The sequence below is a fragment of the Succiniclasticum sp. genome (assembly GCF_056977735.1).
The window spans coordinates 57,672-107,782 of sequence record NZ_DBMCWA010000008.1; the positions used below are offsets into that span (position 1 = coordinate 57,672).

Sequence of the window (50,111 nt, forward strand, 5' to 3'; positions counted from 1 at the left end):
TTTCCATTCCCGGGACAAACCCCAAAATGCACTAAGCGGTACCCTGCAGTACTACTTTGGACGGAGCGCGGCAGGGCAGACCGTGAACGAACGCACGGCCCTGCAGGTCACGGCGGTGTATGCCTGTGTCCGTATACTGGCGGAATCCATCGCGGGACTGCCACTGCATGTGTATCGCTACAAGGATAAAGGAAAAGAGATGGTCGTTGACCATCCGTTATACCCGCTGCTCCATGACGAGCCGAACCCGGAGATGACCAGCTTCGTCTTCCGGGAGACCCTCATGGGGCATTTGCTTTTATACGGCAATGCTTACGCCCAGATTATCCGGGACGGGTACGGCAGGGTGAAATGGCTGTACCCGCTTCTACCGGATAAGATGGATGTACGAAGGGATGATGCCGGACAGCTTGTCTACACCTACATCCGATACCTGGACGAGTTCGGCGGGAGACAGCGGTTTGAGGAAGTGAAGCTCCGGCCCGACCAGGTGTTGCATATTCCCGGCCTGGGATATGACGGACTCATCGGCTATTCCCCGATTGCCATGGCGAAGAACGCCATCGGCATGTCCATGGCGGCGGAGGAATACGGTTCCACATTCTTCGCCAATGGTGCTACGCCCAGCGGGCTGTTGGAACATCCCGGCGTGGTGAAAGACCCGGAAAAGCTGCGGCAGAGCTGGCACGCACAGTTCAGTGGGAAGAACAGCCACAACGTGGCGGTACTGGAAGAGGGTATGACATACAAACCCATGTCTATCTCGCCCAACGAGGCGCAGTTCCTGGAGACGCGGAAATTCCAGATCGATGAGATTGCCCGTATCTTCCGGGTGCCTCCACACATGGTGGGCGACCTGGACAAATCCAGCTTCTCCAACATTGAGCAGCAGGCCCTGGAATTTGTGAAGTACACGCTGAACCCCTGGGTCATCCGATGGGAACAGTCGATGCAAAAAGCGCTTTTGTTGCCTGGCGAGAAAGGACATTACTTTATCAAGTTTAATGTGGACGGCCTCTTGCGTGGTGATTACCAGAGCCGGATGAACGGTTATGCGATAGGCCGGCAGAACGGCTGGCTTTCCGCCAACGACATCCGAGAGATGGAAAACCTGAACCCGATATCGGAAGAAGAGGGTGGAAACCTGTATCTTATCAATGGGAACATGACCAAGCTGAAAGACGCGGGGCTGTTTGCCAATAAACAACAGGCGATACAGAACGGAGGGAACAACAATTGAAAAAGAAATTCTGGAACTGGGTACGGAACGAGGATACCGGCAACCGCACCCTTGTACTGAACGGGCAGATTTCCGATGAGACCTGGTTTGGCGATGAAGTCACACCGGGTCTTTTTCGTGAAGAGCTGCAAAGCTGCGAAGGGGACATCACGGTATGGATCAATTCGCCTGGTGGGGATGTGTTCGCCGCAGCGCAAATCTATAACATGCTGATGGAATATCCCGGCAACGTGGATGTCCGTATCGACGGCATGGCGGCTTCTGCCGCATCGGTCATCGCTATGGCAGGGAACAAGGTGTCTATGTCCCCGGTAGCCATGATGATGATCCACAACCCTATGACCGTTGCCATGGGCGACAAGAAGGTCATGCAGCAGGCCATCGATATGCTGGACGAGATCAAGGAAAGCATCATCAATGCCTACGAGCTGAAGACGGGCCAGCCCCGGGCGAAGATTGCCCACATGATGGATACAGAGACCTGGTTCAATGCCAAAAAGGCGGTGGAACTGGGATTTGCGGACGACATCCTGTACTCCGGCGATTCCGATAAAAAGGATATCGCGGAGGCTGTACTGTTCGGCAGATTGACGGTCATCGATTCATTCCTGGGCAAGTTCAACATTATTGACAAAAAAACGGAACCGGATGACCGGGTAGATGTGAAGCCGTTTAAGGAACGGCTGGAAAAGATAAGTCATTAAGGAGGAAAAAACAATGGCTATGAACGTTACTGAACTGATGGAAAAACGTGCGAAACTGTGGGAAGCCACGAAGAAGTTTTTGGAAGACCACACCGACAAGGACGGCAAGATGACTGCCGCTGACGCGGAGACCTATGAAAAGATGGAGGCCGACATCGCCGAGATGGGCAAGACCATCGACCGTCTGGAAAAGCAGGGCGAGATGGAAAAGAAGCTGGCCATGCCTTCCGGCAAACCCCTGGTAGGTAATCCGGGACAGCCTGCAAAGACCGGCACGGCTTCCGATGAATATCGCAAGGCGATGTTTACGGCGATCCGTACCAAGTTCCGCGAAGTATCCAATGTCCTTCAGGAAGGCATTGATGAAGCGGGCGGCTACCTGGTGCCTGACGAATATGACAAGCGCCTGGTGGATGTGCTGGATGAGGAAAATGTCCTGCGCGGACTGGCGACGATCATCCGTACCAGCGGGGAACGCAAGATCAACATCGCGGCAACCAAGCCGGCAGCATTATGGGTCGAAGAGGGTGGCGCGCTGACCTTCGGCGATGCGACCTTCGACCAGAAACTGCTTGACGCCCACAAGCTGCATGTGGCCATCAAGATTACAGAGGAACTTCTGGCGGACAATGCGTTCCAGCTGGAAGATTATATCATCACGCAATTCGGCAAGGCGATTGCCAACGCGGAGGAAGATGCCTTCCTGAACGGGGATGGCGACGGGAAACCGACCGGCCTCTTTGCGGATGCGCAGGTCGGCGTGACCATCGACACGGTGGAAATCGAAGCCGACGATGTCATCGACCTGGTGTACAAGCTGAAACGCCCGTACCGTAAAAAAGCATCCTTCATCGCCAACGACAGCACCCTGGCAGTGCTTCGCAAACTGAAGGACGAGAATGGGAACTACCTGTGGCAGCCTTCCCTCCAGGGCGGGGAACCGGACCGTATTCTTGGTTATGCCGTCCGTACCTCCCAGTACGCACCGAAGCTGGCGGCGGGTAAGGTGGCGCTGGCCTTCGGTGATTTCAGCTACTACAACATCGGTGACCGTGGCCAGCGCAGCCTGCAGGTATTGAAGGAACTGTTCGCTGGTAACGGTATGGTCGGCTATGTGATGAAGGAACGTGTGGACGGGCTTTTGATCCTGCCCGAAGCAGTACAGGTATTGAAGGTCCAGGCCTGATGGAAAGGGTGATGGCCATGCTTCTGGAACTGGAGGAAGTAAAGAACTACCTGCGTGTGGACACCAACGAGGAGGATGGGCTCATTACGGGCCTGTCCCAATCGGCGGAAAAGCTCTGCATGGATGTGGCCCGCATCGATGACCCGGACGATTTCGCATCGCTTGGGGAAACGGCAAAAACAGCGGCGATGTATGCCGTGGCCTACCTGTACGAACACCGGGAGGAAGCAGACCATCACGCCCTGACATTGACCCTGCGTTCCCTGTTGTTCGGGGTTCGGAAGGAGGGCTTTTGAGACATGAAGATCGGAAATCTGGACCACCGGGTCACGGTGCTGAAGAAAGTCCGGGGCGTGGATATAGGGCTGGGCGCTCCGGTGATGTTTGAAGAAGACGGGAAAGCCTGGGCGGAGTTTTTAAAACAGCGGGTGTCTACCGGCGCTGTTGCGGATGATGGGGCGGCGGTGGTCGTCACCCAGGGTATACGCATCCGGCCCCGGATCATCGAAAAAGGCTGGCGCATCCGGGAAAAGGAACACACCTATGAAATCATCGATGTGGACCGTTCTGACCCGGCGGTGTATGTATTAACGACACAGGAGATACAGCCATGACAGCCTTTACCATAAAAGTAAATATGGGGTCGGTCATCTCACAGGCGATCCGGGATATTGATCGGTTTGATGCGGAAAAACAGAAACGAATCCGCAAGGTCATCGCTGACGGCACAAAGGATGTAAGGGACAAGGCGGTGGAAAGGGCACCCAGGGGGCCGTCCGGGAGACTGAAAAAGGGGATCCGGGATTCCATTATCCATGACGGCAGGGAAGGACTTGTCACTTCTACCGCACCCCATTCCGCATTGGTGGAATACGGATCTAACCTGCGGGTTACGCTTCCCCGACGAAGGAAGGCGCTGAAGTTCACCTGGAAAGGTAAGGTCGTCTGGGTAGGGGGTGCCATAGGTACTGGGCGGATGCCGAAGAGGTCGTTTTTGAAACCGGCAGCGGACAGGGTGTGGCCGAAGATTGTGAGATCCATGGAGGACGCATTGCAATGATGATGGTGAAAGATATCCCGCAGGTCGCCCTGCGGATGGCAATCTATGATTTATTAAAACACGGGCAGGAGCATAACGTGTACGGGGATGTGTCGGAAGACGGCGCGTTCCCGTATATTACTATCGGGGCGATGAATTTTCGTCCTATCGGTAATAAAACTTCCGTCATCTGGCAAGCGACCGCCGCCATCGAGGTATGGGCGGACGGGAACCAGAAACGGGAGATGAACGATATCCTGAACGACATCTGTGTCCTGCTTTCCTACTATGGCAGAAGCCTGGAGATCGGGGGATATTGCGTGATCGATACAGAACTGGAACTGGTGGAAACTTATCCGGAAACAACCACCGGGTACCACGGGACAGTGACAGTACAATTTAAGTTGCAGAAAGGAAAGGTACAGCAATGAGCAGGTTAACGGCATCAGAATTACAAGACCTGCCGGAGAATCCGGATACTAATATCGCGGAAGCCGGCAAGGATGTGTTGTTGTATATCGGAAAGAGCAGTTCAGGGGCCTCAGAGGTGTTCGCCCTGGTGGGCGGGCAGCGGAACTCCACTATAGAGATGAGCGCCAACTCGCTGGATGCCTCGCACAAAGGCTCCGGCGGATGGAGCGCCAACAAGCCGGGGCTCAAGAGCTGGAAATCCAGCTTTGACGGGCTGCAGATCATGAGCGATGAGGGGGCGCAAATTATGGAACATTGTTTTCGGAACGGGAAACAGGCCCATGCCAAATTCGTGTATCCCGACCACTCTTACCAGATCGGCTGGGCATATATCACGGAGTTCACCCGGGACAACCCCCATGACGGGATCGCCACCATCAAGGCGACCATGGAAGGTGTCGGGGAAATCTCCGAGATTACGGCGGCTTCCTGATTGTGACATCAAGGAGATGGCATGATGAAAGAATCTATCACATTTAAAAACGGGGACAGGATCTGCAGGCTGCTGTTTACGATCCGCAGCCTGAAAGAGATGGAGCAGGAACTGGGGTTTTCCCTGAACCTCTTGTTCACGCCGAACCTGGCACTGACCCTTCGGCTGTGTACGATCCAGTTCACGCAGCTGGGCATCAAGTACGGGCTGCAGGATAAAGAGCCGGAAGACGGGGATACCTACGAGTTCATCCAGGACTTCTGCGATAACGGCGGGACGCTGGACACACTGAACGCGCATATCCTGGCGGCCATCGATGCGACGAACCTTTTTACGGAGGGGCGGACGGAAAACCTGGAGGAGATACGGAAGGTGCTGGAGACGGCGAAGGCAAAAGCCTGATCTCCTTTTCCTCCGTAGCGGAATGGGTCAAGGCAACAGAACCAATGGCATATACCATCGGTCTGAAACCCGATGAGTTTGAACAGTTGCAGCCCGGTGAGTTCTGGCTCCTGGTGGAAGCCCGTGCAAAGCGGCAAAAGGAGCAGGACTACCGGACTGCGTATTTTGTGTCGTACCTTATCGCCCCGTATGCAAAAGAAGGAGTCACGATCGATATCGAGGATATCGTTGCGCCCCTGTGGGGGAAGGCGGAAGAACGGAAGAAACAAAAACAGGCGGAAATGAAACGGCAGAAAGAACAGGACCGAAAGATACTTGAAACAGAATTTGCCTGGGCGTTGGGGAGTGGATGATATGTCAGTGATCTCTGCATTGATGGTAAAGATCGGGGCGGACAGTTCCGGGTTGCGCAAAGAGCTGAAAGCGACAAAAAAAGATATAGACAGGACGTTTTCCCCGGACCCGGTGAAAGGGTTTACCGACGCGGTGACGGGAACGACGGCTACGGTCGGAAACCTGGTCAGCAAGTTCAACGCGGCTGCAATCGTCATCGGCGGCGGGTTCGGTCTGACCGCCCTCATCAGCCGGGCGGTGGCTGCCGGGGACAGCATCAACGACCTGGCAGAAAAACTGCATATCTCTACCGCCGAGGCATCCCTGTTTTCCAAGACCATCAAACTGGCCGGCGGGGATGTGGATGCAGCATCTACTGCCCTGGCGCGGCTGGATTCTACCATCACCGGGAACGGCGAGAACGCGAGGAAGACCCGTGAGGTTTTGGATGCCATGGGGATATCCCTGACAGACCAGGCCGGGAAACTGTTGCCACTGAACGAACAGATGCATAACCTTGCCAGGGGATACCAGGAAGCCTCCCGGGCTGGGTACGGGCAGGAGTTTATTATGAACACCTTGGGCGTGCGGGGCATGACCTTGACCGAGACGTTGCTGAAATTCAATGAGGCGGCGGAAGATGCGTCCAAGATAAAAGGCATCGGGCTGGACCCGGAACAGATGTCGGACATCAACCGGCAACTGCAGCTGACCCAGGCGCAGCTGGACCAGCTTACCATGGCAGGCGGCGCGCTGCTCGCCCCCCTCGTGGCAGAATATCTTCCGGGCATCACGGAGGGTCTGGCAGAGGCGGCAAGGCTGATCGCGGAAAACAAGGAAGAAATTGTTGCTTTCGGTACGGGCCTGGCGGAACTGATGGTGACCTACAAAGCCCTGATGGCCGTCCAGAAAGCGATGGACTGGGGCGGGTCATTCCGGGGAGCGTCTGTCGCAGTGGAAACCGTGACCAAGGTACAGGAGTCAGCCATCGCCCGTAGACTGAACATGCTGAAGGCCGCCCAGAAAAAAGAAGAGCAGCTGATGCTCAAAGAAGTCAATGCCCGGAAGATCGCCGAAGCGGAAAAGGAAAAGATCATTACGGAGTCCTGCATGAAGATACAGATGAAATACGCGGAAACTTCCGCGCGGATTGAGGCACAGATGCGGGCTGCCTACCAGAAGATGAACGCGCAGGCAAAAATCTCTGCGGCGGGACAGGTGCAGGCTATCGCGACGACCGGCGCGGCGGCCCAGGCAGCCGGGGGCAAGATGGTAGCGGCCAGCGCGGCGGCTTCCGGGGCGGTGTCATCACTGACAAAAACTGTATGGAACCTGGTAGGCGGATGGTATGCCGTGGCGGCAGCCATCGCCTTTGCCTTCGAGAAGCTGGTGGAGTTCAAGCAGGAAAAATCCAAGGAGATCATCGGTGACATCTATGTAGGAGGGCAACAGTATCGCAGGGCTGCGGACGGGGCATTTTACCGGCAGGACATCAACATGGAGGCGGAGGACGCGTTCGATACCTATAACGAGACCCATGTCACGGATGAGGAGGAACTCGCTGCGGTGCGTGCAGCCTATCTTGCAAAGCACCCTGTGAAGAAAACGGAAACGCCTAAACCTTCGGATGTTGACAAATATAAAACTGTCTTTGGCAATATCGAAAGTGGAGGCGGAGGTGCCTCCGGGAAAGGTTCTTCCGGCAAAACGGAAGACCCGGAGAAGGAAGAACAGAAACGCCGGCAGGAACTGCAGAGGAGCATCGAGCAGGAATATTCCATGCGGAAAACGGTGAACGACGCTATGCGGGAAAGCGCGAACCTGCAGACGGCTTATATGACCGCTGCGGAAAAGGCGGTCTATGAAATTGAGAAAGACCACGAACGGGCGGTGGAATCGATACAGAACCGGTGGCTGGAGTTCGAGACGCGGTACATCGGAATGACGGATGCCGAACGGGAACAGATGGTTAATAACCTGGAAGAACTTGGAGCAGCCTATGAAATCACAGAGACCGGGAAACTGTCCCTGGCAAAACAGGTGGCGGCAGATATCGCGGCGGCAAACAAGCAGTACGATGATGAGATCGTGGCGTACCATGCGCAGTGCAAGGATATCCTTGCAGAGATCGAGGATGCATATAGGACCGGTTCCCTGGAGAAGCTGCAGGAAGCTCTATCGGAAGAGAACACGGCGGTGTTGAACTCATTTAACACCCGGCAGAACCTTATGCAGCGGTATTATGAGAACTGGCTGCAGATGCATAAAACCACCAGCGAACTGGTGGCGGATATTGTTCTGGACAGCCAGGGGACATTTGAAAATTTCTTTAAAAATGTGCTGACTGGCCAAAAGAGTTTCAGCGACTCTTTCATGGACCTGTTGAACGGGTTATTGGATTCCATCGTAAAAAGCATCGCGGAGACCATGGCGGCGCAGGTGGTGAACCAGTTCCTGAATTGGATCATGCCCGGATTTTTCAGTGGTGGCGGAAGCGTATCCGGTGGGTTCAATACACATGGGGTTGCGGCGAACGTGCTGGGCATCCGTCTGGGTAACTTTGCTTCGGGAGGGATCATCTCCGGCGCAGGAACATCCACTTCTGACAGTATCCCTGCCATGCTTTCGGACGGGGAGTATGTCCTTAACGCAGCTGCGGTACGGCGTATCGGGATCCCGGCGCTGAACGCGATCAACTCCGGAAGTATCCGACAGTTTACCCAGGGCGGGTATGTTTCCCCGGGGCCAGGTAAAGCTGTTTCAGTCAATGGGATGCCGAACATCATCGTGAACATCAGCAATGCCAGCGGTATGCCTTTGGCAGCAGAGGAGACCGGAAGCAGTTTTGATGGGGAAAACTATATCGTCAGCGTGATGATGAACGCGATCGCGACGAACAAGATGGGAATACGGACTACGATGAAAGGAGCGATGGGCTGATGGCCATACAATTTCCAACCAGTATCGACCCGCCGACATGGCCGTTCGAGTGTGAATACGAGAATAATTCCATCATCACAAAGTTTGAGGACGGGTCCCAGCAGAGCCGCAAAAAGTTTACCCGCAGCCGACGGAAGTGGAAACTGAAATGGAGCCACCTGCCAAGGGAGCAATACCTAACGTTGATGAATTTTATATCCCAGACCGTGTCGTTTTCGGCACGGTCTTTTACTTGGACGAACACCGATTCCCTGGATGATGCCGGTGGGGCGGAAACGGTTGAGGTCCGCATCACGGAAGTAGGGAAATGGACGAACGATGCTCTGCATTACTGGAGCGGCACGATTGAATTGACAGAGGTATAAACATGTTATCCATATCTGCGATATCCAAGGCAGAAAAGAATAAATTATCGACCGACAGCTGCTTTTTGATCCTGCTGGAGATACGGCTTGAGACTCCTGTCTACATCTGCTACAACAACGAGGATGTGGTGTGGAAAGGGCAGCTGTACCAGGCATTCCCCTTCCAGATCGGTGAGACTTCGGAAGAAAGCGACGGGTCGGACCCCAATGTGTCGCTGAAGGTCAGCAACGTGGCCCAGGGCTTCCAATGGTATGTGGAGGACAGTGGGGGCGGGGTAGGTACCGAAGTCATCCTGCGCGTAGTAAATTCCCTCAATATGAACGGGGATCCCGACCTGGAGGAATACTACACGGTGCTTTCGTGTAAGGTAGACGAACAGTGGATAGACTTCACTCTTGGCAACGCCTACAATGCGCGCACCCGGCGGCCCCTGGACCGTTACATGAAGAATGCCTGTCCGTTCCTTTACAAGGGGCTGCGGTGTGGATACAACGGCAACATGGCAGGCTGTATGCACACGCTGGCGGACTGCAGGCTGCATAATAATTCCGCAAGGTTCGGCGGATTCGCCGGCATTGACCAGAAAGGAGTGTACTCACGATGAACTATACGGACTTGATCGGTGTTCCATTTGTGAACCGCGGCCGGGACATCAACACCGGTTTTGACTGTTACGGGCTGGTCAAAGAAGTGTTCCGTCGCTACGGCTACACAATTCCTGAATACGATATGCAGTACAACTATAACGATATGTGCCGCGTCAACGAATTAATAAGCGGCAACATTCATGCGTATCCATGGCGTGAGATACAGGAACCGAAAGTACCTTGTCTGATTGCGATGCGGTTCGGAAGCCCGGAAGGGATGGTCAACCATACGGCGGTGTATATCGGCGGCGGCAGGTTCATCCATACAAGGGAGCGTGTCGGCGTGTGCGTTGACAGGCTGTCCAATCCGGCCTGGCGCAAAGTGATTGTCGGGTTCTATGAATATGTAGGTGAGTCTTATGGTAACTCTTGTCATTGTTAAAAATCCATTCTCGCCGCAGGATGGGCGGGAAGTCAAGTCGATCCAAGCCCAGGGTACGCTGGGGGAGTTGTTGGAAGAGTACAAGATGCCGGGGGTGGATTTGCAGGCTGCCGTAAACGGATATGCCTGTGAGGACGGGGACATCAAAGACGGTGATTTCATCGTTATCTATCCCGCCATCGGAAAGGGCGGAAAAGGCGGCAAGGGAATTTTAGGGATCGTGGCCGCCATCGCGTTGTCCGTCGTATCGTTCGGTATCGCCAGCGGAGGGTGGCTTGCATCCAGCGGGTTCTTTGCGGCAGGACACCTTGGCGCCTACATGGCGGCTGCGGCTGTCATGTTCCTGGGGTCGTCCCTTATGGGAAGGCTCATGGGGCAGAAAACGGACCTGGGCGCGTTTGACGCAGACAACGAACCTACTTATTCCTGGAGCGGGGTACAGACGATGGAGGGGCAAAACAACGCCATTTCACTGACCTACGGCAAGGTGAAAAGCGGCGGGCAGACCATCGGCAAGTTTGTCTCCTCCGAAAACGATGAGGAATACCTGAACTGGCTGGTGGCCTGCGGTGAGGGTGAATTAACCATTACCGACATAAAGCTGAACGAAAACCCTGTTGGGAATTACGAAAACGTAACGTGTGAAATTCGAAGCGGTACGAATGACCAGTCCGTGATTCCGTATTTTAACGACACCTATTTTACCAAGAATCTAAGTTATCACATGATACAGGAGAATACCTGGTATACGGATACGGCACAGGGTACGGCAACGGACGGTTTGATCTTTAAGATTGAACTGCCCAACGGGTTGTATCACGGCAACGACAAAGGCGGGTTTGACAGCAGCTATGTTGAGGTGCAGATGCAGTACAAACCGGCCTCTGCCTCGGCATGGACTACGCTTGACAATGCGAGGATAACAGGCAGCTCCAACAAGGTGATCCGAAAGGAATACCGTGTCGACAATATCCCTTCCGGCACATATGACGTACGTGCGAGGGTGACTTCTTTCCAGCACAACAACGCGACGCGGGACATGCATGAGATCTATTGGACGGGCATTACGTCCATCGTCTATGATGACTTCATTTATCCCTGCCAGGCGCTGATCGGTATCCGGGCCAAGGCTACAGACCAGTTAAGCGGGAACCCCACGCTGACCTTTCTGAAGGAGCGCGAATCGGTATGGGTGTACAATCCCCATTCCACGGCCTATGAAGAACAGGATGCCGACAACCCCGCATGGGCCTGTTATGACTTTATCCACCAGGCCCGGAAACTGAAGAACATACACACCAACGACATGGAAATCGAGGTCAGGGGCGCGGCGAAAGAACTCCTGCGCTATGACGATTTCTCGGAATGGGCGGAGTGGTGCAGGGAAAAGAATTACAAGGTCAACATCGAGATCAACACGGCCGGGGAAGTGCTGGAGATGGTGAACCAGAAAATCGCTCCGGTAGGGCATGGCCTGGTGGTGCGGTTCGGCACGAAGTATGGCTGTATCTATGACCATGTGCAGACGCCGGTGCAGATGTTCGGCATGGGAAACATCATTTCCGGCACATTCCAAGAAGAGTTTCTAAAGGTTTCCGACCGGGCGAACTGTGTGGAGATCACCTTTACAAATAAGGATGCCGGCTATGAGCGCGATGTCCTGACCATCTATGGTGATACCTATGATACCGATGGCTACGTCAAGACGGCCCAGATGACCTTTGACGGCATCGTGGACTACCAACAGGCATACCGGGAGGGAAAATACCAGTTATATACCAACCGGTATCTGCTTCGGACGGTATCTTTTGAAGCAGGTATTGACGCCATTGCCTGCACTGTCGGTGATGTGGTTCTGGTATCCCATGATGTGCCGAGATGGGCGAACAGCGGCCGGATCCACAGCGTCAGCAACAAGCGGTTTGTGCTGCCGATAGAGGTGGAGGACCTGGGGCAGTCATACCGGATCCAGTGGCGGACGCAAAACGATACCCTCTACGTAAGGGCATGTACCATTGTCTCTTCCACTGACGGATGGACAACGATCAATATATCCGGCACAATCCCGTCGACGGACAAACCCCAGGCAGGGGATGTGTTCGACCTTGCGGTGGCCTCCACCGGGAGCAAACCGTTTGTAGTGAAAAGCATAACCAGGGCCCAGGATTTTACACGCAGGATCACGTGTCTGGAGTACAACGAGAATATCTTCAATGAGAACTATGATGTGCCGGTTATCAACTACTCCACATGGAAAGGCGAGCCGCAGAATGTCACAGGGTTGCTGGCGGGTATAACGCAATCCAGGAACACATTTGGAGAGAAGGTTGGCAAACTGCGGTGCAGCTGGAATATACCGGACAATGGTGGAACTTATACGGTACTCTTGTCAACAGACGGCACGACCTGGAAGATTGGCAAAAGCGGTATAACGGAAAACAATTGTGAAATCAATGTTCTGCCAGACACAACCTATTATGTAAAAGTTATCACTGTGCTGGGCGTAAACCAGTCTACGGGAACGCAATTCGGGCCGGTCTATCCAACCGGGGAGGGCGCTCTGCCGATCGTAACTAATCTGACGGGCTATACGCGGTATCGGGGCGTGAAGAATGGCGAAGAACGGTATGAGATTCATCTCGTATGGACACCGCCGTTATTGAGCAATTACCAAAGTTGTGATGTGTGGTACAAAACCAACCATGTCCAGGTTATGGAAATCTCCATGGCCCAGGACGTTGCCGTGGACCAGTTGGGGTTCCAAAACGATTGGAGATACGCGGGAAGCGGATACACCGACTTTACGATGCCGGATGTGACCACAGGGGATACCTACCGGTTTGCGGTGGTGACGAAAGACACGCTGGGCAACACCAATCTCGCAAGTTTCTCCCCGTACGTTGATGTGGTGGCAACGGCGAAGACCGAAACGCCAAATACACCTGACGGGTTCAGCATCAAGTTCCTGGGTGATGGGTGCGTGGCGTCCTGGAAAGAAGTGTCCAATGCTGACATCCAGTATTATGAGGTACGCAGGAACACCTCTGTTGGCGTGGAGGATGACAACCTACTGGCAAGGACGAGCGGGACGTCTACATCAGTACCGCTGACCAGCAGGACAGGAATACTGTACCTGTATGCCCGATCTGTGCTTGGCAAGTACAGCGCCCCGGCAAAACTGGAGTACGTAAAGGCAGCGCCGCCCAGGCCGGGCAGTCCGCAGCTGGTCAGCAAGCTGGGCGGTTTCTCGGTTGGCATCTCGTCCATTCCGGCCGGCTGTACGGGGATGCGGATCTATATCAGCGGCGTTGAGGAAGAAGAATATTTTACGCAAAACTCCATATACAACTATCCTTGCGGTGCCGGCATCTATGATGTGCAGGTAGCCTACGTTGACTACTTTGGCACGGGCGAAAAATCGAACGCCAGCCGTATCGTAGTCAAGGCTTTGGTGGATGAGACCCTGCTGGCGGAACAGGCGATTACAAGGGAGAAACTGGAAACCGCCATACAGACCGCCGTTGATGATGCCATACGGAGTGTAAAGGAAATCGCAAGAATTGACGATTCCCTGCAGACGTTGGATATGGATGTCAGCGGGATTGTAACGGAACTGAACAGGGAGCCGGGGCAGAGCGGTTACCATTCCATATCGCAGCTGAAGACCCAGGCTGACAGTATAGTGGGTACCGTAGCCGAGTACCAGGCTACCCAGGAAGGGGTCAATGAATCCGTCGCCAGCCAGTTGGCACAGAACGCGAGAGCGATCACGGCGGTCGTGACGAACTTAGGAACGGCAGAGGGCGCACGAAACTATGCGGCCCTGCAGATAATGCAGGACGGGATTGCCAGCAAGGTAGCGATGGGCGATGTGACCAGTTATTTCCAGCAGAGCCATGCCGGTTTTTTTATCAAGGGCAGCCTGATAAAAATCGATGGGGATACGGTAATCGGAAACAACATCATCACACAAGACATGATACAGTCCAATGCCATCAGCGCAGGCAAGATAGCGGCTGGCGCCATTACCGGTGAAAAGATAGCGGCCGGAGCGGTGACCGCAGACAAGATGACGATAGGCTCTTCAACCGGCGCAAGGCTGGTCTTAACGAATAACCTGCTGTGTGTATATGATTCCAATAATGTGCTTCGTGTGAGATTGGGGGTGTGGTAATGACAGTATATTTGATGATCGCGGCGATTGTACTGCTTTCCGCTATAGTTCTTTTCAGGAATAGGAGGGGGGATACGGAAATGCCACAGGGGTTACAGGTATCGGATGCCCGGAACAATATTATCTACGAAACCGGTACCAACATGACACGGTTTATTGCAAGACGTGAACTGTTCGGTTCAGGCACGCTCACGTTGGAAGAATTAGGATATTCGGGTACAAGCCTGTTTGTGATCATGGTCACAAGTCCATATTATAAAGCGAATTACACGGATCCGCCGGATATTACGATCACCATGACAAACACATCATTGACATGGGTGAACGTACCCAATAACAGAACCGATGGAGTTCCGGCATCTGTGCTGTTGGGGGTGTACTGATGAGTAGCGTATTTGAAGTTTTTAATGATGAAGGTAAACTGTCGATTACCGATGAAACGCCGTGTGTCTATGTTATCGCCAAACGCAAAATTGGCGCGTATGACAGCATCCAGGAAATTTCGGAAACCGACCACAATTTGACATTCTCGAATCTTGGCGGCAAGGTGTATTTTATTGGCTTTGATCTGAACCAATTACCGAACGGTACGATCTGCATTGACACAAGGGGGGCAACGGGTCTTCATAATTTCGCATATGTCCAGGTTTACGGCAACCTGGATAGCGTAAGAAATGTAGACCTGTATTTTTTTGGGATCAGGCAAAAGACAGACGATAGCCTTGCGGGCATGGAACTGTATGACAAAGACGGTTACGTGTTGTTTACGTCACGCCCGGGCACCCAATATCCAAACGTGTTGAGGGCAAGCTCAGACGATTCAGTTTCTTTTTCGGTGACCACGGATCCGGCGGTCTTTGTTGTTGTCGGTTGGGATGTCTTGGCTGATGGGGTCGGACGCAGTAATCCGTTGTCTGGAGGAAGCAGCAGGCGGTTGCCGTGGGTCACGAAGAACGGGACGTCCATTACCGTAAACAAAGATTACGCAGGAAATTATTGGCCATCTTTGAAGCGTTCGGAATACTTATATAACTGGCTGCTCTTAATGTTGCAGACAGTGGAATGATGGGGGGAGAACATGCAGAAAACGACATATCAGACACCGGAACTGCGTGATTCCAATGACAACATCATCCAGCAGGGCGCCTTCGGTAAGCATACAGCGCTGGCGAACGCGACGAACAACGGCTGGACGGATTATGTCGTCAACAACCTGGAAGCATTACACGACAGCATCGGAGATGTGGAGGCTGCCGTTACCGCCAAAACCGGCACGACGGACTACCATGGCGACATATGGTTCGCTGACACGGGAAACGCGGCGAAGCTGGTGAAGAGTGACGACTTTACCTACAATCCGGCGTTGGGACAGATGAAAGTACCAGTGATCCGGCAAACGAATTCCTTTTTCTACCGGCAGGTAAAAGGCGGGTGGTACACAAACTCCGGAAGCAACGTGACCGGAAGCCTGGTCATCAAACTGCCTGTGACAAAGACGACCGATTCCAATAACCATTATTTGTATTTTGGCGTCTATGTTTATGATTATTCCCATATGGGCCAACGCGCGATACTGCGGATTGGTGGTATGGTCAACTCCAAAACATTAGCGTGGACAAATCCCACTGCTGAATGGATTGGGGGTGACGCCTCTGTCCGAGTTACATTCGGGGATGACGGGACATCCCCGCTCGTCGCGATAGGAAAGTCTGACAGTACGGCATGGACGTACCCGAAGGTAGCGGTCTTTGACTTCATAACAAGCAATGCCAACCTGGAAACAGGTCTGTGGGATATCACGTTGTCCGGTGCGGAACCGGCCAATGTCAGCAAGGTGATACGGTATCCGGGCATCGCGGAACCACCGCCGAATTATCCTGCCCACAACGTTCCATACCGAAACGTGGATCTTGGTACTGCCATTACGGACGAACAGCTGGCGGCTATACGGGACGGTTCATTTGAGGGCATCAGCGTCGGCGATTGGTGGACCATCAACGGCAACACATGGATTGTAGCGGGTATTAACTATTTCAAAGACATCGGGAACCCGCGTTTTACTGCAAACCACATCGTGGTGTTCCCGCAACGAGTGCTATACATGAAAAAGATGAACAGTACGGCGACAACGGCCGGAGGCTATGTTGGTTCAGAACTGTTTGCGGACCTGGAGACTACGGCGCTGCCCATCATCGAAGAGGCCTTTGGTGCAGACAACATCCTTTCGCACGCTGTTTATCTTCCTACAACCTGTGTTGACGGCGAATACACGGGTGGCGCGTACCAAACACGCAAAGTGGATTTGATGAACGAAACCATGGTCTTTGGGTACCAGAGGTCCGGTAACGTTTATGCGGCTGGCACGCAAAGCAGCCGATTGCCAGTTTTCACCTATAAACCACATTTGTTACGGGCCTTGAACACGACCGGCAGCACGGCAAGGAAATGGTGGCTGTACGATGTTGCGTCAGCAGCTGCGTTCTCTGCGGTCAGCGCCTATGGCGTTCCGACCACGCTGAACGCGAACTATGACACGGTTACTGGCATACGTCCGTTCTTCTGCGTTGGATGAGGCGAAAACGGATATGTGCAGACGGCAGGGATGACAGGGTGATTTTGCACAGCCCGGGATGAAGGGATTCAGTAAAGGGGGAATACTATGAACTGGGAAACAATGCATAAGGTGATGGAACGGTTGATGGAGCTGTTCAGCATCAAGGTGATCGCGGCAGGGCTGTTTGCGCTGGCGACGCATAAATACTCCATCCTGGTGGCAGGATTCGGGGTGCTTCTGTACATCGATATCCTTACAAGATGGATCGCCATCAGCTATATGTATCTGGTTGAGCAGGGGAATGAGAACCCTGCTTTTTTTGATGCCGTAAAAGGTATCAACAGTGCCAGGAAAGCGCGAAGGATAAACAGCGAGGAGATGCGAAAACGCGGCGTGAGCAAGCTGTTCGTCTATGCCATCTGCCTTTTGATGGCCGGGGTTTTCGACCTGATGAGCATGGCGGCCGGCGCAACGTCCCAGATCGTCCAAATCGTTTCCGGATACCTCGCGATGAACGAGGCATTATCTATTATCGAGAACCTGAGCGATGCGGGAGTAGAGTCCATGAAGATGCTTCTCGCAAAACTGAAAGGAAGGCGGGACCGTGTTTAAGATAGTGGACGGCAACATATATCACAAGCGGGGCGATACCGCTGAATTTGATATCAACGTGACTGTGGATGGCGTCGCGCCGGATTCTTATGAGGCGATATTCAGCGTCAAGCGTGATCTGAGGGACACGGCGTATATTTTTCAAAAGAAGGTAGTCAACGGCCATGTGCGGATCGAGCACAGCGACACGCAGGCCTTGCCTTACGGGAAATATTATTATGACATCCAAATCAGGCTGAACGACGGGACGGACGAAGGGTTATACCATACCATCGGGCCGTTTGGTTACAGCCTGAAGCCGGATGTGACGACGGGGTGATCATATGGCGGACATAGACGTTTCCATCTCCACCATGGACAACAAGGTCCATTATGAACTGGAGATGATAGGGATACCGGGGAAGAGCGCCTATGAGGTGGCGAAGGTGCATGGATTCCCCGGAACCGAGGAGGAATGGCTGGAATCCCTGAAGGCCGGGTTTGAATCCTTCGGCAGCATCTATGAATTCCCGAACATAGGAAAGGTGGGAGTCTCATATGTGGATACGGGGGAGAACCGGATATTCCGCTGGGATGAAGAGGATACGAAATATTACTGCATCGGCAGTGATTGGACACAAATCAATTGCATAAACGGAGGGAATGCAAATGGCGAACCAAACAGTTAACGGAAAGATATTGCTGCGGAACGACACGGCAACGAACTGGACAACAATTAACCCGGTATTAAGCAAGGGAGAACTCGGTATTGAGATTGATACTGCGAAGTTCAAAATTGGTGACGGGGTGAAGACCTGGACCCAACTGGCCTATGCGGGGACCGTGGTTGCTGCATCTGCCACCAATGGGCACATCACCATTGACGGTGTGGATACGACGGTATATTCGTTGCCGACAGGCGGCAGCGCTATTGGTGGCGTAAAGACCACCTCCAGCGGATCCGGTACTGTCAAGATAAATTCAGCCGGTACCATGGAACTGAATACCAGCGGTGCGACCGCAGGAACCTACACGAAAGTAACTGTAACCAACAAGGGGGTTGTGACCAAAGGCGAGAGCCTTGTGGCAAGTGACATACCGACCATAACGTTGAGCAAGATCTCAGATGCGGGTTCAGCCGCCTCAAAGAATGTGGGCACATCAAACGGTAACGTGCCGGTACTGGATTCCAACGGCAAACTGGCGACATCTGTCTTGCCGGCAATGGCGATTGGTGATACGGTGACTGTCGCCAATGATGCGGCACGGTTTGCGTTGACCACATCCAGTGTGCAGAAGGGCGACGTGGTTATCGTAACCGGTACAAATAAGACATACCGGGTTATTGATGAAAGCAAACTAAATGCAGAAGCAGGTTATGCACAAATACTCACTCCTGATGCCCCCGTGCAGTCTGTCAATGCCAAGATGGGTGCAGTGGTGCTGACGACTTCTGATGTAAATGAAGGGTCTAACCTGTATTATACGCAGGCGCGGTTCAACTCGGCGTTTGCGGCCAAGGCGTCCACCGGGCTGACTGACGGCGCATCGATATTACGCAATACCGACACCCTGACCATCGACTGCGGGAATGCGTAAGGAGGCGGCACTATGGCTACGATTACCGGGCGGATACAGATGCGTAATGATACCTTAACCAACTGGAGGACAGAAAACCCTATCCTGCTGAAAGGCGAGATGGGGATGGAGACAGACACCGGGAACTGTAAGGTGGGTGACGGGCTGACGACCTGGAACAGCCTCCCATACGCATTCTGTCGTAATACGAACCGGTCCGTCGAGTTCATCGCCGGGACGCAGACGGCATCGACCGCCTCGCTCACAGGGGTCACGGAAGATACGGGACTGTATGACGGCAAATGCATAAATTACTACTTGCCTTACGCCTCGAAGGCGAATGCCACACTGAATCTGACATTGGCGGACGGGTCGATGACCGGGGCAAAACCCGTCTATATTGTGAATGCGACACGTTTGGGAACGCAATACAGCGCCGGAAGTGTATTCTCCATGGTGTATTCCGCAACAAAAGACGCATGGTATTGCGGGAATTATTACAACAGCAACACCTATGACAGGATTCTGCATAACAATGCGGTATACGCGGCAACGGCCTGCACGGCAAAGGCAGTCATTGTCGGGACATCTGCCGGTTATAAAAATGCGGCGGCCGGGGTCTCCTTTGATATCTCGTACCCGGTCCTGTATGCATCTGCTGCAATCGGGGCAGGAAAAACGGTTACCTCTGCGTATGATGTCATGCCGTCTGTGGCGCTGACAGTGAACAAGCCGGGATGGTCGGGGACAACATATGCCATGGCGTTCCTGGTCGGCACAATAACGGGAAACATGTTCACAATCGATGATGCAGTGTTTACTACTACGATTCCCACAACGGAAGACGGGAAGGTCTATCTGCCAATCGGTGTCTGTGCATCCACGACAACTGTATTTTTTCATCCGGCAGGACAGATATTCGAGTATAAGGTCGGCATGTTCCGCCAGTATCAGCAAACCTATGACATAGCGGACTATAAGGATTATTGAAGGAGGACAGAATGGCAAACGCGATATTGATATCGGAACAGATTTTAGCGGATACGGCTTCCGCCATAAGGACCAAGCTAGGGATATCCCAGGCGGTTAAACCGGTGGAATTCCCATCCAAAATCGTCTCGATCCCCACAGGCGGTTCTGCGTCCGGAACAAAGACGATTACACAGAACGGGACATACAATGTGGCCGCATATGAGACGGTAATAGTCAACGTTCCATCATCTGGCGGTGGAAGCGGACATACGATAACATGGCCCAGTTCGCTGGTGAACCAGAACTGCTCGGTGGCGACGGTTTCACGGAATGTGAGTTCCCTGAACAGCCTGACTGTCAATACGGACCGGGTTGTCATTTCCCTTTCTCCATCTGTTGGCTACAACGCGGGAACGGTTGTTCTGAATGGAACGGATACTGGGCAGCAGAATACCAGCATCGTCCTTTCTGAGGATGTGGCCGTCACGGCGACGGCTGCAACGCCAAAACCGGCCTCCAACTACTTGATGGAAGCGTCAATGACGGTAGGGACGGATAATAATGGAGTCTATGGGTTTTCATTAGAGGAAGGATTCGGAAGCTGCCGGAACAACAATGTGGAGTATGACCCGGGCTGGGGAACGGAAAGCAGGACGGTGACCGGGTTTATCGTGACCGGGTTCGGCAATGTATATCTCTACTATAATGCCGCCGTGAATAGGTCGGCTCCCTGGGCATTATATATCGGGGACAGTGCAACCTCAGATTATTATGTATTGACCACAATGCAGTACGGAAGCATATCAGAATACTTTAGTACTCCTACCGGTTTGTTTGAGTACCTGCAAGCTTGTTACCAGAACGGGACAGCAGTACCGATGAAGTTGGCGGAAGTCGGCAGTTGATTGAGGACAGGAAAGGACGGATATGGAATGAAAAAAGGGATTGATGTATCGGAGAACAACGGCTGGATCGATTGGAAGGCCGTGAAGGAGAACGGAATCGAGTTTGCCATCATCCGTCTGGGATACGGGCGCGGGCATCTGGACAGCCTGTTCTACAAAAATGTCAATGAGGCGCTGGAGGCGGGGCTGAAGATAGGTGTCTACTATTACAGCTATGCGCTGAACAGGGTGGGCGCCTGGGAGGAGGCATCTTACATGATGCATATCCTGGAATCCTGTGGCCTGACACCGGGCAGGCTGGAGATGGGCGTCTGGTTCGACATGGAGGACGGCGACGGGTACAAGGAACGCAATGGAATGCCATCGGCACAGACCATTACCGCCATGTGCAACGAGTTCATCACCGAATGCAACAGGCACGGATATAACTGCGGTCTCTACGCCAGCCTGGACTGGTTGGAGAACCGCATCTACACGAACCTGCTGCCGGAGTACGTTCCTGTCTGGTGTGCGCAGTGGGCACATTCCTGTGACTGGCCCGGTGCCAAGATGTGGCAGTTCACCGACAGGCTGAAAGTCGGTAACCGGTGGTTCGACGGCAATTGGTTGCTTGAGTGAGGGAGGGCGGTGAAATGAATGTTCAGGACAGTAAGGGGATTGTGCTGCACATTATTGGTTGTCTGCTTATCTTTTATTCCGGCTTTATGTTCGGCAGAGCAACTCTACCAGATCACGGAAACGGAGCTGGAGCAGTTAGACAGGAACTTGACCGAGTTGAGGGATATCAACGACAGGCAGAGGACAGAGTCCGCGACATTGAGAAAACAACTGGAAGTGTCGCAGACGCAATTGACGGAAGCCGGAAAGCAGTCTCAGACGCTCAAGGCGCAGCTGGGCGCATTGAAGCTGACGCTGGAAGGGCAGGAGCAGTCATTGCTGAATGCCAACAGATTATTGCAGCAGTACGAACAAGAGGAAAAGTTCCGGCGACGAAAAATTAAACGGCAACGGAACATCGCTTACGTGATAGCCGCTGCCTGTATTTATTTTGCTGTGAGATAATTATAAATTGTGTATTACGGCCCGTGGGGAAACCTGCGGGTCTATTTTTATTTTTGTCCCGGCACTAAAAAAAGTGGCTGGTTGTGGGCATAGGAGTATGAGGGGACAGGGCCGCTGTTATTGCCTGCCGCATTTTGGAAAAGCTGATATCCCTCAATTAATACACGTTTTCTCTGTTAATAGTGAGAAGACACATAACGGAGTTGAACACTCCGCTTGTATATGGTGAAAGAAAATCATTTTTGATACAGCCTTAACTTTTGGCCTGTTTCCCGGCTATTAAGTGAGGGGTATTTTCTGAAGGAGGAAGGACATATGGAACGTGAGACCTTTCACAGCCAGATGATGTACAGCGTCACCATGGCCATAGTCAGGAAATCGCTGAAAGAGGGGGTCATCACCCAGGAGGAATACGATGCGGCAGACAGGCTGATGCGCGAAAAGTATACTCCGGTAATGACTTGACTATATGCGGCTTCAGAGTGATAGATGCCATGGGAGGTGAGATCATGAGCGGGACCGAAGTAATCCCGGCCACCAAGCCGCTGGAGACGCAAGTACAGAAAAAGAAGGTGGCTGCCTATGCCAGGGTATCTACTGACAAGAAAGAACAGGAGTCCAGCTATGAGGCCCAGGTGGCTCATTTTGAAAAACTCATTATGAATAACCCGGAATGGGAGTTTGCAGGGATATATACCGACAACGGGATTTCCGGGACGAGCCTAAAGCACCGGAAGCAGTTCCTGCAGATGATGGAGGACTGCCGGGCAAGGAAGATTGATATCATCCTTACGAAATCCATAAGCCGGTTCGCACGGAACACGGTCGACCTGCTTAACAGTGTCCGGGAATTGAAGGGGCTCGGCATCGAGGTGCAGTTCGAGAAGGAACAGATTAATACGACAGGGCTGGGCGGGGAGTTCTTGCTGACCGTCACGGCCGCCGTTGCCGAGCAGGAGAGCGTGTCCATTTCTAATAATATTAAATGGGCCATCCGAAGAAAGTATCTGCACGGCGAACCCAGTGGTGGCACGTTCGTATACGGATATCGCTGGGTTGACAGGCAGTATGTCATCGAGCCGGAAGAGGCAGAGGTGATACGTCAAATGTATGCAAGCCTTCTGTGCGGGGAATCCGTTTATGCCATAGCAAAACGATTACGGGAAGAGGGCCAACTGACGGTGCGCGGGAAACAGTTCAGTGCTGTCACGGTGCGCCGGATCCTTTCCAATCCTCTCTATGTCGGCGACCTGCTTTTACAGAAAGTGTTTGTCAGGGATTGCATCTCAAAGAAAGTAATCAATAATATCGGTCAACGGGACCGGTATTATGTAAAACACCATCATGCCGGGATTGTTGACAGGGAAACCTACGATAAAGTCCAGGAGGTCCTGGCGTACCGGACGAAGATGGGTTTCATGTTACGAAAGGGTATGACCTGCTTCACCCATAAGATCCAATGCGGCATCTGCGGCAAGTGGTACAGTCGGTTCGGCAAGGACGGTTATGTTGACTGGATATGCAGCACACGGAGGAAGGGAGAGGACTGTCCCAGCAAGTACCTCCCGGAAAAGAAACTGAAAGCAGCCTGCTGCAGGGTGCTGGGACTGGAAGAATTTGATGAGGCGATGTTCACGGATAAGGTTGAGAAGATAGTCGTCCCGGAACAGCACCGGCTGGTTTTTCATATGAAGGATGGGACGATAATAGATGAAACCTGGGAGCCGGTCAGCCGGAAGGATTGGTGGACACCGGAACGAAGGGCGGAAAGAAGCAGGCAATATAAAGGAAGGAGGTTCGGCGCATGAGCCTTGTTGTGCAAACGATACCGGCGACGATAAACCCTTTCACGGCAACGCCGGACGGAAAAAGAATCGCCAGGAAGGTGGCGGCGTATGCACGTGTTTCCACAGACCTGGAGGAACAGCAGACCAGTTATGAGATGCAGGTAAAGTATTATACGGAACACATCAAAGGGAACCCGAACTGGGAATTCGTGGGGGTTTATTCCGACGAGGGTATCAGCGGTACAAGCACAGCGCACCGTGAGGGGTTCAAGCAGATGATAGCTGACGCCCTGGCAGGCAAAATCGACCTTATTCTGACAAAGTCCATAAGCCGGTTCGCCCGGAACACAGTGGACTGCCTGACCACGATTCGAAAACTGAAGGAAAAGGGTGTCGAGGTGGAGTTTGAGAAAGAGGGCATCAAAACGCTGGACGCCTCGGGGGAACTCCTCATCACCATTATGTCCTCCCTGGCCCAGGAAGAGAGCCGGTCCATCTCCGAGAACACCAAATGGGGCAGGCGGAAACGGATGTCCAAGGGGATGTTCAACATGCCTTACAAGATTTTTCTGGGGTATGACCCCGGGCCTGACTACAAGCCGGTCATCAACGAGGAGCAGGCGGAGACTGTCCGGCTGATTTACCAATGGTACCTGGACGGACTGACCTTCGCCCGGATATGCCGCAGGTTGGAAGGGATGGGGGTGAAGAGTCCGGCAGGCGGTCCCCGCTGGCATACCGGAACGGTTCGCAGCATCCTGACCAACGAGAAATACAAGGGCTCCGCGCTTCTGCAAAAACGGTATGTGCCGGACTTCCTGACGAAGAAACAGAAGCTGAACGAAGGAGAACTGCCCAAGTATTATATTGAAAAAAGCCACCCGGCCATCATCAGCAAGGAGATGTTCGATGCAGTGCAGGAGGAACGCCTGAAACGGAAAGGGTCAAAGCTTATGTGGCGCGGAAAGGACGCATATTCCTGCAAGGTGAAGTGCGGATGCTGCGGAGACTGGTTCGCGGAGACTACCTGGCATTCCAATGACAAATACAGGAAAGTAATCTTCCGTTGCCGTAACAAATACCACAAAAAGACATACTGTGAGACCGGATGGTTCACGAAGGAGGAGCTACAGGGATTCTTCCTGACCGCGCTGAACGAACGGCTGCGTGGGAAGAGCGAGTTGGCAGACAATATGATGGCCATCAATGAAGAACTGTTCGCCGTAAAGGAACTGGAAGCCAATATGAAGAAGTATGACAATAAGCGGAAGGCCTTGCAGGAAGTACGGCTTGAAGGCGCGCTGATATATTCCCCGGAGCAAAAGGAAGAGTATGAAGCCAAGCGGAAAGTCCTGGAAGAAGCGTATGATGATGCGTTAAAGAAATATAAGGAATGCAAGAGTGAGTTAGAGAAACGGCAAGCAAAGAGGCTGTACTACGAATCCGTCAAAGTTACCATCGACCAACTCGGGGATGCCATCACCGAATTTGATGAACGTCTCTGGTGTAATCTTCTGGACCATATGGTCGTGAATGATGAGGAGAGGGTGACGGTTATCTTCCGGGACGGCATGGAAATCGTGGTTCCGCTGGGTGATCTGGTCAAATCCCGCACGAGAACGGTATCCAGGAAAAAAACGACCTCGTAAAATGGGCTGTGGCGCGTTTTTAGAGGCCAGGACGAATTTATATGCACCAGAACGAAACCCCTGTCTATCGCTAAAATAGAACGTTTAGCGGTGGGCAGGGGATTTTGTTGTTTTAATTAATAAGAGGTGGTAAAATTTTATTAATAATAAGATGAATAAAGAGAAGGGGGAATATAAAAAATGAAGCGCATTATACTTACTCCGATTCTTGCATTATTGATGCTTTCATCTGTATTTTTTTTCGGTTGCGCTAATTTGAGTCGGCCGACGCCGACGAAGGTACCTGCCGACGTCTATGAACTGTACCCAACAAAGAATATGTGGAATTTTATAAAGTTGGATACCAGTAACGGTCGAGTTTTTCAGATACAGTTTGCCATGGAGGACAGCAAAAGGATATCAGTCCCGATCAATCTTACACCGCTTGTAGATGGTTCTGGCGAAAAGCCTGGAAGGTTCGCATTATATCCTACGCAGAACATATATACATTCATCCTGTTGGACAAAGTAGATGGAAGGACCTGGCAGGTTCAGTGGTCAATGGAGATGGGAAGCAGGGGTATTGTTGAGATAGCGAAGTAAATTAGCTTTTTTATTATGTGTTTTATTTGACATTGTGTTTGAGGTTATATCATGGCAGGAAAACCTAAACATGTAATCGCTGAATATAAAGAACTCATGGAAGAGTGGGTCTATGAGAAAAATGAAAAATTGAACATTAATCCTAGTGTGGTTGGTGCAGGTAGCCATACAAAAGCGTGGTGGAAATGTAAGAAAGGCCACGAGTGGCAATCTTCAATAAAATCACGAACTTCAGGTGTAGGGTGTCCTTATTGTGCAGGCAAGAGGGTTCATAAAGGGTTTAATGACCTTGCCTCAGCTTATCCCGAGATTGCTAAGCAGTGGCATCCCACTGAAAATGGAAACACTACGCCTGATCAGGTTACTTCTCATAGCAATAAACCAAGGTATTGGCTTTGCGATAAGGGGCACACGTTCATAAACACCCCCGATAAACGTGTTAACGGTCAAAATTGTCCGTACTGTAATAACAGGCGGCTTCTTGTTGGTTATAATGATTTGGAAACCGCTTATCCTGACATAGCAAAAGAGTGGGACTATGAAAATAATATTGGCAGTTCTAAAGACTATACTTACCGTTCTATGTACAAAGCACATTGGAAGTGTTCAATTTGCGGTTATGAATGGGTTGCTATGATACGGGATCGGGTAGATTCAAAGTATCAATCTTGTCCTAAATGTACTCTTGGAAAGAAGGGAAAGGCGCGTCACGAAAAAGCTCTTAAGGAAGGCGGCGGTATAACGGATCCTTTATTATTGGCTGAATGGGATTACAGTAAAAATGATAAAGGCCCGGAAGAATACAGACCACAAAGCAATGAATCGGTTTATTGGATCTGTTCAAAATGTGGATTTCCGTATAAAGCAAAAATCAGTAATCGTGCAAACGGAAGAGGCTGTGCTTGTTGTAAAAACAAAGTTGTTGTTAAGGGTATTAACGATCTGGCTACCACACATCCAAAGCTGGCAGCTGAATGGCATCCCACCAAAAACGGAGATTTGAAACCGACAGATGTGACTTATGGTATGGCAACCCGTGTATGGTGGTTATGTCCGGAAGGTCATTCGTATCAGGCTACTCTTTTGCACCGAAGTTCCGGCACAAATTGCCCCCAGTGTAATTCCGGAAGGCAGACATCATTTGCTGAGCAGGCCGTTTTTTACTATGTGAAAAAAGTTTTTCCTGATGCCATTAGCAGATACAAAGAAATATTCGATAAGAGTATGGAATTAGATATTTATATTCCGTCTATCGGACTTGCAATTGAATATGATGGTATGGCCTGGCATAAAGCGGATAAGCTTGAACGCGAGATAAAGAAGTATCAAATCTGTCAGAAGCATAAAATCAAACTGTTGCGTTTGAAAGAGAAACCATCTGAAACAGATCGTTACACGGCTGACAGCGTTCTAAGTATTAAAGAAAACATGTATGAACATAAACATCTGGCTAAAGTCATTCGCTATCTGTTAGACAGAATTGATCCGGAAACAAATATGTGGACGAGAAGAAAACCGATTTTCCACAGCAGGGTTGATATCAATATAGAACGTGACGAGGCGGAAATTCGTTCATACATGACAAAAATAAGAAAAGGTTCGTTTGCGGAAAAATATCCCGATCTGGCAAAAGAATGGCACCCAACACGAAACGGTAATCTTACACCAGGCATGTTTAAGCCACATTCTGATGCCAAGGCTTGGTGGCAATGTCCTGTTTGTGGCAATGAATATCGTGCTACGATTGGACATCGTGTTGACGGAACAGGTTGTCCAAAATGTGGGATTATAAAAAGCAAACGTAACAAACAAAAACGGGTTTACATGCTTGAGAAAGATACGCTGAAAGTATTAAAAATGTTTGATTCAATAATGGACGCGTCCAGAGAGCTGAAAATCAATAATAGCAATATTTCAATGGCATGTAAGGGAATAAGGAAATGGGCTGGAGGCTATGGTTGGAAGTATGTGGATGAGTAAAAATATATAGCTCCAAAAACAAAATAAAGTGAGTGGTCAAAAACGGCAAAGTTGAATAGATGAGTAGTCAAAATTTGGCCGTAAAATGACAATGAAAAATGAAATTTTTGAAAACCCATAAATTGACAAAAATCCGCCTGTGGTGCGGATTTGAGGGGCATAGAATTCGTAATAAAAAAGACCGTTCGTATACGAATCGTACTACGAACGGAAGTGTACTATTACACAATTCAATTCCTACACAAAACCCGCATAAAATCTTTGCTGCCCAGGGATTAGCATGACAGTCAAAGTAGTCAAAAATTAGCGTTTTTTCACTTTGTAAACCGGTGATGGTATTTCATCGCCGAGAATGAAGAAAATTGTTGTTTTTCTAACAGCCGTAGATTTTTCTGCGGCTGTTTTGTTATAATGATAGCAGTAATACAAATCGACATTTATCTCAACAAATGTTGTTCATTTTTCGTGTTTCACTTAAGTTTTACTCAGCAATAGATTGCTGCTAAATTTTTAAGCGCCAAATTTTGCTTTACGGGGATGTCTTTGACTTGCGAATTGTGTGGGGAGCGAAATCATGAATGAAACAGCTTTGAACATATTGGCCGATGCCATATCTGACGCAGGCGCCTGGCAATGGTGGCACATGGAAAACGACATGCTGCAGCTGGAATTTTGCGATGTTCAGCTGTACGATGAGTCGAAACCTGAGAAGGATATCCACACTATGGATGTGATCGCAATCCGGTTCTTTGGCAATGTATTTGCTGTTTTTTTGGATAACCTGGATGAGGACACGGTAAAACCCTGGTATGAGCGGTTTTATGATGATGAGATACCGGCTTTTGAGTGCGATGGTTATGAACTGCAATTTGATAATCCGGAATATGCGCAGGAAGTGTATGACGGGTACAGAAACCAGACGCCGGTAACGCCGTTTGAAGGCACAGATACCCTGACAACTGCCCACCATCTGATTGCTGCAAAATGCGGAAATGCAGGAATCGTTGCCGGTGGCGACAGGATGGAAGTCGTACACAAAAATGGTTCAATATCAGAAGAAGAAATAGAGCCTTTGTCGAGGAAATGGTGGGAGTATTGGAAGAAATACTGGCGGGTAAGAGGAACACATGACGCCTTACCGAAAGACCGGGCCTGCGAAGTAACAATTCCTGTGGATACGAAGGATCTGCAGGGGATTTGGTGATATATAAAGACTATAAAGACAAATTCCAGTTTTGTTTACAGCCGTAGATTTTTCTGCGGCTGTTTTGGATATAATAAAAAAAATATTAATCGTAAAAACTCATTTAATCTCTGCAAAAAAAACGAACCGAGGTAATATAAACCCCCGGTTCGTTTTTTTGATTGCAGTTTTTACTTTTTACGAGGGCAGCGTTTCAGAAAATCATCTGCCATTTCTTCCATTGTAACCCAACGCACGCCATTATACTGGTTGATGTGATTGATTAGATGCTCATGCATACGCAGTACGCGCGGGCGTCCGCTTACGTCCGGATGAATCGTCATCGGGAACACAGCGTAATCCATGTTTGCGTATACCCAGTCAAATTCATCTTCCCACATCTGGCCGATGGTACGTGGATTTGTAAAGCCGTAACTGGTTGTAGAGTTCTTAATAAACATCATGGGTGGCAGATCGTCCAGATACCAGTTAGCCGGAATTTCCACAACATCCGTTTCTTTGCCGCGAACAAGCGGTTTCATCCATTCATGCGCAGATTCAGCTTTGTAATTGATTTTTGTCCATGTATCGCCAACGCGCACATAATAGGGAGTATAGTCATTATGCATTAAGCTGTGGTCGTATTTAATATGATATTTGTCTAATAATTCATTGGTAACATGAGAGAATTCCCACCAAGGAGCGGTATATCCAACAGGCTTTTTACCGGTCAGATCTTCAATAAGGCCGATACATTTTACCAGAACTTCTTCTTCCTGTTTCGGGGTCATGGCAATTGGGTTTTCATGAGAATAGCCGTGTAACACAATTTCATGACCGGCGTCAACGATCATCTTCATCTGTTCAGGGAAAGTTTCAATGGAATGACCTGGAGCAGACCAGGAAGTCTTTAAACCGTATTTTGCAAACAGGTCTAACAGACGGGGAATGCCAACTTCGCCTGCAAACATACCGCGGGAAATGTCGTCCGGAGAATCTTCGCCATTATAAGAACCTAACCAGCCAGCGACTGCATCAATATCGATATCGTAACAAACCAGAATTTCTTTCTTAGCCATTATAATTCCTCCTCGACTAAAATAATTGTTATTATTTTTGATTTTGCCACCTATTGCTCAATCTTACAGACTGAAGAAAAAGAAGCGTTTGATATTAACTTTTGCTTTAGCAGGAGAATGCATTCTCTAAAACAGGAAAACGCCGATCAATTCGTTTTCGGGTGAGATGTTTTGGAATATTCCTTTTTACTATCTGTATTGTAAAATGAACTGCCTTGTTAAGGAAGAATAAAACAACTTGCGTGTTGCAGGGAAATGCCTGCAGCTGTATATGCAAAGCCAGTATGCGTCGGTTTTTATAATCCGCTTCGTGATTCTTGCCGCAAGGAATTCCCTGACAAGGGCAGGAAGAGCTGTTCTTCCATACAATTGCATTGTCATATTAAAATATATTTGGTGAAGTGGGTTTAACAGGTAACAGAAATTAGAGAATAACCGGAATATAACAGGAGGAAAAATAAAATGAAACTGAAAGTAGCTGCAATTCAAATGGATTGCGAACTGGGAAACGTAGACGGGAATCTTGCAAAAGCGGGTAAATTGATACAGGAAGCCGTGAAAAAAGGTGCAAAGTGGGTCGTTTTTCCTGAGTTGTTCAATACAGGATACTGGATTCCAACAAGAGATACAGAACTGGCTGAAAAGATACCGGAAGGAAGGACTTGCCAGTGGATGATTGCACAGGCAAAAAGATATGAGATTTTAGTCTCTGGATGCATAATGGCTGTCACTCCAAACGCAGGGATTATTACCGATACGGCGCTGACTGTTGATGAAAGCGGTGTGTTAGGAACATATGATAAGGTTCATCTTTGGGATAATGAAGAACTTAGATTCCAAAACGGATCCAAGGTTCCAGCCCCAATTCAGTACGGCGATTTACGCATAGGTATGCAAATTTGTTATGAAATCGGATTTCCGGATATTTCACGGTTGATGGTATTGAAAGGCGCGAATGTGATTATTTATCCTGCGGCATTTGGCCGGGCCCGTTATTACGTTTGGGATATTCAGTCTAAAGCCCGTGCATTGGAAAACGGTATCTATGTAATTGCTGTGAATAGAGCAGGTGTAGACGATAATACCGTGTTCCTTGGCGGGCACTCGCGTATAGTCGCACCGGATGGCTCCGTGCTGGAAGAAGCGGATCGGGATGGGGATGCTGTTTTGGTTTCTGAAATTAATATTGATAAATGTCTGGAAGCGAGAAGAACCATTCCGTATTTGCGTGATTTAAATAAGGCTTTGATAAAATCAGAATGGGAGAAGATTTAATCGGAACAGCGAAACAGGACAAATTGTTTTAAAAACAACTTTATAAGGAGGAACAATATAAAATATTACTGCGTTTCAAATTGTCTGAAAAAGTGATAGAATATCAGAAAGAATACTAAGAAAAACAATACTGTATGGGAGGAGGTGTCCTCATGCTTGATGAAGTCTTGTTAAACCGGTTAAAGGCTATTGATGAGTGCGGCAGTTTTGCCCGGGCGGCGGATCGGCTTTTTATTTCGCGGCAGGCGTTGGTGGAACAGGTTTCCATGCTGGAAAAACAAATAAAGTTTCCATTGTTTTCTCGCAGTAATCGCGGTACTTTTCTTACTCCCGCCGGCAGAACGTATTTGGAACACTCTCTTCAAATAGTCAATTCTTATCAGCAATTGCTGCGCAAATGCAGGGAACAGAGTTCGGGTGCGAATTCTATTACCATTGGGTCGCTTTCCAATTTACCCGGTGTAACGTTGCCTAAAATATGTCACGAGTATTGTAAGCTTCATCCAGAAGTGAAATTTCATTTTAAAGATTATGCTTTGCAGTATTTTTTTGAGCAGTTTCGCAATCGTTCTATAGATATAACGTCTGAATACATTATGAACTATTATCATAACGTAGATGATTTGTTGTTTCTTCCCCTGAAAAAAGTCCGTCAGCATATTGGTGTGTTGCACGGCAGCCCGCTGACTAAAAAGCGAAAACTGGACTTTTCTGACCTGCGTGGACATTCTCTGATAATGTACAGTAAGGGAATTGGAAAAGCTGAAGATACATTACGTGCCTATATACAAAAGTGGGAACCGGAGATCCGAATGATTGATATAGAAAGCTACGACAGCTCTCTGATTACAAAATGTATGTTGGAAGATGCCGTTGTGTTGCTTTATACAACCCGGAGTTATCCGGCTCTGATAAGTATTCCTGCAGCATGGGATATTACAATTGAATTAGGGATCGGTTATCACAGGAATCCGGATTTTGAAGTACAGGAACTTTTGTTGTTGGCGGAGGAAATGAACAAAAGGATGGATTTGTTTTAGTGCTGTTTTTTAATAGAATTTTATATAAAAATTATATTTAAATTAATGACCGCAATCAACAAGTGATATTTGTATACCATTTACTTCAACAGCCGTAGATTATTCTGCGGCTGTTTTGTTATAATGAATTATAGATGTAATTGCTGATACAAATCGTTGTTTATTTATGGAGGCCTTTGGCATGGGAAAAGATTTATCTAAAATGACATTGGAAGAGTTATGGGCATTGTTTCCCATCTTTCTTGTGCCGCACGATGATCGGTGGAAAGATAGCTTCAATGAGATCAGGCAAACGCTGACCGGTCTTTTAGCTGCTCAGCCTGTTGTGCGGATCAGTCATATCGGAAGCACCGCCATTCAGGGAATATGGGCTAAAAATATTGTTGATATGATGATTGAGATTCCTAAAAGCGCTGACATGAAAGATATAGCACAATAAAACGGTAAAATGCCGTATGCCGAATGACATGTACGGTGGTAAGAGAGGGCAGAGAGAATTTTCCCTGCTTGAATAGGAGAAAAATCCTCCGAAAGCCTTGTTTTATCATCATCTTTATACGTGGCAAGTAGTAATATGAACAACTGCTACCAGAAAATTTTCTGGTTTCTGTCTTGACATCATTTTTCTTTAAAGATAAAATAGATTTAGAATAATTCTAATTTGGAACAGATCATGACAAAGTACGCACAACAGATACTCGATATTATAAATGCCTCTTCGGATCACCTGACTGCGGAGCAGATATATCTGCGACTTAAAGCTACGAGCTCTAAGGTTGTTCTTGCCACAGTATATAATAATCTCAATCTGCTTTACGAACAGGATCAGATCAGAAAGGTTTCTGTAGAAGGCTATCCTGACCGTTACGATAAAATCATAAAACACGATCATCTGGTATGTAAAAAATGTGGAGCGCTCTCCGATATCCGCCTCTCCGATCTCACAGCCCAACTGCAGGCGCAGATTCCAGAAGAGATAATCTCCTATGATTTGAAAGTTAATTATATCTGCCCTTCCTGTCGAAATAAGGCAGAGAAAGAATAATAAGAAGGGAGGACAAACCATGGCCATCTATCAATGTACTGTCTGCGGCACAATCTTTGACGAAGAGCAAGAAGGACGAAAGCTGGCAGAGTTGACTGAATGTCCCGTTTGCAAACAGCCGGTGTCCAAGTTTGAGAGGGTTGACCGCGGCGAAGAACTGGAGACGGCAGCAAAGCCTAAAGGATCGCTGGCCTATGATCCTAAGTATGAACGCCGGGATAAAAACAGCCGCTACATGAAGGAAATACATGAAATGGCGGTATCCGGCAAGAGTCTCGACAGTTCCATGGGAACCCTCATGCCCTTGCCCAACTGGGACGATATTCTTTTGTTGGGGGCTCAGTTGAATCCGCCGCCGCTGCTGGATCATGACCCCGTGGAAACTCGGACCGTTATCGGCAAACATGCCCGGAAGCCGATGGTGCTGGAAAGCCCGATCTACATTTCCCATATGTCTTTTGGCGCTCTTTCACGGGAGGCAAAGATTTCTCTTTCGAGAGGCAGCGCCATGGCGAAAACAGCCATGTGTAGTGGAGAGGGCGGCATTCTTCCCGAAGAGAAAGCCGCCGCTTATAAATACATCTTTGAGTATATCCCGAACAAGTACAGTGTCACGGACGACAATTTGCGCAGTGCAGACGCTATTGAGATCAAGATCGGACAGGGCACAAAGCCCGGTATGGGCGGGCATCTGCCTGGAGAAAAAGTTACGGCGGAGATTGCTGCGCTACGGGGGAAAAAGCCAGGAGAGGATATTCAGAGCCCCAGCCGCTTCTCGGAAATCTGTTCCAAAGAGGATTTGAAGGCCATGGTCACGATGCTCCGGGAGCGCTCAAATGGCCGTCCGATCGGCATCAAGATTGCGGCTGGGCATATCGAGCAGGATCTGGAGCACTGTATATATGCGGAACCGGACTTTATCACCATCGACGGGCGCGGCGGCGCTACGGGTTCCAGTCCGCTTCTGCTCCGGGAGTCCACTTCCGTTCCGACAATCTATGCTTTGAGTCGTGCCCGAAAGTATCTTGATGCTGTGCAGTCCGATATTTCTTTGATTATCACAGGCGGGCTGCGTGTATCGTCTGACTTCGCCAAGGCGCTGGCTATGGGTGCAGACGCTGTAGCCATAGCCAGTGCAGCCTTGATTGCCGCCGCATGCCAGCAGTATCGGATTTGCGGCACGGGAAATTGCCCAATGGGAATCGCCACACAGAAGCCGGAACTTCGCGCCCGGTTGGATGTGGATAAGGCGGCTCAGCGAGTAGCAAACTTCCTGAACGTCTCCCTGAAAGAAATAAAGACATTTGCTCGGGTTACCGGGCACACCTCTGTTCACGATTTGAGCGTAACGGATCTCGTGACGCTGGATCGAGATATAGCAACGTACACAGATATACCATTTGCCGGCGCTTTCCCTGTTGTAACCGGGGAAAGCGTCCCAAAGAAAACCAAAGAAGGAGGAAAAAATATGAAGTTCGTATGCAAACTCTGCGGCTGCGTCTATGAGGGCGAAACCGCGCCCGAACAGTGCCCTCGGTGCAAACAGCACGGTGTTATGGAGCCGGTGCTTGTTAAGAAGAACCCCTACGCCGGAACCCAGACTGAAAAAAATCTGGAGGCTGCCTTTGCAGGTGAGTCTCAGGCCAGAAACAAATACACCTATTTCGCTTCCAAGGCAAAAAAAGAGGGCTTTGAGCAGATTGCGGCTCTCTTTCTGAAAACGGCCGACAATGAAAAGGAGCACGCCAAGCTCTGGTTCAAGGAACTGGGCGGTATCGGATCCACTGCTGAGAATCTGGCTGCCGCTGCTGACGGCGAAAACTACGAATGGACGGACATGTATGAGGGCTTTGCCAAGACCGCCGAAGAGGAAGGCTTCACGGAGTTGGCTGAGAAATTCCGTGGCGTAGCAGCTATTGAGAAGCACCACGAGGAGCGGTACCGGGCTCTGTTGCACAACGTTGAGACACAGGAAGTCTTTAAAAAGAGCAGCGTCAAGGTATGGGAATGCCGCAACTGCGGTCATATTGTGGTGGGAGAAGCCGCGCCGGAAATCTGTCCCGTCTGCGCCCATCCCCAGGCATACTTTGAGATTAACGCAGAAAATTATTAAGGCAAGTAACGAACCAAAAGATTGTTTTTCCCTTTGCGACGGCGATGAGGCTAAGGCTGTTTATGCATACTGCAATCTGCATTCTCTCTGGTAAGCTTGAATTGAAGATGCTGAATTTATGCTATAATTAGCCAAGCTACTAAGACAGAGCAACAGACTGCCGCGCAGCTTATGAAAGAGCTGAAAAAAAGATGAAGACAGCGTGAAGAACGAAACTGGGTGGATTCCGGAAGAAGAGGTATCGGATCGTCTGGGGGGAAGATGAATGAAACTTTGCTATACCCCGGAAGCACTGCATGACTTGTCAGAAATAAAACAGTACATCAATATCTTTTTCTATCGGATTGAAAACAAAAACGTTTCTGCGTACAGGATTATTAACATCCGGACAGGCTATATTCTAACTCTTGATTTGGCTCAACAGCCGTAGATTTTTCTGCGGCTGTTTTGTTATAATTAAGTGAGTCGATGATAATCGTACAAATCGAAGTGTAGTGTCTAATACTGATTGTTCAATGAGAAGAAGGGCTAAAATTGAAAGAATTAGATGTTGTAAAGCTTAAGAGAGAATTTAACGGACTTCCTTTGGGTACTGAGGGAACAATTGTATTGGAATATGACGGCACACATTTTGAAGTTGAGTATTATGATGCCAAGGGAAATACCATTGATGTAGTTACAACTCCGGCAGATATCATAGAACTTGTTTCAGATTTTGTTGAATGATACGGCGAAAACGGAGTATCGTATAACGCAAATCCTTTTCCGTCTTGATTTTCGTTTCATCTACTACTATAATGGATTTAAAAAAAGCATCCTTGCTTTGCTGGTCGACGGCTCGTGCGGAGCCAGTGCCAGTAAACCAAGCGGTGCTTTTTTCTTTGTTTATATTACAGCACAGACTTGTCTTTTATGGCATACGATACGGCGAAAATGGAGTATCGTTTAGCCGACAAATTCCAGTTTATCTATTTAATCCTCCGAAACCCTTGTATTTTCAAGGAAAATCGGCATTTTAATGTTCTTACCTTATGCAGTTTCCCTTGTTTTTGCCCTTATGAGCTGAAACAAGGGAAACTTTTTGTTTAGGCTTCCCCGACCACCTTATCAAGCAGTCTTGCGGAAGTTCGTTTCGCTTCCCTCTTAGAGTGAGCGTAGATGTTCATTGTGGTACTTACATCAGAGTGTCCGAGCAGTTCCTGCACATCCTTTGGTGCTGCACCGTTGGAGAGCAGATTGCTTGTGAATGTGTGTCTCAGCATATGAAAATGGAAATCCTCAAATCCTTCCAGTTTCTTTTTTGCCGACCTTGTCATAACACCAACTGTACTCGGTGACTCGTATGCTCCGTCAGGTCTCAGGCAGACAAATGATATTTCTTTGTACCCGTCTGGAACTTCATCCGTTCTCGGCAGGCTGTAGACTTCATAGTAAGTACGATCTTTCTCTTTGACCTCTTTGTAGTAGTTGAGGTGATAGAGGTCTCCATACTTGAAGCGGTTCTTGTGCTGTTCCGTCTTTGCCTTTCTGAGAATATCTGCCAGAGTGTCGCAGAAGTCCACGGTACGGACTTTCTTGCGTTTGGTAGCACCTATCTCTGTCTTGTGCCTTTGCCCGTTGTATCGCATACTGCGTCGTACTGTAAGGTACTGTCCGTCAAGGTTGATGTCCTGCCAAGTCAATGCACACGCTTCTCCGATACGAAGTCCTGTGTAATAGGCTATCTGCATCGGGAGCAACGCAGGATTGTCTTTCTTTTTCAGAAAGTCCTCCAACATCAGAAACTGCTGATGGTCAATGGTAGGAGCATTGTCAACTTCGCCGTTCTCGTCTGCAAACAGTTCGTATTCCTCTTTCTTTCCTCTCCATACCACATACTGCATAGGATTAAAGGAAATCAGTTTCTTCGGGAATACCGCAAATCGGAACGCTCCCTGCAATACTGCTGAGAACAGTCTCAGATACCCTTTGCTGAGTGCCTTTGCTGTCGTTCCGTCAGGGTTTTGTCCTCCGAAAGTAAGGACGTCCATAAATGCCTGTAAATGTTCCGCAGTGACCGTTTTCAGCTTTCTGTCTCCGATAGGATATTTCTTTATCCTGCTCACTGTTCCCATATACGCCATTACTGTACCGTTGCTCAGATTGCCGGGTTTCAGTTCTTCTTCCACCCACATATCAAGCAGCATACCCACAGTGGTGTTCTCAGGCTTTGCCACAAACTTCTTCGCTTCGTAGTCCTCCATTGCTTTTCGGAGCAATGCTTCCGTCTCGGATTTACTTTCTGTGCCTGCAAACTCACGCTGTACCATCTTTCCGCTTTCATCTTCTACATAGAAGCGGTAGTACCATTTTTTGCCCTTTTTTCTTACAGATCCTTTTGCCATTGATAAATAGTCTCCTTTCTATCCGTGGCAATCGGAACTGTGACGTATGGTGTGCGTAAAGTAAATAGTGTCACATCCGCCGATTGTTTAATCGGCTTTTTCATTGTCAAAGAGCCACGGAATTATTCTTTTTCGGCAAGCCTTGCTTCGGCTTCCGCTACTATCCCGAAAAGGTCACCCATCTTTACAGCGGTGCGTCCTTCATCGTAGATATGTAAAATTCCGTCTAAGAATCGTTTCATATCCTCAATCGGTGCTTCCATTTCTTTATGGTAAACTCGCTCTGTAATCGCTCCCGATTCAATCGCATATCTGCGGAGAGACTGTTTCAGTCCTTCATCTTCTGCCACACGGTCAACCTCTGCCATAGCGTCGGAGAAGTGGTAGCAGAGAACGGAATACAAATCAATCATCTTTCCGAGAAATGTGGTAAGGAGCTGTTGGTGCGGTTCGCCATTCACAACCGTAGACACTGTATCAATGTACTTCTTGATATGTTCTTCCAAGTCCTTTTCACAAAGCGTTCTGCTGTCATATTCCTTATCTTCTGAAAGACCTGTGAGCCATTCAGGAGTGGTAAGCAGTGCTTCTGCAAGTCCATTGATAATCATTGTTCTCTTTGGGTCTACGCCGTCTGCTTCGTATCTCTGTATCGTTGACTTGTTCACTCCGATACGCTTGCCGAGTTCCGGCATTGTAAGATTCAATTCTGTTCGACGTTCTTTCACTCGTTCACCAACCTGTTTTGCGGTGAATGTAATTTCTTTTTTCAAGGTTTTCACCTCCTGACGAATACAAGTATAGCATATCAAAACCTATTTTGCAACTATTTTTCGATAAAAGTTAAAAAACAATCTTAATGGGTTGTAAAATAAGTTGACAAGAAATAGCAAAATAAGTATAATGATAATTGCAGGGTTGCAAAATGAGTATTTTGAAAGGAGAGATGTATAATGACAGCAATTAAAATGGGTTTAACTATCGAGGAAGCAGCAGAATGTACGGGTATCGGTAGGAACACAATGCGAAAACTGGTGGACTGGGGCAAACTGCCTGTTCTGAAAGTCGGACGTAAGACCATTATCCGCAGGGATACACTGGAGCGTTTTATGACGGTCAATCAGGGCAGGAATTTACTAAATCCCAATGATGTACGAAAAGTGGAATGACCGTTCTCCAAAGCCCTCGGCGTTTGAGAGCGAAATACACCCCTCGCACAAACCTGCGGTTTGTACTCTGGGTATTTCGCCCCTGCGGGGAGCCTGTATCACCGCTTGCAAGGCTGCCGCCGCTGTGATACAGAGAAAATTGCTACCGCAATTTTCTTTGGCTGCTCCTTTGTCAAATGCCGTCGGAACAGCCGCAGCCGGCAAGCCGGTTGCAAAATGAGGCAGGCATTTTACCAAACAGAAACGGAGATGATTTATGACACGCCACAGCTTTATCCAGATGTCAAAGCTGTCCAATGTCAGGGGAAGAATATCGTATATCACAAGCCACGCCAAACAGGAAAACCTCTATGCCACCTACCGCACCGCAGACCATTCCTTTTGGAGCAACCTCGCAAGAGAAAGCCAGCAGGAGTTTCAGAGAAGCGGCGCAGAGGGTAAATGTATTGAAGCAAGGGAGCTGATTATCGCCCTGCCCGAAACCTACACGCAATACGAGCCGCAGCAGGTGCTGAAAGATTTCACGGAGGAATTCCGCAGGCGGTATGATGTGGAATGCGTGTCGGCGCTCCATCACAACAAGCGAAAGACCAATTACCACATCCACCTCATCTTCAGCGAACGGCGGCTGCTTGCCGAGCCGGAGGTTAAGATTGCGACCCGCAGCGTATTCTTTGACGAAACGGGCAAACGGGTACGCACAAAAAAAGAGGTTATGGGAGAGGACGGGCAGATACGGAAAGGCTGCACCGTTATTCCGAAAGGGGGCGTTTACGAACAGCACCTTTTCACGGTAAAGGACGGGCGTTTCAAAAGCGAGCCGTTTTTAGAGGAAGTCAAGAGGAATTACACCGCCCTGATCAACCGGCATATCGCCGATCCTGAGCAGCATTTACGGGTGTTCAATCCCGACAGTATCTATCTGCCGACCAAGAAGATCGGCAAAAACAATCCCAAAGCTGCCGAGATGGAAGCGGATAACGCCGCAAGGCAGGAGTGGAACAGGACGGCGGATATGGCGCTTGTGTCGGGGATAGAGGAGGCAAAGATACTGGAAGTCAAGAAAGAGGAAATCCATCAAAAAGCAAGCCAGTCCATTAAGGCACATGGTTGGCTGCCCAACCTGTTCCGCTGTATCGTAAACAAAGCGAAGGAGTTTTTGCAGAACCTGATACGCCAGACGGAGCTGCCGCCCAAGCCGGTGCTCAATCTGGATATGGCGGAGTTTCACACCATGCAGAAGCTGATGATACGGGTGCAGGACAGAGCAAGGGAAATCCGCAGCTTGCAGGAGGAAGTCCCCGGGCTGAAAACGCAGCTTGTCGAAACAAAGGGTATTTTCAAAGGCAGGGAGCGGAAAGAGCTGGAAGCAAAAATCCGGCGGACGGAGGAAAAAATCTCCGCCATGCTGGAAGCACTGCCCGAAATCTTAAAAAAGGACGGCTATCCCGATGTGCAGGCGTTCATGGCAACCTACCGCAAGGCGGAGGCCGTAGTAGAGAACTACAACCGTGAGCTTGCCGAGTGGGAACGCAAGGTCAGGGAAAAAGGAAAACCCGCCGAAAAAGAACAGTCAGCGCCGCCCGGGCGGGAGAGCGTACTGAAACGCCTGCGCCAGCTTCAGGCGGAGGGCAAAAGTCAAAAGCCAAAACGCAAAACCCACGACATGGAACGATAGCTTTCACATCGAAAACAACACCGCAGGCTTCCTGCGGTGCATACATAGAGAATGCGCCCCGTGGAAGAAAGTCACGGGGCGCATGGTTATATATGGATTTATCTGCTGTATTTTCTCTTGCGGCTGTAAACGGCTGTGCCGGTCAGGGCAGCGCCCGCAGCCAACATCAACGCCATCCAAAGAGCGATATTGCTGTCGTCGCCGGTCTGCGGAGAAGTGGTATCGCCGGTCTGGCCGTCATTTGGCTTATCGGTATCGGCGTTCCCGCTGCGGGTTTCTTTTCCACGAACAACCGCATTGATAGCAGCTTCAAAGCCTTTATGAGAGATGTCACTTGGTTACAACCAGTTTGTTGTCCTCTACAGCCAACTTGGCGGTATCGCCGGTATTGAGGGTGCCATCCAGCATTCTCTCAGCCACGGCGTCCTCCACCTTATTCTGAATGGCTCGGCGCAATGGACGTGCGCCATATTTGGGATCAAATCCTTCTCTGGCAAGCTCCTTCACCGCTTCTTCGGAAGCATCCAAATGGATACCCATGGACTCCATACGGCCCGCCACGGTCTTGAGCATCCGACGGGCAACCTCTTCGATATCCTGCTCGGTCAGAGCACGGAACACGATGATGTCGTCGATACGGTTCAGGAACTCGGGACGGAAGGTGCGGCGCAACTCTTCCAGAACGGTTTCCTTGGCCTGCTCATATGCCTTGTCGGCATCCGCCTCGGCCTTTTTGTCGCCTGTTTCAAAATCCAGCTTGGATCCGGCATCGGTAAGTACCTTTGCACCGATGTTGCTGGTCATGACGATGACGGTGTTCTTGAAGTCAACGGTGCGGCCCTGAGAATCGGTGATACGGCCATCGTCCAGAATCTGGAGCATGATATTCCACACATCCTCGTGCGCTTTTTCGATTTCATCGAAAAGCACAACGGAATAGGGCTTGCGGCGCACCTTTTCTGTCAGCTGACCGCCTTCATCGTGACCCACATATCCGGGAGGCGAACCGACCAGACGGGACACAGTATGCCGTTCCATATATTCGGACATATCGATCCGGATCATGGCGTTTTCGTCGCCGAACATGGCTTCTGCCAGAGATTTACACAGTTCCGTTTTGCCAACACCGGTAGGGCCCAGGAACAGGAAACTGCCGATGGGGCGTTTGGGATCTTTCAAGCCGACACGACCGCGGCGAATGGAACGAGCCACAGCCTTTACGGCCTCGTCCTGACCCACGACCCGTTTGTGGAGTGTATCTTCCATATGCAGCAGACGCTGACTTTCGTCCTCGGTAAGACGTGTCACAGGGACGCCGGTCCAGTCGGACACAACAGCGGCAATATCCTCTTCGCTTACATCCCGGTGCTCTTTGTTGCTCTTGCGGCGCTTATTGCGCTCGGTCTCCAACTGTTTCTTATAGTCCTTTTCCGTATCCCGCAGTTGGGCAGCCTTCTCAAAGTCTTGTACCGCAATGGCGGCTTCCTTGTCTGCGGCAAGAGCGTTGAGCTTCTCTTCAAGGCTTGTGAGTTCTTCGGAAGGTTCTTCTTCCTCCATCTGCACACGGCTGGCAGCCTCATCCATCAGATCGATGGCTTTGTCCGGCAGGAACCGGTCGTTGATATATCGGGCAGAGAGTTCCACTGCAGCCTTCAGGGCTTCGTCGGTAATGTGCAGACCGTGGTACTGCTCATACTTTTCCCGCAGGCCCTTCAAAATCTCCAGTGTGGCCTCCTGGCTTGGCTCACCTACGGTAACCGGCTGGAAACGACGCTCCAGCGCGGCATCCTTTTCGATGTACTTGCGGTATTCATTCAAAGTTGTTGCACCGACGACCTGGATCTCGCCGCGGCTGAGAGCCGGCTTCAGAATATTGGCGGCGTCTACGGCTCCCTCAGCGGAGCCTGTACCGACAATGGTGTGCAGCTCGTCGATGAAAAGGATGATGTTGCCGTCCTTTTTAGCCTCCTGCATTACCTTCTTGATACGGTCTTCAAATTCGCCGCGGTACTTAGCACCAGCTACCATGCCGGTAAGATCCAAAGAGAGCAGCTTTTTGTCCAGCAGCTTTTCCGGCACTTTACCCTCGGCAATTTTCCGAGCCAGTCCCTCGGCAATGGCCGTCTTGCCGACACCGGGTTCACCGATAAGACAGGGGTTATTCTTACTGCGGCGGGACAGTATCTGGATCACCCGCTTGATCTCTTTATCACGGCCAATGACAGGATCCAATTTTCCTGTTCTGGCGTCAGCTGTCAAATCGTGGGTAAACTCCGACAAGGTCTTATTCTTGCCGCTCCCCTCGCTGCCTCCGGCATCCGGGGTGCTGCTGCTTTGAGCGTGGGATGCAACGCTGAGTTTATCCATCAATGCTGTATACAGTTGGCGAGCGTCCACACCGGCAGACCGAAGAATACGGACTGCCATATTGTTGCCCTCACGAAGAATACCAGCCAGCAGATGCTCTGTGCCAATATAGGCATAGCCGCCACGAATGGCATCCTCCATGGCGATCTCCAGTACATGCTTCGTTCTGGGGCTCAGGTTCTGGGCAGAACCGCTGTTGTCCGCAGGGCGGGAACCGGCGGCTTTGCGTATCATTTCCGTGAGCAGATCATCCGTCAGACCGGCCTCTGTCAAAACCGTATGGGCAAGTCCCTCGTCCTCACGCATCAAGCCCAGTAGCAGGTGTTCTGTACCCATGTAACCGTGACCCAGTTCGCCTGCAGCCTCCTGAGCCAGTTGTAAAGCTTCTTCCGCAGTGGGAGTGAATTTATTTTCATCCATAATGCAATACCTCTCTTTGATTGTGAAGTGTGTCTATTCTTTAGATGCACGCTTTAATTGCGATCCTTATCATCTTTTTTGGACGCTTCAGCTTCCTTATGAGTTTCTTCCAACTTGTGAATTTCGTCCCGCAGTTGAGCGGCGCGCTCAAAGTCTTCTTCGTGAATAGCCTTCTTCTGTGCATGCTTTAATGCATTCATCTGACGCAGGTAGGAAAAACGGCTCTGATCTTCACAACTCATCAGGTTATCCTTCCGCTCCTTCTGAACCTCCTGCACCGGAGCTGCGCCGATGGCGGGCATTTCGTCGAAGAAATCATCAAAAGGACTCTCCAGCATCCGCCCCATCAAAGACGGCATGGAGCTAAAGAAGCTATTATTTCCAAAGAAGCTGTCCATCACGGACGGCCGCTGGTCAAAAAACCTCCGAGTATAGCCTAACTTTTCGGCACAGGCTTGGCAGAGGTGATGTTCTTCTGTTCTGCCATTGATACTGCTGCGATATACGAAGTTGGCTTCGTTCCTGCCACAATTTTCGCATTTCATGATTCATTCCTCCATAAGACTGTTTAGTCTTTTTCAACTATCTACAGTTTAGGCTTTTTCATTTGTAAGCACAAGAAACCGTCAGTACAATAGAAGAAAAACAGATTGTGCCAAATGCACAATGTATCTTTCATTTATTCCAGAATATCCGTGAGTCCCAAGAGCTGTGTGGGCGTGGTTTTGGTCATACTTCGCAGTTCTTCCGGGCTGACATTGTGGTCGGCTATAAACTGCAGATACTGCCGCATAGATTCCTCCCACGGCGGCATTGCGGGATTGCCGCAGTCGGTGGATAGGATCGTGCTCTCTGCTCCGAGCTTCCGTATGGCTTTAAGGTTACGCTCTGCATTGCTGATCCACTGACCATTTTTCAGCGGCTGCATAAAGCAACGCTCCAAAATGACATTGTAATCTGAAATCAGTTCTTGTTGGTCTTCAAGACTCATATCCACGACCCAATATTCCGGATGGGTGATCACGATCTTTTGTACGCCGATGTTGCGGGCGCTGTCTACGACACAGTGAATTTCCTCCGGAGAAATATGACCGGTAGCAAGAACGGCGTCATACTCCTTGATAAGCGTGAAAATGCGGCGCAACTCCGGAAGCGGTACACCTCGGTCATTCGTCATGCGAATACCGCCGCTTCTGCCGTGCTTGTGGCAGTCATTTTCCGCGTCCACTGTCGGCAGCCAAATGATCTTGGCGCCCATTTCAAGGGCGGTTTGTACCGCTTTGGGATTCAGTCCGCCCGTCTCATAATTTAGAACCAATCCGCCGTACATGACAAATGAATTGCTGTCAAATGCCGTTCGGTTATAGGCGTTGCACAGCGCCGCACGCGCCACAGTAGAGCAATGGTGTCCTTTGATGACGATCGCTCTTGCTCCAGCATGAACGGCAGCGGCTGTCAGCTCCAAGTCGTTATAAGTGCGCTGACAAATATCCGGCGCCGTATGAACATGCATATCAATGACGCCATTGAGTGAAATCGCTTGCTTCATTTTATCGCCTCATGAAAAAGCCTGCCGTCTGCACAACGCAGGCGGCAGGCCTTGGTTAGAACATATTATTCAATCGTAATGGCGGTGCTGACAGGAGACTTTTTGATGTCCTCCTTCGGAACCAGCACAGTCAGAACGCCGGACTCATACTTTGCCTTGATGTCCTCAGGCTTCACATCGCCGACATAGAAGCTACGGGAGCAGGAACCGGCATAGCGCTCCTGGCGCAGGATGCGTCCCTTCTTGTCTTCCTCGTCCTTGTCCAGACCCTTCTCGGCGCTGATGGTCAGATAACCATCCTTAAGGTCAAGGCTGATCTCGTCCTTCTTGAAGCCAGGCAGATCAATCGCCAGACGATAAGCCTTTGCATCATCCGTCTCACGGATATCGGTCTTCATCAGGTTTCTGCCGTTCTTACCGAACAGCGGGTTGTGAGAACCAAAGAAGCCGTTCTCAAGGAAATCATCGAACATGTTTTCACCATACACTACGGGCAGCATAATAATTCCTCCATTCGATTTGATAATTATTATCTATATACTATATAAAAGCTTTGCCTTGCAGAAGATACTGCAGTCAAGCATTGCTTACTTGCTTCGCGGGATGCAGGCATAAACGATGGAACTGATGCCCTCCAGCAGGAATGCCAGTCCAACCGTCAGACCGATCGCCGCAACACTCACCCACGGATCCATCATACAGATGAATCCGGCAACCATCAGAATGATACCGATGGTTAAAATCCACCCCCAACCGCGAACACCAAAGGCTCGCAAATCAAACGCACTGACGAAGCGCGAGATACCGGAAAACAGCAGCCACAATGTAAACAGGAAAGGAAGCGACATCATTGTAAACCACTGATTGAATAGCAGGAACAGGGACAGGATCACCGTCAGCACGCCGTCCAGCAGCAGCCAACCGGAACCGAACAACAAGCCGCTTGTCGTGGCAAAGACAACGATCTCAATCACGCCGGAAAGCAGCATGAAGATGCCGACCATTACGCCTGCGGTCATTGCTGCAATGTCCTGATTGCACAAACAGTAGATGCCAGCCACAATCAAAAGCACACCTGCTATAATGTTTAGAACTTTCATGGATTTTGAAGCCATCATCATTTGCACCAGCCTTTCATTTCCTTTTCTCAATTTCTGACCATATTATAGTGCTCTCTACTTGAAACAGCAACGGACCGGCAGTATAATAAAGAAAAAACCGCTTGTGCTTTCCGCACAAGCGAAGGAGCTGAGACGATGGAAAATGAACGGCAAAAGCGCTATAGTACAGATGTACTTTTGGCAGAGTTTTTTGCACAGGACGATTTGAAAGCATTGGCGGTTGATGCTGGCGCGCTGCTGGAATGTCCACTTCTGGTACTGGACGATACTTTTCATGTTACGGCGCATCACCGACCGCTCGGTTTTACCGATCCGCTTTTTCAGGAGACAGTTCGGCAGGGGCAGATCACCTATGAAGCCGGTGCGGTTATCAGCCAGAGTGATGCGCTGTCTGCCGGGAAAGCAGACTATGTGAAGCTGGACGGCAGTGAATACCGACGCCGTTTTGCGCCGCTTATCAGCTCCGGCGTGCGGCTGGGTTATCTTATTTGTGTAGATATAGATGACCATCTGCAAAACATCCCACCGGAAACATGGAATACGGTCGAGCAGGTTTTGGCAAAGCAGGCGTTCATCGAAATCAGCAGACATGATAAGCCATTCGAAACGGCAGAGGATATTCTGATGCACCTTTTAGATGGCGGGTTTTCCTCTGCACCGTATTTTTACTTGCAGACATCAGGCACTTATCTTGCGGATTTTCACCCCACAGGTTTTGCTCTGATCGATCTGACGGCCTATCACAATGAATATCTTGGAAAGCGGCATCTGAAGGATGAACTCAGGGCAAGATTCCCACAGTCTCATTCGTTTCTCTATCGAGGAGATATATTTTTGTTCTTGCATGGGACGAAAGACTTCAATGGCTTTTCTGCTTTGGCGGAGGAGTTCCGGTTAAAAGTGGTAATGTCGGATGGACTTTGCGACCTGTTTGAGCTGCCTGCCCTCTACCGCACAGCCCATGAAGCGCTGGAGCTGATGATGGATTATCGCTTTCACGGCGGAAGCGTCTGTATGGTAGCGCAGCTCCGCACACCGCTTTTGCTGAAGAATATAGAGGGGCGCAGTGATTTGATTGCGAAAGAGATCCGGGCGCTGGCTGTACATGATAGAGAGAATGACACACAGTATTGCGAAACGCTCTATCACTATCTGACCTGCTGCCGATCGCTGAAAAAGACCTGTGACGCTCTTTTCACACATCGTAATACGGTGCTTTACCGCATTCACAGGATGCAGGATGATTTTCTTATCCCATTGGATGATTCGGCTGTACACGCCGACTTGCTACTCGGTGTGTCTCTGCTTCTGTTTGAAGAAAAGGGTCCCGATTTCTTTCTGCATACGATGAACAAAGCCGAGAGTGAGGAATAACTGATATGAAAGAAAATAGAAAGCTATTAAAAGAAGTGCTCAAGGACATCCGTCATGATATGACCGATGAAGAGGTACTGAACCTGCTAGCCGACAGCAAGATTTCGGTCAGTCCCGAAAGCGGAAAAGAAAAGTATACATTGGGACAGAGGGCGGCGGATGCCATTGCAAAGTTCGCCGGAAGCTGGGCGTTCATTTTCTCGTTTACCGGCGGACTGGTGCTGTGGATGGTTGTAAACACGCTGATGGCTGCACGGGCATTTGACCCATATCCGTTCATTTTGCTGAATCTGGTGCTGTCCTGTATCGCCGCGATCCAGGCACCGCTGATCATGATGAGCCAAAACCGTCAGGAGGAAAAGGACCGCCGCAGAGCTGAAAACGATTACAAGGTCAATCTGAAAACCGAGATTATGATCGAGGATCTGTACGACAAGGTGAATGCGATCCTTGCTAAGCAGTCGGCACTGGAAAAGCAATTACGGACAGAAAGCAAAAAGGGTGAGGAAAAGGACAGTTATACTGATGAAAAAGATTAAGTAAGAAATTGGGTGCGATTTGTTTTCACTTGTTCCGGCAAGTGTTGCATTGCTTGTTTTCGACGGCACGACTGTTATACTAAAAACGGTATTCCAATCAAACCATTTACCTCGCTGCGTGGACATTTAGAGGTAAAAAAGCCTGATTTCAAGCCGTTTTCAGGACCTAAACTTTGAGGGGCAAGGTGTTTGTACCTTGCCCCTCGTTTTTGTGTTTGAAAGCGTTGCAGGCTCATTTTTGCAGCTTTATCATTACCTCGTCCATAAGGTCTGTATATCTGCCCTGCGCCAGCAGCTTATTGCGGTACGCAAGCAGGGCATTAAAAACATACCGTCTTTCTTCTGCCGTCAAATAAAGGTGGTATTTCTTCTTTCTCATACGAAGATCACCTCTGCATTGACGGTTTCCGTAACCGCCGCCCACAGGGCATTCATTCTCTGCACCCACTCCATTTGATTGTCGGCTTTTAGCGTTTCGGTAATGCCCTCACACTCCACCCGCTGCTTCATAAGACGGTCAAACAGCTCCTGCGCCTGTTCCTCAACATCGGCAAGATAGGATTGCAGCTTGCCGCTTGTCAAAAGGCTGGTATAAAACGCCTTTTTATGCTCACGGATATACTGCAAATGCCGCTGCCCCCATACGCCGATAGACCGTTCTGCTTTTTCGGCTGGTAATTCCAAGCAGGGGATATAATAATCGCCCCGCTGCTCATACCAAAGACCGTTTTGCTCGTTATAGATGTACTGTTCCATTTTGTAATCCTCCAAAATCATATATTCGCACATACATCACAGTTTCCCGATTGCCACACCTTGTTATATTTTGTTATCAGTTTTTCCTGCCCTTGCTTTTGCCCTTATAACTTCTCGGAGCAAGGGTAAAACGGTGTGAAATCGTATAAAGGGATAAGGTGAGCAGGGTGCGAAAAATCCTTTATTTTCAACGGTTTCGGAGGTCTTTATTAAATCCCTATGAGGCGGTATAACTACCTACACAATTTGAGGTTTCAAATTCACGTTTATCTCAGTAAATAAATAATCGGAATCGCTAAAACGCGTTCTGGCAATCGGTTTTTGTCAGAACGTTTTTTTTGTCTCGTTTTTGACAGGCCGTGATATAATGAAGTGTAGTCAAAAACGAGAGGGTGATAAGATGGACACGCCGAAGGTAAAAAGGATTGCTATGATTCCGGACTGGTTGAAAGAGCTGAAACTCCAGAAAGCGGGTATCGGGATATACTGCAGGGTAAGCACGTCGGAACAGCGGCAGTTGCGCAGTCTTTCCAACCAGATAACAAGCCTGATCAAGACTGTGCAGGGGTGGGACTGTCTGCCGTATCTGAAAGACGTGTATGTCGATATTTACACCGGCACATCGGAGAACAAGCGCCCGGAATTCAACCGGATGCTGGATGACGTGAAAGCGGGGAAGATAAAGATCGTGGTGGTGAAAAGCATCCAGCGTTTCGGCAGGAACACTGTGACCGTAATGAGCGCCATAAATGACATCCGCCATGTCGGCGGTTATGTCTACTTTGAGGTGGAGAACCTGGATACGAAGACGGCCGCTAACGATCACATCATTGCTGTGATGGGTGGCGTTGCCCAGGAAGAGAGTTACTTCAAATCCAAGAACATCAAGTTCGGGATTCGGGAGAGCCTAAAGAATCCGGATTCACGTTTATATAACAGGTGTTGCTACGGGTATATGTACCGTGAGGGACGGATGGTTCCGGAACCGTACACAGCGCGTGTTGTGAAAGATATTTTTGAGTATTACAAATACGGCCGCAGC

General features: G+C 49.7%; 54 protein-coding genes and 1 pseudogene (1 of these 55 only partly in view). 44 read left to right on the forward strand and 11 right to left on the reverse strand.

The genetic code is table 11. From position 1 onward, the window contains the following. The 32 genes from ACZOWY_RS06000 to ACZOWY_RS06155 form a co-directional block, all read left to right on the forward strand. Window positions 1–1,240, forward strand: the 3' portion of a protein-coding gene (locus ACZOWY_RS06000) for a phage portal protein (RefSeq protein WP_484393765.1). 23 nt of this gene lie to the left of the window's left edge; 1,240 of the gene's 1,263 nt are visible here — the last part of the coding sequence; the start codon falls outside the window, past its left edge; the stop codon is at window positions 1,238–1,240. After that, window positions 1,237–1,944, forward strand: coding sequence for a head maturation protease, ClpP-related (locus ACZOWY_RS06005; RefSeq protein ID WP_484393766.1), 708 nt, complete (start codon window positions 1,237–1,239; stop codon window positions 1,942–1,944). The genes ACZOWY_RS06000 and ACZOWY_RS06005 overlap by 4 nt, the downstream gene beginning before the upstream one ends. A gap of 19 nt (window positions 1,945–1,963) precedes the next feature. Next, complete coding sequence (locus tag ACZOWY_RS06010) at window positions 1,964–3,130, forward strand: phage major capsid protein (RefSeq protein WP_484393814.1); 1,167 nt, start codon at window positions 1,964–1,966, stop codon at window positions 3,128–3,130. A gap of 17 nt (window positions 3,131–3,147) precedes the next feature. Next, window positions 3,148–3,426 (forward strand): head-tail connector protein, encoded by a 279-nt coding sequence (locus tag ACZOWY_RS06015; RefSeq protein WP_484393815.1) that lies wholly within the window; start codon window positions 3,148–3,150, stop codon window positions 3,424–3,426. 3 nt (window positions 3,427–3,429) lie between these two features. Then, entirely contained in the window at window positions 3,430–3,744 is a 315-nt protein-coding gene (locus ACZOWY_RS06020) for a phage head completion protein (protein ID WP_484393767.1), read from the forward strand. Continuing rightward, window positions 3,741–4,190, forward strand: coding sequence for an HK97 gp10 family phage protein (locus ACZOWY_RS06025; RefSeq protein ID WP_484393768.1), 450 nt, complete (start codon window positions 3,741–3,743; stop codon window positions 4,188–4,190). The genes ACZOWY_RS06020 and ACZOWY_RS06025 overlap by 4 nt, the downstream gene beginning before the upstream one ends. Continuing rightward, window positions 4,187–4,600 carry a tail completion protein gp17 gene (gp17, locus tag ACZOWY_RS06030; protein ID WP_484393769.1) on the forward strand — a complete coding sequence of 138 codons (414 nt, stop codon included), beginning with the start codon at window positions 4,187–4,189 and terminating at the stop codon, window positions 4,598–4,600. Before ACZOWY_RS06025 ends, gp17 begins: the two co-directional genes overlap by 4 nt. Continuing rightward, window positions 4,597–5,073: a phage tail tube protein gene (locus tag ACZOWY_RS06035; protein ID WP_484393770.1), complete on the forward strand. Its 477-nt coding sequence runs from the start codon at window positions 4,597–4,599 to the stop codon at window positions 5,071–5,073. Before gp17 ends, ACZOWY_RS06035 begins: the two co-directional genes overlap by 4 nt. 21 nt (window positions 5,074–5,094) lie before the next feature. Continuing rightward, the gene (locus ACZOWY_RS06040) at window positions 5,095–5,475 is read left to right on the forward strand and encodes a hypothetical protein (RefSeq protein ID WP_484393771.1); all 381 of its coding nucleotides are present in this window, start codon (window positions 5,095–5,097) and stop codon (window positions 5,473–5,475) included. A gap of 44 nt (window positions 5,476–5,519) precedes the next feature. Beyond that, window positions 5,520–5,828 (forward strand): hypothetical protein, encoded by a 309-nt coding sequence (locus tag ACZOWY_RS06045; RefSeq protein WP_484393772.1) that lies wholly within the window; start codon window positions 5,520–5,522, stop codon window positions 5,826–5,828. A gap of 1 nt (window position 5,829) precedes the next feature. Beyond that, window positions 5,830–8,748 (forward strand): hypothetical protein, encoded by a 2,919-nt coding sequence (locus tag ACZOWY_RS06050; protein ID WP_484393773.1) that lies wholly within the window; start codon window positions 5,830–5,832, stop codon window positions 8,746–8,748. Beyond that, window positions 8,748–9,113, forward strand: coding sequence for a hypothetical protein (locus ACZOWY_RS06055; RefSeq protein WP_484393774.1), 366 nt, complete (start codon window positions 8,748–8,750; stop codon window positions 9,111–9,113). Before ACZOWY_RS06050 ends, ACZOWY_RS06055 begins: the two co-directional genes overlap by 1 nt. Before the next feature lie 2 nt (window positions 9,114–9,115). Further along, window positions 9,116–9,718 (forward strand): phage minor tail protein L, encoded by a 603-nt coding sequence (locus ACZOWY_RS06060; RefSeq protein WP_484393775.1) that lies wholly within the window; start codon window positions 9,116–9,118, stop codon window positions 9,716–9,718. After that, the gene (locus tag ACZOWY_RS06065) at window positions 9,715–10,143 is read left to right on the forward strand and encodes a C40 family peptidase (RefSeq protein ID WP_484393776.1); all 429 of its coding nucleotides are present in this window, start codon (window positions 9,715–9,717) and stop codon (window positions 10,141–10,143) included. The genes ACZOWY_RS06060 and ACZOWY_RS06065 overlap by 4 nt, the downstream gene beginning before the upstream one ends. After that, window positions 10,121–14,317, forward strand: a complete 4,197-nt coding sequence (locus ACZOWY_RS06070; RefSeq protein WP_484393777.1) for a host specificity factor TipJ family phage tail protein — start codon at window positions 10,121–10,123, stop codon at window positions 14,315–14,317. Before ACZOWY_RS06065 ends, ACZOWY_RS06070 begins: the two co-directional genes overlap by 23 nt. Further along, entirely contained in the window at window positions 14,317–14,700 is a 384-nt protein-coding gene (locus ACZOWY_RS06075) for a hypothetical protein (protein ID WP_484393778.1), read from the forward strand. Before ACZOWY_RS06070 ends, ACZOWY_RS06075 begins: the two co-directional genes overlap by 1 nt. After that, window positions 14,700–15,383 carry a hypothetical protein gene (locus ACZOWY_RS06080; RefSeq protein WP_484393779.1) on the forward strand — a complete coding sequence of 228 codons (684 nt, stop codon included), beginning with the start codon at window positions 14,700–14,702 and terminating at the stop codon, window positions 15,381–15,383. The genes ACZOWY_RS06075 and ACZOWY_RS06080 overlap by 1 nt, the downstream gene beginning before the upstream one ends. Window positions 15,384–15,395: 12 nt before the next feature. Continuing rightward, the gene (locus tag ACZOWY_RS06085) at window positions 15,396–16,889 is read left to right on the forward strand and encodes a hypothetical protein (RefSeq protein ID WP_484393780.1); all 1,494 of its coding nucleotides are present in this window, start codon (window positions 15,396–15,398) and stop codon (window positions 16,887–16,889) included. A gap of 87 nt (window positions 16,890–16,976) precedes the next feature. Beyond that, window positions 16,977–17,483, forward strand: coding sequence for a phage holin family protein (locus ACZOWY_RS06090; protein WP_484393781.1), 507 nt, complete (start codon window positions 16,977–16,979; stop codon window positions 17,481–17,483). Beyond that, entirely contained in the window at window positions 17,476–17,802 is a 327-nt protein-coding gene (locus ACZOWY_RS06095; protein WP_484393782.1) for a hypothetical protein, read from the forward strand. Before ACZOWY_RS06090 ends, ACZOWY_RS06095 begins: the two co-directional genes overlap by 8 nt. A gap of 4 nt (window positions 17,803–17,806) precedes the next feature. Continuing rightward, window positions 17,807–18,151, forward strand: a complete 345-nt coding sequence (locus ACZOWY_RS06100; RefSeq protein ID WP_484393783.1) for a hypothetical protein — start codon at window positions 17,807–17,809, stop codon at window positions 18,149–18,151. Beyond that, a complete protein-coding gene (locus tag ACZOWY_RS06105) occupies window positions 18,132–19,061 on the forward strand; it encodes a hyaluronate lyase N-terminal domain-containing protein (protein WP_484393784.1) in 930 nt (309 codons plus the stop codon). The genes ACZOWY_RS06100 and ACZOWY_RS06105 overlap by 20 nt, the downstream gene beginning before the upstream one ends. A 12-nt stretch (window positions 19,062–19,073) precedes the next feature. After that, window positions 19,074–20,030: a hyaluronate lyase N-terminal domain-containing protein gene (locus ACZOWY_RS06110; RefSeq protein WP_484393785.1), complete on the forward strand. Its 957-nt coding sequence runs from the start codon at window positions 19,074–19,076 to the stop codon at window positions 20,028–20,030. Between the two features lie 11 nt (window positions 20,031–20,041). After that, a complete protein-coding gene (locus tag ACZOWY_RS06115) occupies window positions 20,042–20,917 on the forward strand; it encodes a hypothetical protein (protein ID WP_484393786.1) in 876 nt (291 codons plus the stop codon). A gap of 27 nt (window positions 20,918–20,944) precedes the next feature. Next, the gene (locus ACZOWY_RS06120; protein WP_484393787.1) at window positions 20,945–21,535 is read left to right on the forward strand and encodes a GH25 family lysozyme; all 591 of its coding nucleotides are present in this window, start codon (window positions 20,945–20,947) and stop codon (window positions 21,533–21,535) included. Window positions 21,536–21,553: 18 nt separating this feature from the next. Continuing rightward, window positions 21,554–21,979, forward strand: a complete 426-nt coding sequence (locus ACZOWY_RS06125) for a peptidase M24 (RefSeq protein ID WP_484393788.1) — start codon at window positions 21,554–21,556, stop codon at window positions 21,977–21,979. Between the two features lie 315 nt (window positions 21,980–22,294). Further along, complete coding sequence (locus ACZOWY_RS06130; protein WP_177205964.1) at window positions 22,295–22,444, forward strand: SHOCT domain-containing protein; 150 nt, start codon at window positions 22,295–22,297, stop codon at window positions 22,442–22,444. Window positions 22,445–22,488: 44 nt separating this feature from the next. Next, on the forward strand, window positions 22,489–23,787 hold the full coding sequence (locus ACZOWY_RS06135; protein ID WP_484393789.1) for a recombinase family protein: 1,299 nt from the start codon (window positions 22,489–22,491) through the stop codon (window positions 23,785–23,787). Next, a complete protein-coding gene (locus ACZOWY_RS06140) occupies window positions 23,784–25,415 on the forward strand; it encodes a recombinase family protein (protein WP_484393790.1) in 1,632 nt (543 codons plus the stop codon). Before ACZOWY_RS06135 ends, ACZOWY_RS06140 begins: the two co-directional genes overlap by 4 nt. Before the next feature lie 180 nt (window positions 25,416–25,595). Beyond that, entirely contained in the window at window positions 25,596–25,997 is a 402-nt protein-coding gene (locus ACZOWY_RS06145; RefSeq protein ID WP_484393791.1) for a hypothetical protein, read from the forward strand. 51 nt (window positions 25,998–26,048) lie between these two features. Beyond that, window positions 26,049–27,977, forward strand: a complete 1,929-nt coding sequence (locus ACZOWY_RS06150) for a zinc-ribbon domain-containing protein (RefSeq protein ID WP_484393792.1) — start codon at window positions 26,049–26,051, stop codon at window positions 27,975–27,977. A 574-nt stretch (window positions 27,978–28,551) separates the two neighbouring features. After that, window positions 28,552–29,181: a hypothetical protein gene (locus ACZOWY_RS06155; protein ID WP_484393793.1), complete on the forward strand. Its 630-nt coding sequence runs from the start codon at window positions 28,552–28,554 to the stop codon at window positions 29,179–29,181. Between the two features lie 170 nt (window positions 29,182–29,351). Here ACZOWY_RS06155 and ACZOWY_RS06160 read toward each other — a convergent pair whose 3' ends face one another. Continuing rightward, window positions 29,352–30,239: a polysaccharide deacetylase family protein gene (locus tag ACZOWY_RS06160; RefSeq protein WP_484393794.1), complete on the reverse strand. Its 888-nt coding sequence runs from the start codon at window positions 30,237–30,239 to the stop codon at window positions 29,352–29,354. 462 nt (window positions 30,240–30,701) lie between these two features. On the opposite strand from ACZOWY_RS06160, the gene ACZOWY_RS06165 reads away from it, so the two are divergent. The 7 genes and pseudogenes from ACZOWY_RS06165 to ACZOWY_RS06195 all read left to right on the forward strand — a co-directional run bounded on the left by ACZOWY_RS06165 (window position 30,702) and on the right by ACZOWY_RS06195 (window position 36,438). Beyond that, window positions 30,702–31,514 (forward strand): carbon-nitrogen hydrolase family protein, encoded by an 813-nt coding sequence (locus tag ACZOWY_RS06165; protein WP_484393795.1) that lies wholly within the window; start codon window positions 30,702–30,704, stop codon window positions 31,512–31,514. Between the two features lie 152 nt (window positions 31,515–31,666). Further along, window positions 31,667–32,554 carry a LysR family transcriptional regulator gene (locus tag ACZOWY_RS06170; RefSeq protein WP_484393796.1) on the forward strand — a complete coding sequence of 296 codons (888 nt, stop codon included), beginning with the start codon at window positions 31,667–31,669 and terminating at the stop codon, window positions 32,552–32,554. A gap of 181 nt (window positions 32,555–32,735) precedes the next feature. Continuing rightward, the gene (locus ACZOWY_RS06175; RefSeq protein WP_484393797.1) at window positions 32,736–32,993 is read left to right on the forward strand and encodes a GrpB family protein; all 258 of its coding nucleotides are present in this window, start codon (window positions 32,736–32,738) and stop codon (window positions 32,991–32,993) included. Window positions 32,994–33,227: 234 nt separating this feature from the next. Next, complete coding sequence (locus ACZOWY_RS06180) at window positions 33,228–33,599, forward strand: Fur family transcriptional regulator (RefSeq protein WP_484393798.1); 372 nt, start codon at window positions 33,228–33,230, stop codon at window positions 33,597–33,599. A gap of 19 nt (window positions 33,600–33,618) precedes the next feature. Then, a pseudogene (locus tag ACZOWY_RS06185) lies at window positions 33,619–35,004 on the forward strand (glutamate synthase-related protein); the annotation flags it as partial. A 63-nt stretch (window positions 35,005–35,067) separates the two neighbouring features. Beyond that, window positions 35,068–35,712 carry a rubrerythrin gene (gene rbr, locus ACZOWY_RS06190; protein ID WP_484393816.1) on the forward strand — a complete coding sequence of 215 codons (645 nt, stop codon included), beginning with the start codon at window positions 35,068–35,070 and terminating at the stop codon, window positions 35,710–35,712. Between the two features lie 534 nt (window positions 35,713–36,246). Next, window positions 36,247–36,438 (forward strand): DUF4926 domain-containing protein, encoded by a 192-nt coding sequence (locus ACZOWY_RS06195; protein WP_484393799.1) that lies wholly within the window; start codon window positions 36,247–36,249, stop codon window positions 36,436–36,438. Between the two features lie 359 nt (window positions 36,439–36,797). Here ACZOWY_RS06195 and ACZOWY_RS06200 read toward each other — a convergent pair whose 3' ends face one another. Together ACZOWY_RS06200 and ACZOWY_RS06205 are read right to left on the reverse strand one after the other, a co-directional pair. Continuing rightward, complete coding sequence (locus tag ACZOWY_RS06200) at window positions 36,798–38,096, reverse strand: tyrosine-type recombinase/integrase (protein WP_484393800.1); 1,299 nt, start codon at window positions 38,094–38,096, stop codon at window positions 36,798–36,800. Window positions 38,097–38,218: 122 nt separating this feature from the next. Next, window positions 38,219–38,869 carry a helix-turn-helix domain-containing protein gene (locus ACZOWY_RS06205; RefSeq protein ID WP_021419814.1) on the reverse strand — a complete coding sequence of 217 codons (651 nt, stop codon included), beginning with the start codon at window positions 38,867–38,869 and terminating at the stop codon, window positions 38,219–38,221. 180 nt (window positions 38,870–39,049) lie between these two features. Here ACZOWY_RS06205 and ACZOWY_RS06210 point away from each other — a divergent pair, with 180 nt between their 5' ends. Together ACZOWY_RS06210 and ACZOWY_RS06215 are read left to right on the forward strand one after the other, a co-directional pair. Then, on the forward strand, window positions 39,050–39,265 hold the full coding sequence (locus ACZOWY_RS06210) for a helix-turn-helix domain-containing protein (RefSeq protein ID WP_008371081.1): 216 nt from the start codon (window positions 39,050–39,052) through the stop codon (window positions 39,263–39,265). 256 nt (window positions 39,266–39,521) lie between these two features. After that, entirely contained in the window at window positions 39,522–40,943 is a 1,422-nt protein-coding gene (locus ACZOWY_RS06215) for a MobA/MobL family protein (RefSeq protein WP_484393801.1), read from the forward strand. Window positions 40,944–41,041: 98 nt separating this feature from the next. On the opposite strand, the gene ACZOWY_RS06220 is transcribed toward ACZOWY_RS06215, so the two are convergent. The 6 genes from ACZOWY_RS06220 to ACZOWY_RS06245 form a co-directional block, all read right to left on the reverse strand. Further along, entirely contained in the window at window positions 41,042–41,272 is a 231-nt protein-coding gene (locus ACZOWY_RS06220) for an LPXTG cell wall anchor domain-containing protein (protein WP_484393817.1), read from the reverse strand. Window position 41,273: 1 nt separating this feature from the next. Beyond that, entirely contained in the window at window positions 41,274–43,730 is a 2,457-nt protein-coding gene (locus tag ACZOWY_RS06225; protein WP_484393802.1) for an ATP-dependent Clp protease ATP-binding subunit, read from the reverse strand. Between the two features lie 53 nt (window positions 43,731–43,783). Continuing rightward, entirely contained in the window at window positions 43,784–44,275 is a 492-nt protein-coding gene (locus ACZOWY_RS06230; RefSeq protein ID WP_484393803.1) for a UvrB/UvrC motif-containing protein, read from the reverse strand. Window positions 44,276–44,409: 134 nt separating this feature from the next. Then, window positions 44,410–45,279: a DUF6282 family protein gene (locus ACZOWY_RS06235; RefSeq protein WP_484393804.1), complete on the reverse strand. Its 870-nt coding sequence runs from the start codon at window positions 45,277–45,279 to the stop codon at window positions 44,410–44,412. 65 nt (window positions 45,280–45,344) lie between these two features. Beyond that, entirely contained in the window at window positions 45,345–45,782 is a 438-nt protein-coding gene (locus ACZOWY_RS06240; RefSeq protein WP_308452384.1) for an Hsp20/alpha crystallin family protein, read from the reverse strand. Window positions 45,783–45,866: 84 nt separating this feature from the next. Beyond that, the gene (locus ACZOWY_RS06245; protein WP_308452354.1) at window positions 45,867–46,379 is read right to left on the reverse strand and encodes an HdeD family acid-resistance protein; all 513 of its coding nucleotides are present in this window, start codon (window positions 46,377–46,379) and stop codon (window positions 45,867–45,869) included. A gap of 156 nt (window positions 46,380–46,535) precedes the next feature. Between ACZOWY_RS06245 and ACZOWY_RS06250 the strand changes: the two genes are divergently transcribed. Both ACZOWY_RS06250 and ACZOWY_RS06255 read left to right on the forward strand, forming a co-directional pair. Next, entirely contained in the window at window positions 46,536–47,774 is a 1,239-nt protein-coding gene (locus tag ACZOWY_RS06250) for a PucR family transcriptional regulator (RefSeq protein WP_484393805.1), read from the forward strand. Window positions 47,775–47,779: 5 nt separating this feature from the next. Then, the gene (locus ACZOWY_RS06255; RefSeq protein WP_484393806.1) at window positions 47,780–48,313 is read left to right on the forward strand and encodes a DUF1003 domain-containing protein; all 534 of its coding nucleotides are present in this window, start codon (window positions 47,780–47,782) and stop codon (window positions 48,311–48,313) included. Window positions 48,314–48,545: 232 nt separating this feature from the next. On the opposite strand, the gene ACZOWY_RS06260 is transcribed toward ACZOWY_RS06255, so the two are convergent. Next, window positions 48,546–48,692 carry a hypothetical protein gene (locus ACZOWY_RS06260; RefSeq protein WP_484393807.1) on the reverse strand — a complete coding sequence of 49 codons (147 nt, stop codon included), beginning with the start codon at window positions 48,690–48,692 and terminating at the stop codon, window positions 48,546–48,548. Continuing rightward, on the reverse strand, window positions 48,689–49,069 hold the full coding sequence (locus ACZOWY_RS06265) for a TnpV protein (protein ID WP_186833702.1): 381 nt from the start codon (window positions 49,067–49,069) through the stop codon (window positions 48,689–48,691). The genes ACZOWY_RS06260 and ACZOWY_RS06265 overlap by 4 nt, the downstream gene beginning before the upstream one ends. 400 nt (window positions 49,070–49,469) lie before the next feature. Between ACZOWY_RS06265 and ACZOWY_RS06270 the strand changes: the two genes are divergently transcribed. Beyond that, window positions 49,470–50,111, forward strand: a 642-nt coding sequence (locus ACZOWY_RS06270) for a recombinase family protein (RefSeq protein ID WP_484393808.1), incomplete at its 3' end; no start/stop codon positions are given.

Coding starts and splice junctions, on each gene's coding strand:
- ACZOWY_RS06010 (WP_484393814.1), top strand. CDS start 1,964: ATGAACGTTACTGAACTGATGGAAAAACGTGCGAAACTGTGGGAAGCC.
- ACZOWY_RS06015 (WP_484393815.1), top strand. CDS start 3,148: ATGCTTCTGGAACTGGAGGAAGTAAAGAACTACCTGCGTGTGGACACC.
- ACZOWY_RS06020 (WP_484393767.1), top strand. CDS start 3,430: ATGAAGATCGGAAATCTGGACCACCGGGTCACGGTGCTGAAGAAAGTC.
- ACZOWY_RS06025 (WP_484393768.1), top strand. CDS start 3,741: ATGACAGCCTTTACCATAAAAGTAAATATGGGGTCGGTCATCTCACAG.
- gp17 (WP_484393769.1), top strand. CDS start 4,187: ATGATGATGGTGAAAGATATCCCGCAGGTCGCCCTGCGGATGGCAATC.
- ACZOWY_RS06035 (WP_484393770.1), top strand. CDS start 4,597: ATGAGCAGGTTAACGGCATCAGAATTACAAGACCTGCCGGAGAATCCG.
- ACZOWY_RS06040 (WP_484393771.1), top strand. CDS start 5,095: ATGATGAAAGAATCTATCACATTTAAAAACGGGGACAGGATCTGCAGG.
- ACZOWY_RS06045 (WP_484393772.1), top strand. CDS start 5,520: ATGGCATATACCATCGGTCTGAAACCCGATGAGTTTGAACAGTTGCAG.
- ACZOWY_RS06050 (WP_484393773.1), top strand. CDS start 5,830: ATGTCAGTGATCTCTGCATTGATGGTAAAGATCGGGGCGGACAGTTCC.
- ACZOWY_RS06055 (WP_484393774.1), top strand. CDS start 8,748: ATGGCCATACAATTTCCAACCAGTATCGACCCGCCGACATGGCCGTTC.
- ACZOWY_RS06060 (WP_484393775.1), top strand. CDS start 9,116: ATGTTATCCATATCTGCGATATCCAAGGCAGAAAAGAATAAATTATCG.
- ACZOWY_RS06065 (WP_484393776.1), top strand. CDS start 9,715: ATGAACTATACGGACTTGATCGGTGTTCCATTTGTGAACCGCGGCCGG.
- ACZOWY_RS06070 (WP_484393777.1), top strand. CDS start 10,121: ATGGTAACTCTTGTCATTGTTAAAAATCCATTCTCGCCGCAGGATGGG.
- ACZOWY_RS06075 (WP_484393778.1), top strand. CDS start 14,317: ATGACAGTATATTTGATGATCGCGGCGATTGTACTGCTTTCCGCTATA.
- ACZOWY_RS06080 (WP_484393779.1), top strand. CDS start 14,700: ATGAGTAGCGTATTTGAAGTTTTTAATGATGAAGGTAAACTGTCGATT.
- ACZOWY_RS06085 (WP_484393780.1), top strand. CDS start 15,396: ATGCAGAAAACGACATATCAGACACCGGAACTGCGTGATTCCAATGAC.
- ACZOWY_RS06090 (WP_484393781.1), top strand. CDS start 16,977: ATGAACTGGGAAACAATGCATAAGGTGATGGAACGGTTGATGGAGCTG.
- ACZOWY_RS06100 (WP_484393783.1), top strand. CDS start 17,807: ATGGCGGACATAGACGTTTCCATCTCCACCATGGACAACAAGGTCCAT.
- ACZOWY_RS06105 (WP_484393784.1), top strand. CDS start 18,132: ATGGCGAACCAAACAGTTAACGGAAAGATATTGCTGCGGAACGACACG.
- ACZOWY_RS06110 (WP_484393785.1), top strand. CDS start 19,074: ATGGCTACGATTACCGGGCGGATACAGATGCGTAATGATACCTTAACC.
- ACZOWY_RS06115 (WP_484393786.1), top strand. CDS start 20,042: ATGGCAAACGCGATATTGATATCGGAACAGATTTTAGCGGATACGGCT.
- ACZOWY_RS06120 (WP_484393787.1), top strand. CDS start 20,945: ATGAAAAAAGGGATTGATGTATCGGAGAACAACGGCTGGATCGATTGG.
- ACZOWY_RS06125 (WP_484393788.1), top strand. CDS start 21,554: ATGTTCAGGACAGTAAGGGGATTGTGCTGCACATTATTGGTTGTCTGC.
- ACZOWY_RS06130 (WP_177205964.1), top strand. CDS start 22,295: ATGGAACGTGAGACCTTTCACAGCCAGATGATGTACAGCGTCACCATG.
- ACZOWY_RS06135 (WP_484393789.1), top strand. CDS start 22,489: ATGAGCGGGACCGAAGTAATCCCGGCCACCAAGCCGCTGGAGACGCAA.
- ACZOWY_RS06140 (WP_484393790.1), top strand. CDS start 23,784: ATGAGCCTTGTTGTGCAAACGATACCGGCGACGATAAACCCTTTCACG.
- ACZOWY_RS06145 (WP_484393791.1), top strand. CDS start 25,596: ATGAAGCGCATTATACTTACTCCGATTCTTGCATTATTGATGCTTTCA.
- ACZOWY_RS06150 (WP_484393792.1), top strand. CDS start 26,049: ATGGCAGGAAAACCTAAACATGTAATCGCTGAATATAAAGAACTCATG.
- ACZOWY_RS06155 (WP_484393793.1), top strand. CDS start 28,552: ATGAATGAAACAGCTTTGAACATATTGGCCGATGCCATATCTGACGCA.
- ACZOWY_RS06160 (WP_484393794.1), bottom strand. CDS start 30,239: ATGGCTAAGAAAGAAATTCTGGTTTGTTACGATATCGATATTGATGCA.
- ACZOWY_RS06165 (WP_484393795.1), top strand. CDS start 30,702: ATGAAACTGAAAGTAGCTGCAATTCAAATGGATTGCGAACTGGGAAAC.
- ACZOWY_RS06170 (WP_484393796.1), top strand. CDS start 31,667: ATGCTTGATGAAGTCTTGTTAAACCGGTTAAAGGCTATTGATGAGTGC.
- ACZOWY_RS06175 (WP_484393797.1), top strand. CDS start 32,736: ATGGGAAAAGATTTATCTAAAATGACATTGGAAGAGTTATGGGCATTG.
- ACZOWY_RS06180 (WP_484393798.1), top strand. CDS start 33,228: ATGACAAAGTACGCACAACAGATACTCGATATTATAAATGCCTCTTCG.
- rbr (WP_484393816.1), top strand. CDS start 35,068: ATGAAGTTCGTATGCAAACTCTGCGGCTGCGTCTATGAGGGCGAAACC.
- ACZOWY_RS06200 (WP_484393800.1), bottom strand. CDS start 38,096: ATGGCAAAAGGATCTGTAAGAAAAAAGGGCAAAAAATGGTACTACCGC.
- ACZOWY_RS06210 (WP_008371081.1), top strand. CDS start 39,050: ATGACAGCAATTAAAATGGGTTTAACTATCGAGGAAGCAGCAGAATGT.
- ACZOWY_RS06215 (WP_484393801.1), top strand. CDS start 39,522: ATGACACGCCACAGCTTTATCCAGATGTCAAAGCTGTCCAATGTCAGG.
- ACZOWY_RS06225 (WP_484393802.1), bottom strand. CDS start 43,730: ATGGATGAAAATAAATTCACTCCCACTGCGGAAGAAGCTTTACAACTG.
- ACZOWY_RS06230 (WP_484393803.1), bottom strand. CDS start 44,275: ATGAAATGCGAAAATTGTGGCAGGAACGAAGCCAACTTCGTATATCGC.
- ACZOWY_RS06235 (WP_484393804.1), bottom strand. CDS start 45,279: ATGAAGCAAGCGATTTCACTCAATGGCGTCATTGATATGCATGTTCAT.
- ACZOWY_RS06245 (WP_308452354.1), bottom strand. CDS start 46,379: ATGAAAGTTCTAAACATTATAGCAGGTGTGCTTTTGATTGTGGCTGGC.
- ACZOWY_RS06250 (WP_484393805.1), top strand. CDS start 46,536: ATGGAAAATGAACGGCAAAAGCGCTATAGTACAGATGTACTTTTGGCA.
- ACZOWY_RS06255 (WP_484393806.1), top strand. CDS start 47,780: ATGAAAGAAAATAGAAAGCTATTAAAAGAAGTGCTCAAGGACATCCGT.
- ACZOWY_RS06260 (WP_484393807.1), bottom strand. CDS start 48,692: ATGAGAAAGAAGAAATACCACCTTTATTTGACGGCAGAAGAAAGACGG.
- ACZOWY_RS06265 (WP_186833702.1), bottom strand. CDS start 49,069: ATGGAACAGTACATCTATAACGAGCAAAACGGTCTTTGGTATGAGCAG.